This is a genomic window from Streptomyces sp. NPDC090021, from assembly GCF_044748225.1.
GTDB lineage: Bacteria > Actinomycetota > Actinomycetes > Streptomycetales > Streptomycetaceae > Streptomyces.
Genome location: NZ_JBIVFO010000027.1, coordinates 1 through 57113 on the forward strand (window position 1 = coordinate 1; position 57113 = coordinate 57113).

The following is a 57113-nucleotide window of genomic DNA, read 5'->3' on the forward strand; positions in this document are numbered from 1 at the left end:
CACCCCCCAGGTCATCCCTTCGACAGGGGGCAGACAGCCATACCGGGCCCGGGGGCCAGGCGCCCCGTTTCGGGGCCACGAGAAAGGTAACGGGGCGGAGGGCGATGGGCCACCGACGCGACGCCACCACACCCAGCAGGCGGATGACCGACAGTTCAGGCCCCATTGACGAGGGGGCTTCCCCTACCTCCCAGAAGGCGCGGACGGGCACACTCACCCGTACGGTCGTACTCTGAAAGCCGTCACTGACACTTGGGGCGGGTGCCCCGAGCCGTGCGCCTCGAACCCTCAAGTCCGGTGCGTCTTGTCCGTCCGTATGGTCGGGCCCGGCGGTGAGGCCGGGTCATGATTCCTGAGGTGGCCGTCATGGGTAGAGCGAAGCGCCCGCCACTGGGCTGGTTGGTACCCCTCCTGCTGGTCGGGACCACGGCATTGGCCCCGCCCGCGGCAGCACCGGAGCCACCCGAGGTGCCCGTCCTGGCATGGCGGGCGTGCCCCGCAGCCCCCCAGGGCCAGGCGTCCACCACCGGACTCACCTGCGCCACGGCCGTCGTCCCCATGGACTACGAGCGACCCGGGGCCGGGAGCTTCACGCTGGCCCTGATCCGGCGTCCCGCAGACGACGCCCGCAAGTCGGGCACCCTCTTCTGGAATCCGGGCGGCCCGAGCGACGCGGGGACGGCGTACCTGCCCGCCGCCGTCGAGGGCTTCCCGGCGGAAGTCAAGCGGCGCTACGACATCGTCAGCTGGGATCCCCGAGGTATGGGCGGCCGGACCACACCGGTCGTCCAGTGCTTCGACTCGGCCGCCGACGAGGAGGGATTCATGGCTGACGCGCCCGCCTCACTGCCGGTGACCAGCCGTCAGATGTCAGAGATGGTCGCCTTCCAGACCCGGCTCAACGAGCGCTGCGTCCAGCAGGCCGGAAACCTCCTCGCCCATGTCTCGACCGCCGACAACGCCCGTGACCTGGACCTGCTCCGGCAGGCAGTGGGGGACGAGAAACTCACGTACTACGGGACCTCGTACGGTACGTTCCTCGGCGCGACGTACATGAACATGTTCCCCGACCGGGTGCGAGCCGCCGTGCTCGACGGAGCGGCGTTCCCCACCGCGTGGATACCGGGCGGGCTCACCGCCACCCGGGCTCCGGCGCTCTCGACCTTCCTTCGGGTGGGATCCGACAGGGGGATGTCCGCGACCTTCGCGGAGTTCCTCCTCCAATGCGGCAGAGCGGACGCCAAGGCCTGTCCGTTCTCCGCCGGCTCCCCAGGCGCAACCCGCGCGAAGTGGGCCGAGTTGACGCGGCGCGCAACAGCGAGGCCGGTGGACCTCGACGGGCAGCGGGCGGACGGCCTGTCGTTGCTGGTGGCCGCGCAGAGCACGCTCTACACCGTCCGACCGGTCCCCGGCTTCGAACGCTTTCCCGGCTGGGCCGGCACCGCCGCGATGCTGCAGGAGGCCTGGGAGGAGAGCGGTAGGACAGCCACTCCCATCCCCACACCGTCCGGAACTCCGACCACCGGACCGTCCGACACCCGGCCCTCGGCGCCGTCCGCCTCCGCGGGCGGCCGTTCCCCGACCACCGCGCCCTCTGCGCAGCCCTATGCGACGAGTGTCGGCCGCCAGCGGGCCGTGATCTGCGGTGAGAGCCCCAACCCGGCCACCGTAGACGGCTACGCCGAGCAGGCCAGGGCCTCCTACGCGCGGGCCGGACACACATTGTGGCCTTGGGCGGCGGTGTGCACCGGTTGGTCCGTGAAGGCCGCGCACCCCTACTCCGGTCCGTGGGACCGCGCCATGGCCACGCCCGCCCTGGTGGTGGGGAACACCTTCGACCCCGCGACGCCGTACGACAGTTCCCTTAAGACAGCACAGGAGCTGTCCGGCAGCAGGCTGTTGACGGTCGACGGCTACGGGCACACGGAACTCCTCAACCCCAGCACCTGTGCCCAGGGCCACATCTCCGCCTACCTGATGTCGGGCGCGCTGCCGCCCGAGGGCGCCCGGTGCGCCCAGGACGGCAGTCCCTTCGGAGGGTGAGGGCGTCCCGCTCTCACGTCACCGGCCGGGCCGGCGTGACGGCCCGGCCGGTGACCGCTTCCCGGCGGTTCGGCCTCGTGAAACGGGGCGCAGTCAGTTGCAGCCGGGGCCGGTGAACGGCGCGGAGCAGACGTTTCGGCCGGGGCCGCCGTCGTTGGTGTTGGTACCGGCGCCGCCGTTGAGGGCATCGTCGCCGACGCCGCCCGAAACGGCGTCGTTGCCGAGGCCGCCGTACAGGGCGTCGCCGCCGTCTTTGAGGCTCCCCCTGTGACCTGGACAGCCTGATACTGGGACGGATGGTCCCGGAGGAAGCAGTCACAGGTAGTGAGCAAGAAGAGCAACATGAGTAAGCGGTACACGGCCGAGTTCAAGCGGGACGCGGTCGCGCTGGCGCTGTCGTCGGGCAAGACCGTCACCGAGGTTGCCCAGGACCTGGGCGTCAGCCCGGAGGGCCTGCGGAACTGGGTCAAGCAGGCGAAGATCGACCGGGGTGAGGGACCTGCCGGGGCGCTGACCACGGCCGAGCGCGAGGAGCTGGCCCGGCTGCGGCGGAAGGTCCGCGAGCAGGAGGCGACGATCGAGGTGCTGGGAAGAGCGACCGCCTTCTTCGCGCAGCAGAAGACGAAGTAGCCGCGCGCTGCGCGTTCATCGATGCGGAGAAGGCTTCCGAGAGCAATCCCGGCGGCCGTCCGGTGGCGTTCCTGTGCCGGGTGTTGAAGGTATCCCGCTCGGCGTACTACGCCTGGATGGCCTCCCGGTCGGCCCGACGGCTGCGGCAGCGCGCGGAGGCCGAACTCGTGGCGGAGATCCGGGTGTTGCACGCTGCCTCGCGCGGCGCTTACGGCGCCCCGCGGATCCGTGCCGCCCTGCGCCGGGCCGGGCGGGTGGTCAATGAGAAGAGGGTTGGATCGGCTGATGCGCGAGCACCGCATCATCGGGGTCACCCGGCGCCGGCGGCGCTGTCTGACCCGGCAGGCGAGGCGGGCGGTGTTCGCCGCCGACCTGGTCCGGCGGGACTTCACCGCACCGCGGCCGGGGATGCGTCTGGTCGGGGACATGACCGAACTGGTCACGGCCGAGGGCAAGGTCTACCTGGCCACCTGCGTCGATCTCGCGACGCGGAAGGTGGTCGGCTGGGCCATGGCCGACCACCACCGGGCCGAGCTGCCGGTGGCGGCACTGCGGATGGCCGCGGGCCGGGGCGGCCTGGAGCCGGGCTGCGTCATGCACACCGACCGCGGATCGAAATACACGAGTGACGAATTCCGCAAAGAGATACGCAAGTTGGGTATGAGGCAATCCATGGGCCGTGTCGGCTCCTGTTACGATAACGCCGCCGCGGAAAGCTGGTTCGCCGTCCTGAAATCAGAGATCGGCACCAGCGTGTGGGCGACCCGGGCCGCAGCCCGCGCCGACATCTTCCGCTTCATCGAGGTCGAGTACAACCGCAGCAGACTCCGCAGACACCCCGAGTTCGGCTACATCACCCCACTCGGAACCCGGGTCCGACTGCAACGCGACTTCACCCCCGCAGCGTAAGTTTCCGCTGTCCACGGTCACGGGGGAGCTTCATCTCACCGAAGCCCTCGAAGCGATACGCCGCGCGCTCGCCGGGAATCCCGAACGCGACCGGGTGCGGGCGAACCTCTCCACCATCGAGCACCATCTGGAGCGAAGCCGCGACGGCGGCCCCGACATCGACTGACGCACTACGGGACATGGCTCTCCCGCCTTCGATGCCTGGAGGAGGGGCCTCGGGGTCGGTAACGCAGGGCGACCTCGGACCCCACCCCGGTAAGGACGGCGACGTTATCGCACTTGCCCGACATGGGGTCACCGGTGATGAAACGCGCCTCACCCCGCAGTCCGCGGTCCTGAGGCAGAAATCATGGGCGTAGGCCCGTTGGTCCCGCTGGACGCCGTGGACGTATCTGTCCACGATCTACTCGCACGCCGCGTAAGACAGCGCGTCGGTCTCCTGCGGGATCCCGCAGGCGGGCACCTTCTGCTTCACGTGGTCGAAGGGCTCCTGAGGGGGCGGTAACCCGCCCAATAGGAGCATTAAACAATTCCATCTATTCCTCCACTTCTATTCTCATTTCTCCCAGGCAAGCCGCGGGGCTCCACGCGACCGCGTCGTCAGGGACGCTCCAGCATGCGCTGACGCAGGCTGTCGTAGACGGGGCGGCTGCCGAGCACGTCCGCGGTCAGCGTCGCCGCGAAGCAGGCGGCCAGCATCGGGACGATCAGCGAGGTGGCGCCGGTCATCTCGACGACCAGCACGAGGCCCGTGACCGGCGCGCGTACGACTGCGGCGAAGAGGGCCGCCATTCCTACCGCCGCGAACGCGACGGTGCCGGGCCCGTGCCCGAGCAGCAACGGTGCCACCGAGGTGTGGGCCAGTGCCCCCCACAGAGCGCCCAGCGCCAGCAACGGGGCGAAGAGCCCACCGGGGGTCGCGGCCGCGTAGCTGAGCGGGCCCGTGACGAACCGTACGACGAGGTACCAGGTCAGCAGGGTGACCGCGAGACCGCGGCCTTCCAGCAACTGCTGGCTCAGCGGGTCCCCGTCCCCCACCACCGCAGGTTCGAGCACCAGCAGCAGGCCGACGACAGCGCCGATGACGGCTGCCCTGGCCACGACCGGCACCTTCGTGAGCCGATCGAAGAAGGAGAGCGTGCCGACCACGAGGCCGCTGTAGGCCGCCCCGAGCCCCCCGGCCGTGACTCCGAACAGCAGAAAGACGGGCAGCAGCCACAGACCGGGGGCGGACACCTCGGGCATGGGAAAGACGAGCCCGCCGCCGACGACGAGCCAGGAGCAGGACACGGCCGTGGCCGTGCCGATGAGCGCGAGCAGGACCAGCCGGGGCCGCACCGTCCGAGTCACTTCCTCGCACACGAACAGCAGGCCCCCGAGGGGGGCGCCGAACGCCACCGCCAGTCCCGCTCCGCCGAGCGCGGTCTGGAGGAGCCGGACATCCTCTCCTCCCAGCCGCGCCCGATGGCCCGCCTCGACACCGATCGACGCGCCCATGTGCACGGTCGGGCCCTCCCGCCCGAGCACCAGGCCCGAACCGATGGCGATGACGCCGCCGAAGAACTTGGCGGGCAGCAGCCACAGGACTCCGGTCTCCCCTTCCTTCCGCCAGACGGCTTCCACGTGCTGGATGCCGCTGCCCGCCGCGTACGGCACCCACTGGGCGATGGCGCACGCGAGGGCCGCGCCGACCGCTGTGAAAGCCACCGGCAGCAGCCACGCGGGGCCGCCCAGTCCGTCTGAGGTCTCCAGAACCGCATCACGCACACCTGCGGCGTGGAGCAGACACCACCGGAACGCTCCCCCGACAAGTCCCACCAGACATCCGGCGACTGCGGCCACGAGGTAGACGCGGTGGCCCTCCCGTTCGGATCCCGGGCCCATCAGGGCACGGACCGGGTTCTGTTGCGGCCCGGCCCGGACGGAGCGCGCCGGCCCGCAACGCACAGGGTGCCGTGCAGACGTCCGCCGACGCACGCGCCCGCTGCCGACCGCTTCATGCCTCCAGCACACGCACCCGCCCCCAGGCCGTGTCCGCGAAGTCCTGCCTGCCCGGTGGGGTCCGGCACGCACGCTTGCCGGGCGGCCGGCCCTGCTGTCCGGATCCTCCCCGGGGGGCACCCTGTACAGAAGCCGTCGGCCAGATCGTCGTCCACACCCACCATCCCCACGTCCTGCGGCTCACCGCCACGCCCCACATGGTCCACCGGCCGACTCCCCAGGAGCGTGCGCCACTCCGCGACCGGACGCGAAGCGCCGACCCGGCATCCGAAGCGGGCCCCCGGACGGCATCTCGTCGGGAACCGGACTCGCGCTGCGGCGCCTTCCTCCGGCTTCCCGGCCGATCGACCACAGGCAAGCGGAGAACGCCGAAGGCGATTGTCACTGGCGGGCACAGCCGACCTGCTCTCTCCAGGAGGACCTGGCGCTTTGCGTCGGCGACGGGGGATCCGGGCTCCTGCGATCTGCGGGAGGTCGTGAACGCGATCTTCTATCAGAACCGGACGGGCTGTCAGTCAGTGGCAGAGCCACGACCACCGGAACCCGCTACGAGTATCAATGTCAGTGGCGTTACCTCCCGCACGACCTGCCCGCGTGGTCGGCGGTGTTCTACTACTTCACGCTGTGGCGCCGGGACGGCCTTGACCAGCGAATACAGGAACTCCTGCGCTGCCAGGTGCGGGAGAGAGCCAAGCGATTAGAGGACCCGTCCCTCGTGGTCATCGACACCCAGTCCGTCCGCGCGGCGGCCGGGGTGCCGAAGCCCACGACGGGGCTGGACGCGAACAAGAAGACGCCGGGCCGCAAGCGCGGGCTCGTGGTCGACGTCCTGGGCCTGATCATCGGGGTCGTCGTGCTCACCGCCTCCGCCCACGACAACACCGCCGGCACCGCCCTGCTCACGCAGGCCGCCGAGCGGTGCGGGAACCGGCTGGAGAAGGCCCTGGTGGACCAGGGGTTCAAGGACGAGACCGTCATTCACGGCGCCCTGCTCGGCATCACCGTCGAGACTGTGCACCGCACCCCCGCCGACAAGGCCAAAAGGGTTCGTCCCGCAGCCGAAGCGGTGGGTAGTCGAGCAGGTCAACGGCACCTTGATGCTCCACCGCCGTCTGGCCCGCGAGTACGACCACCGGCCCGACAACTCCGCCTCCCGCGTCTCCTGGGCGGCCACCGCGAACATGACCCGCCGCCTCACCACGCCCTCCCCGGCCTGGCGCGACGAGTTCGTGGCGGCCGCATGAACAACGACCTCACCGCACTCCTGACCAGCCCGCAGGCCGAGCACGACCGGGCCGCGGCCAGGGCCGACGACCTCCGCCGGCAGATCGAGCACCTCACCACCGCCCCGAGCGAGGCCGAGGCCCGTCTGACCGAACTGGCCACAGCCAGAAAGGTCTTCACCGAGTTCGCACCGACCCGAACCGCAGCCCAGCCGGACGAGCAGTCCACCGCCTACCAGGCCATCGTGAACGCCTTCAACCAGCACCCCGACCAGGACTTCCGGGTCCGTGACCTGCACGAACTCCTCGGCATGCCCACCGACGACCCCGCCTCTTTGCGAAGTTGCTTGAGCTCGTCCAGCTCGGCAGTGGTGAGCCGGTCGTCCCGCTCGCCGCGGTCGGCCTCGGCTGGCGGACCCAGCCGCGCAAGGCCTCCTTGTGGATGCCCGGGTCCTTCGCGACGTGCGCGATCGGGCGGCCGGTGGTGCGAACCTCGCGAATCGCGCGCTCGCGGAGTTCGTCCGGATATTTACGGGGTGCTGCCATGCTGCTGGTGGTTCTCCTTCGCCAGGACCGTAACCCTGGCATCAAGGACTCCACAAATCTCAGTACAGCTCAGGTCATCGCGTCGCCGCACCCCAGGACGGCTCGGGACAGCAGCGCCTCTGTACAGGACGAAGAGAAGGCGAAGCCGAGCTGCCCGGCGGTCAGGAGCATCAGGCTGGCCACGAGAACGGACTTCGCGCCGAAGCGGTCGACGCGCATGCCCGTGGGGGTCTACATCATCATGTACACGACTATTTGGACCAGGCAGAACGCAGTGAGCATCGCCGGGTCGACATGGAAGCGGTCCGCGGCCTCCAGGCCGACGATGCCCAGGGTCGCTCCGTCCATGACCGCGATCAGACAGACCAGGGCCCCGGTGCCCCAGACGACGAGAGCGCGGACGCTCACGCGGTGCTCGTTGCCGCTCCCGGTACGCTCCCTCACGGGTCCGTAACCTCTCCGTGGCCATCCGGTCGATCCGTCCCCTTCAGGGCACCAGAGGACGTGGGGGGGGGACCGAGCCCTCCGATCGGTCCGTCGTCCGGATGACCGCTGGGGCACCCTGCCGGTCGGACGGTTGCCCGATCGGGCGGTGTCAGCAGTGGTTGCCGGGCGCCGGCATCAGGCCGGAGTGGCGAAGCTCTGGGTCCACCAGGAGCCGCCGGTGGTACTCACACCGACTCCGATCTCGGTGAAGGCGCAGTTGAGGATGTTGGCCCGATGGCCGGGGCTGTTCATCCAGGCGTCGATCACGGACGCGGCATCCCGCTGTCCCGTCGCGATGTTCTCGCCGGTGCGGGACCAGCGGTATCCCGTGGCCGCGATGCGGTCAGCGGGCTGGGAGCCGTCGGCGCCGGTGTGGGACATGGTGCGGGACGCCGCCATCCCGTCACTGTGGCTTTGGGCAGCCTTGGTGAGGGAGGCATCGGGCTTCAGAGCGGAGCACCCGGCCGCGGCGCGCGCGACGTTCGTCAGGCGGATGACCTCCTCGGCCTGGCCTCCGGGGGCGGTGGCGGGGGTGGTGCGCGCGGCACCCCGCGTGTCGGCCGACTCCGCTGAGAGGACCTTGCCGGGCGTCGGGGCGGGGAGCTTGGAGGGAGTCGGTTTCTTGGTCGTGGGCTTGACGGCGGTTTTCGAGGGCTTCGGTGGCTTCGGGAGGACGGGGGCCGGCGAGGGTGCGACCTTGGACGGAGCAGGCCGGGCAGGGGCGGAGGGCGGAGCGGTGGGCGCGAGCGGAGTGGGACGGGGTGAAGGTGGGGTGGCGGGCGCGGGCAGGGTGATGTCAGAGGACGAGTCGAACCCCGGGGAGGCGGGAGCGGACCCCACGTGGGCGGTGGCCCGCAGGCTGTCCGAGGAGGGCATGAGGACGTCCGACCCCGCTACGCACGCCGCTGTCAGGGCAAGCCCTCCCATGCCGACCGCTGCCGCCCTGGCGCGCGACCGGGCGAGGGCAGGCGACCGTCGGTGGCGGCGATTGGCACGGTGTCTCACCCGGGGTCTCCTAGGACGGGCGCACGAGAAGGTTCGACGCCCAAAGCACAGGCACTCCCGTTCGCGTTTGCAACTCCCTGGAGAGTCTACGTTCCTGTTCGGCTCAGCGTGTCGCTGCAAGCAGACCTTAGGGAGAGCCTAAGGTTCCGTTCGGGTCGCGAACATGTCCATGTGCGTGACGGCGATCCGACAATCCGCTCGGGCATCGACATGGGGCGGTCAGAGACTGCCGGTGGGCCTGAGGGGGAGGGTGGCGACGGCCGCGGTGCCGCGCGGATCGCGACGGTCCAGCGTCAGCCGCCCGCCCGCCTCCTCCAGCCTGATCTGCTGCGAGCCGAGCCCGATGTGGCCGTTCTCCACGCTGTGGCGCACGGCGCCCGCCGGGATGCCGACTCCGTCGTCGAGGACCTCCAGTCGGGCCTGGTCGCGCTCCACAATCAGGTTGACGTCGACACGGGTGGCACCGGCGTGCTTGACAACGTTGGCGAGCAGTTCCCGTGCGCAGTGGTACAGGATGCGGTCGAGTTCCCTGCCGAGGGTCGGTACCGCACACGTGACGCGCGTGGTGAAAGCCGCACGGTCGCCGGACCGGGCCGCGAGGTCTCGCAGCGCCTTTTCCAGGCCAGCCCGTTCGAGCACTTCCGGGTGCAATTCTGTTACCGTCAAGCGGAGTTGGCGGGACGCCTCGTCCAGTGCACCATCGGCGCGCCGCAGTGCGTCCAGCCGCGCGGCCTCGAAGTCCGCGGCGGCCTCCTCGATGTCGAGCCGGGCAGCCAGGACCCCTTGCAGGGGGCCGTCGTGCAGGAACTCCGACAGGCGCCGCCGCTCCCGGTCCTCGACCGACATGACCTGCGCGAGGAGTCGTTTGATTTCCGTCGCGAGCGTGCCGATCGTGATCACCCTGGACTGCTGGATTCTGGACAGGGCGGTACAGGCGAACCCCACGAAAGCAAGCAGAGCCGAGTGGACCAGGATGATTCGGACCTTCTCCGTCGAGTGCAGGTCACTCCACGCCACCGCACCGAACGTCAGCGTGGCGGCCGCCGTGGCGGCCGCGGTGATACGCGGGTTGAGCTGGAAGGCAGCCAGAACCGGGACCAGGACGTACAACTGTTCGGCGAGGAACGGAGACGTCCACCGGCGGGCGGTGATGACCCCCGTCGACAACACCAGGGCGGAAAGGGCTGCGAGGTCGACGAGCGGTGTCAGCCAGATCGAGGGCAGCCGGTCCCGCAGCGCAGCCACGAACAGAGCCAGGCTCACGGCGCAGTACGCGCCGGCGATCGAGAGGGAGAGCACCGGGTGCACCGGCGACTTCACAAGGATGCTCAGCGTGATGAGCACCGCCAGGACCAGGCGAAGGCCGCATTGTTGGCGCAGGGCCACGGCCAGGTAGGCGGAGAGGACGCCCCGGACGGTCGCGTCCTCCGTCGGGCGCGCACCCGTCACGGGGATTCCGAGCGATTCGACGAATCGTCGATCGAACATGGCCGGGACGCTCCCCACTACACCAAGGGCGAACCCCGTCGGCCGCCGCTCGGAGTGTATTCGGGATCATCCGGTGTACCGGCCCGGACGCGCGGGCCGGGGTTCAGGGGGCAGGGGGCGGTCCCAGTCCGTCGGCGAGATCCCCGAGCGGGGGCGAGGTGTCCTCGGCAGCCTTCAAAGGGATACGGACCTCGACGACGGTCCCGGTTGGGGTGTTCTGGCGCACCACGAACGTGCCGCCGACGCCTTCGACCCGGCTGCGGTGCGAGCTGATGCCGATATGGCCGGAGGTGAGCTTCTTCCGCAACGTCGACGGGTGAATCCCGACGCCGTCGTCAGCCACCTCCAGTCGGACCCATCCGGGTTCCTCGTCCTTTGCGAGGACGACCGTCACATGGTCCGCGCCTGCGTGCTTGACGACGTTACTCAGGAGTTCACCCGCGGTGCGGTAGAGGAGCCGGTCGACCTGACCCGCACTGTGGATACCGCACCGTACGTCGACCCGGAACCGGCCCCTGGCCGCGGCCTGCTCGGCGAGGCCCCGCAGGGCGGGGGCCAGCCCGCGGGTCTCCAGAACCTCCGAGTGCAGGACGGTCACCGAGGTCCGCAACTGCGCGGTTGCGTCGCGCAACATCCGGTCGGCCTCGTCCAGTGCCTCGCTGGGGTGCTCGTCCGCCGCTTCCTGGATGAAGTGAAGCGCTGCGTACACCGTCTGGAGGACACCGTCATGCAGGGTTTCCGCCAGTTCGTCGCGTTCCCGCTCCTCCGTGGACATCACCCTGGCCAGTAGCCAGGCACGGTGTTGCAGCAGATCGCCGATGATCTTGACGCGTCTGCCCTGGATGCCGGAGAGCAGGGCGCAGCCAAGCCCGAGGAGCAGGATGTACAGGCCCTGCATGAGGGTGGACTTCCAGTACGGGTTCGCGCCCCAGTTCTGGCCGAAGCCGACGCTGAGCACGTACAGCACGGCCGCCGCGAGGGCCACAATGAGGGTGACGCGCGGCTCGAACTGGAAGGCGGCCATGATGGAGATGAAGAGGAACGCGTCGTCGATCAGCGTGGATGACCAGCCCGGGTCGGTGAAGTCGCCGGTGACCGCGAGCAGCGCGGTCAGCGCCACGAGGTCGGCCACGACGAGCATGGCGGGGCGGATCTGCAGGCGTTCCCGCCAGGCCCATACCAGGACCCACACGGTCCACGCGCCGTAGACCGCGACCAGAGCGGCGGAGGCCGCCTGACGTTGGAGTGGCGGAAAGACCATCAGTTCTGCGACGATGCCGAGAATCACGGCGGCCCGCAGCACCGACTGCGCCTTGAGGGCCAGTCGTCGCTGCTGGAGCAACGACAGCTCGGGGGCTCCGGGGATCGAGGAGGGGTAGCGGTGCGCCGGTGCGAGCGTCTGCAACCAGAAAGACTTGAGGGGGCCCGCACCCGACATTGCTGACGCGTCCATGATCCTTCCACGTTAGCACCGGCTGGTTGAGCGGGCATCTCCGCGGAGCCCGGCAGGGCGGGCGATGGGGCAGTTCCCGGACCTCCGGCGTGCCCGGTCGGCCGGGGTGGCGGACGGCATCCCGTATCAGGATGACGCGCAGCGGGACGGGCGCGTACACACGTGCGCCGCGGCCCCCACATGTCATGCCACAGCCCTGTTCTCCCCGCCGAGGTGACACTTCCATATCTCGTACGTCCCGCCCCGCCCCGCCCTGCCCGGTCCGGTAGCGCGCTCCGCCCGGATCGGATCGCTGGCCGCGTTGTCGGCTTCGTTCCTCGCCATCGCGCCGGCCGCTTGGGCCGAGACGGTTCCCACGGCGGAGTCGGTCGTGGTGGACACCGCCATCGACGGCAAGAAGGAAGTAGTGGCGGCCCCTGGTAAGGAGATGGAGGTGAAGATGATCGTGACCGCCCTGACGGCGAGGCCGGACCCCCAGGTGTGCCGGGCGTCCACCGTGTACGCGCTTCCCCAGGGTTTCGAGTACGTACCCGGATCACTGGTGCTCGACGGCCGACCGGTCACTGACGCGAGCAACGACGATTGGGGGGCGTACGACCAGGCCAAGCGCCTGGTCCGGGCCACGTTCTCCTCCGAGGCGCCCCAGTTCTATCAGAACGGCTGTCTGTACAAGGACAAGCCGGCCACGCTGGCCTTCAAGGTGAAGGCTCCGGACGCCATGGCCGATGACCAGGTGATCGCTCCCGAGGTTCCGTGGGCGGACTGGTCGAGCGGGTCCAAGCCGGTGGAGTTCACCGCCCGGGACGCGAAGCCGCCCGTGATCAGGGCGGCCGCCGACCTTCGGGTGACCGGTTCGGTCGCAGCCGCCGCCAAGGCCGGCGGGGACCTGGAGTACCGGGTCAAGGTGGAGAACCGGGGCCCGGCCAAGGCCCGCACCGTCGTCCTCACGTCGGCCCTCCCGCACCTGGCCGACGGCACGGAGGCCGAAGCCGCAGTCGCGCTGTCCGCAGGAGGCACCAAGGACTGCCGGGTGACCGGCTCGCAGGTGTCCTGCGCCGTGGGCGATCTGGCACCCGGGACCTCCGCCGAGCTGCGGGTGGGTTACCGGCTCTCCACGGAGGCGGCGGGCCGGACCCTCGACCTCTCGACGAAGGCGGAGACGGAGAGTCCGGATCTCGACCCGGGGACCAACGTCTGGCAGGCGCGGGCGGAGGTACCCGCCGCTCCGAAGGACGGTGAAGGGGGCGGCGATGGCACGCCGAAGGCCGATCCGTCCGCCACGCTGACCCCCAACCCGAGCGGGTCCCCGTCCGCGAGCGCCTCGCCGAGCCCTAACGTTTCCCCGTCGGACAGCAAGGCGCCCGAGGACGGCCCCGGCGAGTCCGAGGCGGACGCGGGCGGCGACGGCTCCCTGGCGGACACCGGCAGTCAGGCCCTTACCCTGGCCGGCGCCGCCGCGGTGCTGGCCGGACTGGGCGGCGGAGCGGTGTACGTCGCCCGCCGTCGGCGGGCGACGGCCTCCTCCGAGGACTGACGACTCCGCCAGGAGGGCGGGCGGGCCGAACGGCCCGCCCGCCCTCTTTCGCGTGCCCATGGACGAGAAGCCCGAGCTGGTGCGATGGAGAGCCCCGGGTATTCCACGCCCGCGCGCCGGGGCCGCTGCGCGGGCGGCCGGGTCCAGCGAGGTGGGCCGGTGAAAGGGGCCGGGCGGGGGCGACGCCACCGGGCCGCAAGGACCGATCTGCGGGGCTGCACACGACGTGTGCCGGTGCGCCGTCAGTCGGCGGAGGCTCGGCGGCGGCGCCAGACGAGGACGCCCGCGCCGGCCGCCAGCGAGGCCGCGGCGATGCCCGCGAGGGCGATCACCTGGCTACCCGTCGATGCGAGTACACCTCCGGTGGCACCGCCGTCCGCCGCGTCCGATGTGGTCGTGTCAGATGGGGCGTCACCGCCGGACTCAGGGCTGCCGGCACCATCGTTACCGCCCGTCGGGGCACCGGGGTCGGCGTGGTCGGTCCCGGGATCCTCGGCCGGGGTCGGCTCCTCGGAGGGGGGCGGCTCTTCGCCTCCCTGTCCGGCCTCCACCGGGACGGTGATGCTCTCGCAGACCACGCCGTCGCAGGGGACCGGGTCGGGGGTGCGGGACGTCAGTTCCAGGACATCGAAGTAAAGCTCCTCGGGGCCGGAGGCCCGGAAGTCGATCGACAGGTCCTTGCTGCCGCCCGACGGCAGGTCGCCCACCGTCCACGTGCCGGTGTCCGCCGTGAAGCCGCTGTCTTTGCCGGTCTTGACATCCGTGACGTTGCCCGGCAGGCCGATCACCACCTTGGCTTGGTGGGCCGTGGACGGACCGTTGTTGGTCACGATCACCCGGACCGTGCCGGTACCTCCTTCCTTGACCGGATCAGCGGGCGGCGTGAGGGCGACGGTCAGGTCCGCTGCCTGCTGGACGGTGGTCGTGGCCGTGGAGCGGTGATTCTGTGCGGGTTCACCTGTGCCGGGGCCGTCCTCGTCGTAACGGTCCTTCGTGGCAGAGCCTGTCACGGTCGCGGTGTAGACGAGGGTGTTGCGGTCCGCGGGCGCGGTGCCCTTGACGATGAGCTTGGCGGTCCCCTGTCCCTTGAGCTCCGGGATCCGCCATGAGCCGGTGTCGGCGTCGAACGTACCGGCCGCGGTCTCCGTGGCGAGCCGGACCATCCCTTCGGGCAGGGTGTCGGTGACCACCACGTCGTGGGCCTTGGACAGACCCTCGTTCTTGAGGGTGACGGTGTACTCCACGACCTCGCCGGGACGGGCGTCGGCCTTGTTGGCGACCACGGCCACCTTGAGGGCTGCCTCCTGGGCGACCTTGGTGCCGAGGGCCGCCGCGTTGTCGTCCCGCTTGGACTCCGGTGTCGCGGTCAGGGCGGAGGCCGTGTGGTGCAGGTCGTTCTGGTCTGCGGGAGCCTTGCCCAGCAGGGTGAGCTTGGCGGTGCCGTTCTTCGGCAGTTCGGGGATGCGCCACGTGCCGCCGGTGGGGGAGTGTTGGAAGGTACCGGTGCCGGGCGTGGCGTGGATGCCTTCGGCCCGGACGGTGTTGGCGACGACGACGTCCCGGGCCGGGGAGGGACCGGCGTTCTTCACGATGACCTCATAGGAGAGCTCCTCCCCCGGTTTGACCTGCCCGCCGCCCAGCAGCTGCATGGAGACGGCAAGGTCGGCCTCGTGTTCGACAGCGTCGGTGAACGACTGCCGGTTGTTCGTGGTGTCGGACTCGGCACTGGTGGTTGACACGGTCGCCGTGACGGACAGCGGGGTACCGGCCTTCCAGTCGTCCGCGACGCTACCGGTGAAGCGCACCTCGTGCGTGGTGCCGGCGGCGATGTTACCCAGGTCGCAGGCGACGCCTCCGGCGCCGGCCGGCGCACATTCCTGGCCGCTGGTGGTCCGGACGTTCGCGAGCCCGTCGGGCAGTTCGAGCACGAGCCTGGTCTTCGCGGCCTCCTGGGCTCCGGGGCCGTTGTTGTGGACCTTGACGGTGAAGTCGACGTCCTTGCCCGCGACGGGCTTGGCGGCGAAAGCACCTTCCAGAGCCAGGTCGGTGGTGGCGAGTAGGACCCGGGTGGTGCCGAGCGCCTCGGGCTTGGTGGTCTGGCGGTCCGGTATGGGCTGCCACTGGTAGGTGAGTTCCGGTGCGATGGTGAAGTCCGCGCCAGGCGCCGCACCCGCGACCTTGAGCGAGTAGGTGACGCTGTGCCGGTCGCCGGCCTGGGTGGTTCCGCCGGCCCCGTCGTTCGCGCCGCTGCCGAGCCGGACGGTGAGAACGCCGTTCTCCACCTTGGCCCGCGCGCCGACGCCCTGTCCCCCGACACGGACGCTGTCCGCCACGTACTCGACTCCGGTCGGCAGCGCCACGCGGTACACCGCGTCGTGCAGGTCTTCGCCCTTGACATGGGAAAGGTCAGTGGTGACCTGGAAGGTACTGTCGGTGTGGACGACAGCGGGGGCCGAGGTGCTACCGGTAACGTGGGGTTCGGGCTCGAAGCGGAGGTTGTCCAGGTAAGAGGTGCGCAGGTTCTCGGTGCCGAAGTGGAAGGTGGTCTTCGTCTGGCCTTCGGGTATCTGGTAGACGCCGTAGTACTCCTTCCACCCGTCCTGGCCACCGAAAAGGGGTTCGCCGACACGGCCGTTCAGGGGAATCACGCGCTCGTGGGAGCCGTCGGACTTGCTGCCGTCGCCCAGACCGATCCAGTTGCGAGTCATGTAGGAGCCACTCTGCTGGGTGGCGCGCCACACGTATCGTGTGCCGGGTTCGGTGTCGACGGTCTGGCTGACCGATCCCTCGATGCAGGTGGCCAGTCCCACGAACTGATCACCGGAGGCGGCCTCAGGCCAGACGTCTGTCATTTTGCTCGGCACAACTGCTCCGCTGCAGCCGCCGCCCTTCCACCCAGGCAGCCCGCCAGCTCCGTCGAACGGCTGAGCGTATTCGGCCTTCTTGTCCTCGAAGTCGCCGTTCTCCAGGGTGGGCGCTGAGGCGGCTCCGCCCGCAGCGGCGGCGCTGCCAGGGGCAGCGTACTGGAAGGTCAGTGAGGCGAGGGCCGCTGTGGCGACACCGGCCACAGCGGAGCGGCGCGGCCGCCGCCGGTTGGTCTTGGTCACTTCGGAGACTCCTGATCACGGGCGGAAACGGTTCCTCCATTGTCGGAATCGGCGCGGAGGCGATCACGGGCCGCACGGTCAGCCTTGCGGGCAGCGTGCTGCACTCCCGCCCTCCGAGCTTCAAGAGGTGAGTCGGTCCTCCGATCGTCCCAGGCTGTCTGGCCGGCCGGGGGAGGCGACCATCGCCTGGCGCGGCGACGACCAGCCCCTTTGACGCGTGACCCGAGTCACACGAGAGAGCGGGGCTCGTCACGCTGACTCGACCTTCGCGCTCTGCCGGCTCCGGTGTCGGCGCAGCTCAGAGCCATGTGCGGGGATCCTGAGGTGAGTAGGCGCCGTGCTCGCGTCGGTGCGGGGCCGGAGCTCGGGCTCCGACCAGCGGGTGTCACAAGGCGGATAGTGGAATGAGGACGCGAGAGCTGCCGACTCACCCGCGGCGCAACGGTCACGTCACCGGTTCCCTGCGCCTCCGTTCGGTCTTCCCCCCGTTCTGCCATTCACTTTCGGTTTCTCGCATTCCCCGCTTTCCCCTGAGAGGTCTCGCATGTTCCCCAACTCCGTTCGGCCTGCGGCCGCCACCAGGAAGTCCGTCATCGGCGCGCTCGTCGCGCTCGGCACCGCCGGGGGCCTGCTCGCTTCCGTGCCGGCCCACGCCTCCGCCACGGAAGCGGCGCCGGCGGCCTGGGCCGGTGTGCACACCGCCGTTGCTCCCGACGCCTCGTACAAGCAGTCGTTGTACAAGGGTGCCGATGGCAAGGCGAGGTTCGTGTTCACCCCGACCGACAAGGAGGCCACCACACTGGTCGACGTCCACTACACCGTCAAGGGCGCACCGGAGGGGCAGCAGAGTCTCCGGATGCAGCGCCAGGGCGACGGCAGTTGGGTGCTGTCGGGACCGCGGGCCGACGCCGACTTCACTTACCACTACACGTTCGGAGACACCCGACTCGTGCGGGACACCGCCGTGTTCGGCAAGGACGGCAAGCCGGTGACCGGCGACCCGACCACTCCCCCGTCGGCGGACCCCACCGAGAAGACCTTCCCGTTGCGGGTGGTGAACGAGACGGGCAAGCCCTCCGAAGAGGTCTACCTGACCGTCATCGGCCAGATGACGCCCGGTCACTACTCCTACATGGAGGCCGACGGCACCATGCGTCCCGTCCATCCGGCGGACGTCAACAGCAGCGACGTGTACCGCAAGGACGGTCGCGCCTACCCTCGGATGTCCTTCAAGCTCTCCGAGGCCGCCAAGGACCTGAGGCTGCCCGAGCACCTGGAAGGCGGCCGGATCTACATGTCCCTGGGCCACCCCATGTACATGGACGCCACCGACGGCGACAAGGGGTACCAGCAGCCCGACCCGGGGAACCCGTCGGACCCCAACCACGAGACCAAGTGGGACTTCTACGAGTACACCTACCAGCACGGAAAGGTCTCGTTCGGTGGTGACACCACCCAGGTGGACGGCTTCGCCATCCCGATGACGGCCCAGCTGGTCCAGGAGTCGTCGAAGTACGACAAGATGGTGGGCATCAAGGCGTCGGCGGAATCAGTCGTCGCCGGCTACAAGGCGACCGTCGGGGATGCCTTCAAGGGGCTGGCGGGCAAGGACCGCATCACCGCGCCGCGCACCTCCGCCGAGTTCAAGCCGGGCGGGAAGTACGCGGACTACTTCGCCCGCACGGTGACCACCGCGTGGGACGCGTGGAAGGCCGGGTTCGAGCTGAAGCCGGCACCCGGCATCGAGTTCAAGGGCAAGGTGGAAACCGACGGCAAGCTGCACTTCACCAAGAACGGTGGCGCCCCGAACGTCCTCGACAAGCCGTCCACGGCGGACATCATGGCCTGCGACGGCGCGCTGGCGAACGCTGGCATGACCCAGGACGCCAAGGACCTCGGGGCCCAGGTCTGCGCCGCCTTCAACCGCGGAGTCGCTCTGAACACCAAGGACGGGGGTACGCTGTACGACTGGTCGGACCCGGCGAAGTACTACCCGAAGGGCGGTACTTACAACGACTACGCGGCCTACTTCCACGACCGGAAGGTCAGCGTGGACGGCCTGGCATACGCCTTCGCCTACGACGACGTGCACGACCAGAGCTCGGTGGCGATCCTGCCCAACAACGACGCTCCGACCAGCCTGACGCTGACCCTGCACTGACCGGGAGCCGGGCGGTGTCAATCCCCTGGTTTCGTAGAGACCTCTCCTATGCGGCCTGGCACCTCTGGTCTCTCTTCTTGCGTGCTTCGGTGATGGTTCGTTCGAACTCTCCTCCGGCGGCAGGCCGCCGGCCGCGCTGTGCCTACGTCGCGGGTTGTAGAACCCGGTGATCCAGGTGGCGTACGCCTCTGACGTGTACTCACTTCCCCTGTCGCTGTGGAAGATAGTCCCGTCCCTTCGGCCGCCGCGCGCCGCGGCGGCCATCTTCAACGACGCCCCGACCAAGGCCGCGTCATGGTGCTCGCCCATGGCGTAGCCGAGGCAACGGCGCGAGAACGCATCGATGACCGTGGCCAGATAGATCTTGCCCTCGCCGGTCTCGATCTCTGTCATATCGCCGTACCAGAGCACGTCCGGGGCCACCGCGTCGAAACGGCGATTCACCAGGTCAGGGGCAGCCTTCCGCTTGCCCTGCCGGGTCAGCGACCGCCGCCTGGGCGGCTTGCGGCCCTGCAGACCGAGCTCGGCCATGATCTCCGCGGCCGTGTTCACCGACACCTGCCAGCCCTCCGCCCACAGGTCCAAAGTGATCCTCGGCGAGCCGTAGGTGCCGCCGGACTCCGTGAAGAAGTGGATGATCCGCTCCTCCAGCCTCGCCCTCCTGACCTCGCGTTTCGTCGGCTCGTCGGGGCGTCGGCGCCATTTGTAGAACCATGCCTCGCTCACCCCGACCACCCGGCAGGACACCCGGTGCGGGACGCGATGCTCGACCCTCTGGTTACCGATGAAGGCGACTACCGCCTCCGGGGCGTTCTCGGTCACTTCACCCAGAGGGCCATCCATCGCTTGAAGACATCACGCTCCATCTCCAGCTCCCGGATCCGCTTGTTCCTCTCCCCTATCTCCCGGCGCAGCCGCTCCAGCTCGGCCCGCTCAGCCTCCCGCCAACGCGATCGACCACCACGCGTGGCACCGCATCGCCCGATGGCTCCTCCGAAAACACGGCATCCGCCGAAGCCAGCTGCGGCGCTTCTGCGACCACGGCTGGAGGTTCGCCGACGGAGAGGTGGCGTTCACCGGCGCATCCAGCGTCGCGATCGTGCGCTACCGCTACCGCGGAGCACGTATCCCGACTCCGTGGACCATCGAACCCGCAGCCCGCAGAGGCTGACCACCGGGAAAGACATGTGGAGAGCCGGATGCGGTGAAAGTCGCACGTCCGGTTCGGGCCGGCGGCTCGGGGAAACGGAACAGCGGCAACGCAGTCACCGCGCCCCGAGCCGACCGCACATGGTCACCCGCGACATCAACTGCATCTGTGGTCACTCCCGGATGGCAATCACGCTGAGCACGGGCAGCGGAGAGGAAGACGCCTTTCAGAGGATCCAGCGGGCGCCCAGCGTCCGGCTGCGCTCGCGAGCCGCGTCCAGGACCTCGGGGTCCGCTATGGCCTTCGGCCGGACCACGACGTCCACCTCGGCCGGGGTTAGCAGGGACCGGGAGAAGACGATGACGGCCCAGGTGTCGTAGGCGCCGAGCTCGGCGACGCGCCAGATGCTGGTCAAAGGTGCGAGCAGGCCGCTGCCGCGCCAGCGGAACTCCGGGCCCGTCGCACCCGTCCGAAGGGTGTCCACCCCCTTGATGGAGCGGGTCCGGCCCCGCACCTCGTACGTCACGTTGTCCGCCAGGCGCGGGGCGCCGTCGGCGGCCGGCGACAGCCAGGCGTACGTGAATCGTGGTCCGGTGCGCGAGCCGCGCGTCCACATGGGGAACGTGGAGGAGACGATCCGCCAGGTACCGCAGAAGGCGTCGAGGTCCAGGGTCGGATCGGTCATGGCGATGCGTCCTTCCAGGGCTTGTTCACGAGGCTGCACCCCTGACCCACGCGCTCCAGGGGAGGTTCCAATCGCTGAGGCCGTTATCCGGGGAGATCGTACGGTCACCTGAGTTCTTCACCACGACGACGTCTCCGACCAGGGAGTTGGCATACAGCCATGCCGCGGGGGTCGTCTCTGTAGCGCCGCCCTTGACATCCGCCAGGCCGATGCAACCGTGACTGGTGTTCTTCTGGCCGAACACGTTCGTGGGCGCCCAGTAGTTGCCGTGCACGAACGTGCCTGAATCACTGAGTCGCATGGCGTGAGGGACGTCCGGGATGTCGTAGGCGGGCTTGCCGTCCTCGTCGAGATAGCCGACGCTGCTGCCGTTCATGCGCATCTCGTGGTGCTTCTCGGAAATGACCATGGTGCCGTTGTAGGTGGGGCTCTCGGGGGCACCGGCGCTGATGGGGAGGGTACGCAGGGGCTTGTCGTCGCGTACGACCTGCATCGTCTTCGCTGCGGCGTCGACGGTGGAGATCTGGGCTCGGCCGACGTGGAAGGTGCTGGTGCGGCTCTCGTCGCCGCGCAGACCGGGCCCGGCGGTTACGCCCCGGAGATCCATGTCGACGGTGATGTCGCTGTCCGCCTTCCAGAAATCCCGGGGGCGGAAGTCGAGGCGCTGGGAGCCGAACCAGTGGCCGACGGCCTTCTGCCCTGAGGTGGAGGTGACGTGAATGGCGGCGGCGACCCGAGCACGGTCGGTGACGGGCTTGTCGAAGGTGACGGAGACCGGCATGCCGACGCCGACCGTGGTGCGGTCGCCGGGGACGAGGTAGCCCGTCAGGACGCCGGCGGGGCCCGCCGTGGTGAAGGTGGTCCGTTGGGTCAGGGACCGGCCGTCCGGAGCCTTGCCGGTGGCGTCGATCCGGTACACGGTCGCGGCGGCCAGAGTGGTGGTTGCGGGTCGCCAGGTCGTGTGGTCCTCGCTGAAGGTGCCTCGCAAGGTGTGGCCTCCCGCAGTACGGCCTCCGGCCACGGTGGTCATGGTGACTGCGGTGAGCGTGCCGTGGTTCACGGTGACGCCCGGCGTCCCCGTGGTCGGCACGTTACGGGAGCCGTCGCCCGGTGTGATCGTCAGCAGGGGACGGGTGTCTTCACCCTGCGCCGCCGCGGCGGGACGCGGCGGGCTCGGTGCCGGCGTGGCGGGTCCGGCGGCGTGGGCGACCGAGGGGAGGAGGGCGCCTGCGGCGAGGGCGGCGCTGGTCAGTATCAGGTGAGGGGCTCGAGTCCTCATGCGCGGGTCCTCCGTCGGCCGTGCGGTCGGGTGCGGCCGCGGTTCCGGCCGTCGTCTATCGATCCTCTCGGCGCAGGCCGGAGGGGGGATCCGCCGTTGGAGTCCGGGCCCGGGGGACCCGCGCGCGACGATCAGGGGGGGGCGATCGGGGGAGGAGGTGGAAAAGCCACCGAAGCCCGGGGCGAGGTGAGTCGAATACGGCCGGGTCAGCGGGGCGGCGCGGGGTAGTACAGGCGGACGGCAGTGTCCGGCAACACCGTCGGCACGTGCCGGACGCCGCCGCGGTCTGCGCGGTCGCATGGAGGTCGGCGTCGGCGAACAGCCGACGACGTCCTGGACGTAACGGGCGACCCGGGGCGTCCCTCACGGTCTCGCCGGGGTGCCGGCCCGCCACCGCTCGCTCACTCACTCGCAACAGGGCACACTGAGACAGCTCAGGGGCCTGCGAAGGGATCTGCCGATGAGCACGATCAGCGAGGCGACGGGCGTGGCACTGGGTTGTGCCTGCCTGCTCGTTTTCACCCTGGCCCCGGCTACGGCGGGCCCCTCGCCGCTTCGAGGGGCGACACGCCCCGCAAGCCACGCCGAATGGCGCGCCTGCAATGACGGCGGAGGCGCGAGCGGTGCCAAGGGTTTCGATTGCGCCAGGGCTGCGGTACCGCAGGACTACGAGCACCCAGGCCGACGTACGATCAACTGACGGTGATCCGGCAGCGGGCGGCGGACCATGCCCGGAAGGCGGGCACGCTGTTCCGGAACCCGGGCAAGCCCGGCGGTGTGAGCGTGCGTGGCGGGCCGGCCCTTCCGGCTCCGTTCTCCGGCTGAGCGGCGGCTCGGACCTGCCGCCGCCGGGCCCCGGGCGGCGGCAGATCAGTACCAGTGGTGCTGCTGCCAGAACGCCCAGGCGGCCTCGGGGCTGCCGTAGCGGGAGTTCATGTAGTTCAGCGTCCACTTGATCTGGGTAGCCGCGTCAGTCCGCCAGTGCGGGCCCGCAGAGGCCATCGAGGTCGCGGGGAGGGCCTGGCCGATGCCATAGGCACCGCTGCTCGGGTTGACCGCGCGGGGGTTCCAGCCGGACTCGTGCGACACCACGTCGCTGAAGGCGGTGAACTGTCCTGCGTCCGGGATCATCCGCTGGGCGATCATCTGCGGGGTGCTCATGGGGGCCGCCTGCGCCGGTGAGGCGGCGATCGCTGCGGTGGCCGCACCCACCACGGCGGCGACGGCGGTCAGCGCGGTGCGGGAGCGGGCGAAGCGGCCGGACGGGAAACGCTGGCGGGGGGGCATCGGGCTGCCTTTCGGTCGGGGACTGGAGTGGGATCCGGCTTGTCGGCCGGTATCCCGAATTCACCGTGGCAGGGATCCGCCCGGGTTTCAAAAGGCCCGGAACGTACCCCCGTGGACCGTAGGCGACGCCTGCCGGCCCCATCGGCGGGAGCGCGCGCAGGCTCTTGGTGCGGGGCTCTGAGCGGGCTGACGTGCGCGCAGGTGATCTACGGGGCCGCTTCGTAGCGAAGAGCCGCGCTCCCCCGTTCAGGGGGTGCGATACGGACCCCCGAGCGGGGACGGTCGGCCCCTTAGACCAGCCGCTCCATGACCCTGAATCGCGGGAAGGCTACTGTGAGTGAGGATCGGCCGGCCCGTCGCGCCCTGTTCGTTATGCGGAGATATGATCGGAAAAAGTCGTGGCTATTGGGGTGGTTCCATGAAGGAACGCACGCGGGTGATCATCGCCGACGACCATCCCCTCTACCGGGAGGGCCTCAAGCGGGCCCTGTCTTGGAGCGACGCGATCGAGGTGGTGGGTGAGGCCGAGGGCGGACGTGCCGCCGTCACGATGATCAAGGAACTCATTCCGGACGTCGCGGTCGTCGACTACAAGATGCCTGACATGGACGGCATCGCCGTCACCCGCGCCGTCGCCCAGAGCGGAATGGCCACGCGGGTCCTGCTGGTCAGTGCGTTCGCCAACAGCGAGCTGGTCTTCCGGGCTCTGGAAGAAGGCGCCGCCGGATACCTTCTGAAGGACGCCAAGCGCGCCGAGGTCATCGAGGCGGTCGCACAGGCGGCGCAGGGCAAGACGGTGATCCCGCCGGAACTCGCCGGGGGCGTCGCCGACGAGATCCGGCTCCGGGCCCAGACCGCGGGCCCGGCCTTCAGCGAGAGGGAGCTGGAGGTTCTGAAGTACTTCGCCCAGGGGCTCAGCATTCCGCAGGTGGCCCAGAAGCTGTTCCTCGCACCGAGCACGGTGAAGACGCACGCCCAGCACGTCTACGAGAAGCTCGGGGTGTCCGACCGTGCCGCGGCGGTAGCCGAGGGGATGAGGCGTGGCCTGGTGGACTGAACCGGAGCCGATCGGCGGAGCGGAACTCGTCCGGGCCGAGAGCCGGTCGCCCGTGTGACGGAGGCGCCGGGCCCGGGACCGTGGAGTCGAAGGCGCGACGAGAGCGCCACCGACTCAGTGGAGTACCCATGGGCTGGTTGCAGGTAACGGTCATCGAGGACAGCACGGAGATCCGCCAGTTCCTTTCCTCCTCCCTCAGGAAGCTGAAGTACGAGGTACACGGCGTCTCGCGCGGCGGGGAGGGGTTGAGCCACGTGGCCTCCCGGGCCCCCGACGTGGTGCTGCTGGACCTGGGGCTTCCGGACATGGACGGTCTCGACGTGCTGAAGATGCTGCGGACCATGAGCACCGTGCCCGTGCTCGTGACCACCGCTCGGGACGACGACACCAACATCGTGCGCGCTCTCGACCTGGGTGCCGACGACTATGTGGTGAAGCCGTTCTCCGCCGAGCACCTGGACGCGCGGATCCGCGCCGTCCTGCGACGCAGCGGTGAGCGGCTCGAAGACACCTCGTACCGTATCGGCGAGCTGGAGATCCATCCGGCATCCCACACGGTGCTGCACCGGGGGGAGAGGCTGGAGATCAGACCGAAGGAATTCCGTCTGCTGGCCTACCTGGCGAAGCACGCCGGCCGCGTGGTCGGCAAGAACGAGCTGATCGCCGAGGTCTGGGACAACGCGTACGGCACCAGCGGGAAGACCGTGGACGTTCACCTGTCCTGGCTGCGCAGGCGGTTGGGAGAGACGGCGGCGGAACCCCGGTACCTGCACAGTGTGCGGGGCGTCGGCGTGAAGCTGTCGGAGCCGGCGTCGTGATGCGGCGGCGACTGGCCCTGACGAACGCGGTGACGGCCATGCTGGCCGTACTGCTGTGCGCGGTGCCACTGGTCCTGCACGACCGCGACGTACTCGGTTTTTTCGTGGTGGCGGCGGTCGCGCTGCCCTCGGCCGCCGCTGTGGTGGCAGACCGACTGGGGCGGTCCATCGTGCGCACGACCGCCCAACTGACCGACGTGGCGGACCGGTTGCGGCGCGGTGACCTCACCGCGCGGTACGAGGGCGGAGGACCCGCGGAGCTGGAACAGCTCGGACGGACGCTCAACACCCTCGCGGCCCGCATCGACGCGCTGCTCGTCAACGAGCGGGAGGCGCTGGCGGACCTGTCGCACCGCTTGCGGACCCCCATCACCTTGCTGATGCTCCAGGCCGAGGCGCTGTCCGTGGAGGAGGACGCGAACCGGATGCTGGCAGGTATCACCGATCTGAACGACGAGCTGACATGGATCATCCGGCGGGCACGTCACCCCATCTGCGACCGCAAGGCGACGACGGACCTCGCGGCCGTGGCGCACGAGCGCATCGAGTTCTGGGCACCGCTCGCCGAGGAGCAGGGGCGGGGGTGCGAACTGGACGTACCGGCCGGGCCGTGTACCGTGCTGGTACCGAAGACGGAGTTGGTGGCGGCGATCGACGCGCTGATCGAGAACACCTTCGCGCACACTCCCGAAGGCACGTCGATAAAGGCGGCGGTGGTACCCGCCGACGGGGCGGGGGCCGTGTTCGTCCTGGAGGACGACGGGCCCGGCTTCACCGACCTGCGGGTGCTCGACCGGGGCCACAGCACCGGCGGGTCCACCGGATTGGGCCTGGACATCTGCCGGCGGACCACGATCAAGTCCGGTGGACGAGTGGAGTTGGGTCGTGCGCATCCGCGCGGGGCCCGGGTCAGCCTGTTCTTCGGCGGCCCCCCGTCCGGATCCGTCCCGTTCCTGGCCTGACCGGCCGGCACGGCGAGAGAACGGCTCCGCGGAGCACGTGAGGTTGGTCCCTGGGGGTGGACGCCGGGTTTCATGCGACGAGTGACAGCGTACGTGTCGTGATCAGTTGTTGTTCGAACTCGGCTGGTGTGAGGTAGCCGAGCGCGGAGTGGCGAGGTGCCGGTTGTAGTACGACAGCCGGCGGAACCGCTCGTCGAGCCGGGCCTGTGCCTTCGAGGTCCAGCGGCGTCCGTGGAGCCACTCGCGCTTGAGGCCCTGGAAGAACGACTCGGCGAGCGCGTTGTCGTAGCTCGAGCCGACCCGGCCCATGCTGCGACGGATGCCGTGCCGGCGGCAGACGTCGGCGAAGGCGGCCGCGCTGGGCGCCCCTGTCCGTGTGGAAAACGACTCCGTGGACCCGGCCGCCGCGGGCGGCCACGGCCATCTCGATCGCGTCGGTGACCAGCGAGGTGCGCATATGGTCCGCGATCGACCAGCCCACGACCCTCCTCGAGCAGATGTCGATCACCGTGGCGAGGTAGAGCCAGGCCGTGCCGGCGGGTATGTAGGTGATGTCGCCGCACCTGGTGTTCAGCGTGTCCGCGGTGAAGTCGCGCATCACCAGGTCCGGCACGGGCACCGCGATCCTGGTCCGCTTCCTCTTCCGCAGGTGCCGGCCGACGATGTGATTGATCCGCATCAGCCGGGTGACCCGCTTGCGGCATGGACGCGCGGGGGCACCATGGGCACCCAGGTGTTCGGCGTGGATGGCGCGGATCTCGCTGTCGGTCCGAGCCTCCTCGGCCTGGCGCTCGGTGCGGACCTGCTCGGAGCCCAGGTGTCGGTAGTAGCCGGCGCGGGACGCCCCGAGCACCCGGCAGATCCGCTTGACGCCGAAGTCGGCGCGGTTGTCGGAGATGAAGGCCCAGCGGAGGGCGCCCACTTCACCTCCCGAGCGAAACAGGCGGCTGCCCGGCGCAGGATCTCGCGCTCCAGCCGCCACTCCTGCTCGGCCTTGAGCAGCCGGGCGTTCTCCGCCCGCAGCCGGACCAGCTCCTCGGCCGCGCTCCCGCTGCCGTCGCGGGCCTCAGGCACGGACTGGGCCTCGGCCTTGCGCACCCACGTCCGCAGCGACTCCGCGGTGATGCCGAGATCCGCGGCCACCGTCGCGTACGTCCGCCTCCCGGCCGTGGCGCGGTAGAGCGCGACCGCGTCCTTCCTGAACTCCTCCGGATACGGAGACTTACGTCCCACCCGGACATCCCTCCCTGGACCATCAAGATCCGTTGTCAGGGTGTCCACTCCAAAGGATCAGCCTCACACGGTCCACTGCCGTGCTCCGCGGAGCCGTTCGCCTGCCCCGGCCGGCTTGCGGCTCGGTCGCGGCCTCACCGCCACGTCGTCCGGGGTGAACCGGACGAGCGGAATGCCAGGCCGCACCGCCCGTTCGGCTCAGATGAAGCCCTCGCGAATGGCGTAGGCGACCGCGTGAGAACGGTTACGCAGTTGGAAGCGCGTGTTGATCGCGTGAAGGGTGTTCTTTACCGTCCGCTCCGAGTAGCACAGCTCGCTGGCGATCTCCTGCGTGTCGTAGCCGTGGGAAACGAGTCGCAGGACGTTGGTCTCCCGCTCGGTGATACCGGTGAAACGCCGCCCTCGCGGGCCGCTCCCCTCGTTCTGCAGCCGGGACAGCTGCTTGAGCAGGTGGCTGACCAGATCGGCCGGCACCGTGCCTGCGCCCCGACTGACCGAGGAGACAGCGTCGACCAGGGCGGAGGGGGTGGCGTCGCGCCGCCGGGCCACGCCCCGCACGCCCACCTGGGCCAGGGCCATGACGCACTCCTCGGTCAGGGTGCCCGCCACCACCACGATCCGCTCCACACCCCGGCCTCGGGCCTCGTGGACCATGCGCATCGCGGCGTCGTCGACGTTCTCGACAACCAGCAGGGCCACGGTCTCGGGGGTCGCCTCGGAACGTGCCACCAGGAGCACTTCCGGACGCTGCTTCAGCGAGGCGGTGACGCCCATCTCGGAGATGGCGTCGAGGGCCTGCACGAACACAGGGATCCTCTGAGGCATGACGGCTTCCCTTCGGTGGCGGAGCGCGGTTCACCCAGGAGTTCCCGGAATGATTCCGGGAACCGGGCCTGTTGACGTCTCCCAGTGTGGGAGACCCGGTGCTAACGGAACCCTAGAGCGGTCGGTACGCGAGACTGTCCGATCGGCCCCGCGGCGCAGTCCGCCGGACCGGCCGCGAGGGCAGATCAGGGCCGTACGGCTCCGCCGCCGGCGACGTCGGACCGCGCTGCCCCGGAGACTGCCCGGCAGCCCCTGTTCCGCGGCCGTCCGCCGCCGGATTGTCGGTGCATGGGTGTCATCGCATCGCTGGAGGAGCCGGACGGCCCGGTGGAGCCGGGTACGGAGAGCGTCCGCCTGCTCAAGCTCCACAACACCGGCCACGTGGTCGACACGTTCGTGCTGGACGTCTTGGGAGAGGCCGCCGGCTGGATCACCGTCCGCCCAGAGGCGGTGAACGTCTTCCCGGGCCAGGACGAGACGGCCGAGGTCGTCTTCACCCCTCCACGCGAGTCCGGGGTGGGCTGCGGACCCAAATCTTTCGCCGTCCGGGTGGTGTCCATGGAGGACACCGCGGGATCGACGGTCCAGGAGAGCACCATCGAGGTCGCCCCCTTCACGGAGACGGCCTGCGAACTCGTACCCCGCACCGTGCGCGGTCGCCGGACGGCCCGTACCCGCCTGGCGGTCGACAACTTCGGCAACGGGCCGGTGAGCGTGGAGCTCAGCGGCCGTGACGAGGACTCCGCCGTCGAGTTCCGCTTCTCCCCCGGCCACCTCGTCGTGGATCCGGGCACCACTCGTCTGGTCCCGGTGAGAATCCGGCTGAAGAACCGGTTCCTGACCGGGCCGCCCCGCTCTCTGCCGGTCGAGGTGGCCGTGCTGGGCACGGACGGCTCCTGCGAGCGGACCACCGGTGCAGTGGTGCAGCTCGCTCTGCTCCCCCGCTGGCTGCTGAAGGCGGGACTGTTCGCGGCGGCCGGCGCCGTCCTCGCGTTCACCGTCCTGCCCGGCGTACTGAACGCGGCGCCGAAGTCCCAGGCGGTGGCCGCGGAACAGACGGCCACGGCGCAAGCGGCGGCTCCCGAGCCCTCGCCCTCCGGTACTCCGGCCTCGGTGACGGGCCAGACGCCTCCGGCCGGCGCGCAGCCGGGTGCGCAGGGCTATGCGGCGACGACGGACGCGAACGGGACGGCGCACGGCTCGGCCACCGTGGGTCAGCCGGGAAGTGGTTCCGCCGGCGGTACGGCCGGAAGTCCGCAGACACAGGGACAGCCACAGGCCCAGGCGAACACGACGCCGGCCGGTACCGGTGGCGCCGCAGACCAGAACGCGGCGACCACCCCGCCACCTGCCCCCCGCCCCGCGCCCGCGCCCCCCAAGAGCGGAGCCGGCCCGGCGGCCCAGGACCAGGCTGCCTCGTTCGACCTCACCGCGAACGTGGCACCGACGGCAGCCGGTCGGTACTCGCTCTACAAGCACGTCGTCCCCGCCGGACAGACGCTCACCGTGGACCGCATCGCCCTGCAGAACCCCAACGGCAACCGGGGGAGTCTGGAGATCCGACGAGACGGCACACGCCTGCTCTACCGCGGGCTCAACACGCTCCAGTACGAGAACGTCAGCGCTCGGCACACCTTCAAGGCGGGTGAGGCGGTGGTCCTGGCGGTCAACTGCACGGCGAGCACCCGCGGCAGCTGTACGCCGAAGGCCTCGTTCTCCGGCACCGTCACCAGGAACTGAGGCGTCCGGCGGCGCCCGGCGCACACACATTCCCTACGTCCCGTCCCGACCCACCGTTCCCTTCTCACGAGACGGCCGGTCCCCACCTCGATCACAGGAGCCCCTTGTGCCTGCCAAACCCGCCGCGCGTCTCGGCGACCGGGTCACCGGAAGCGACCTCCACATCGTGCTCGTTCCCGCGCCCCCGGGCCCTCCGGTGCCCACCCCGATGACCTTCCCGGTCAACGCCGTTGTGACGGGAGGCTGTTGTGTCTCCGTCCTCATCGGGGGCCGGCCCGCCGCCACCGTCGGGTCCACCGCCACCCTGGTCCCGCACGTCCCACCGCCGGGGAGCGTCTTCCAGGTGCCGCCCACCCACACGGGAACCGTGCAGGCCGGCAGTGCCGGCGTGCTGATCGGCGGCAGAGCCGCGGCCCGGACCGGTGATCCAGTACAGACGTGCAGTGACCCCCTCCCCCAGCCCAACGGGCGGATCGTCCCGACGGCACCGGCCCCCCGCGTCCTGGTGGGGTGAAGCACCCTGACCGCCCGGGCCGTGCACGGTCCCGGGCGGTCAGTGCACGACAGCGCGACGACGAGCCCTGGAAACCGCCCTGGTTCGGCGGGGGCTCGTGTGCACGGTCGCGGTCGAGTCGGTTATCCAGGGTGGCCGGGGGTGCTTTCGGCGTAGGTGGAGAGGGCGTACCCGATCCTCGCGACGTCGCAGCCAGGTGCCGCGACCAGGATGACGCACGCCCCGCACCGCAGCAGCGAGGTGAACAGCACTCCGCCGGCCATCTCCACCACCACCTGGACGCCCTGGCCGCCGCGGAACAGCGTGCAGGCGCCCGCCGCGAGGGAGCAGAGACCCGAGGCGAGCGCGGCGAGCTGATCCGCACGATCGCGGGGCGTGCCCGGCGCGACAGCCAGCACGAGGCCGTCGCCGGCTCCCACGACGGCCTCGCGCACGTCCGGTTCCGCCGCTGTGAGCCGGGCGAGCCGCGCGCGGTGGTCCCACCCCGTGTCCCACGGAGCGGGCGCGCCGTGAAGGGCGGGGGGGACGGCCGGCCCAGGCGTCGCGGGTTCTGCGAGGGAACCGCGGGCGGGATCCGGGAAATGGGGGGTCATGCTTGCTCACTCTCTCGCTGGTTCGTTCATGGGCGCCGGGCCGTCGGGCTCACGCGGCGGGGGTGGAGGCCTGTCGCAGGGCCTGGCGGACGACTTCGGCGAGAACCCCGCGGACGTCGGCTCGTTCGCGGGCGTCGGCGTGCAACACCGGCACGGCGGGTCCCACGCCGAGCGCGGCGCGGACCGTCTCGACGTCGTGGGTGCGTCTCCCGTCGAACGGGTTGAGGGCCACGACATAGGGCAGCCCGCAGTTCTCGAAGTAGTCGATGGCACCGAAGGACTCCTGGAGCCGGCGGGTGTCGGCGAGAACGACACCGCCCACGGCGCCGCGCACCAGGTCGTCCCACATGAACCAGAAACGGTCCTGGCCCGGCGTGCCGAAGAGGAACAGGACCAGGCCTTCGTCGATGGTGACGCGGCCGAAGTCCATCGCGACCGTGGTGGTCCGCTTGGTGGAGTCGCCCGCCAGGACATCCTTCCTCTGGGCTGCCGTGGTCATCTGCGCCTCGGTGCGCAGCGGGCGTATCTCGGAGATCGATCCGACGAAGGTCGTCTTGCCCGCTCCGAAACCGCCCGCGATCACGATCTTGGCTGTCATAATGCGGCTCATCCCGCTTCAGCCACCTCTCTGTGTCTTCCGCTGCCTTGGGGTGTGCACTGCTCGCACGTGGGTCAGAGCCTGTTCAGACCGCGCAGAATGCGTTCGAGGAGCGCCGTGGATGCGCTGCCCTCGGCCTGCTCGTGGACGGTCAGCAGCGCCACGTCCGCGAGGTCAGCGATCATGACGCGGGTGATGCCCAGGGGCATGCCGAGAAGCGCGGACACCTCGGCCAGCGACTTCGGCTCGGCGCACATCCGGAGGATCACGTCGTGCTCGGGGACGGCGGAGGGACAGGGGCCAGGGCCGCCGTACCGGGACTGCACGAGGGTCTCGACGTGCAGCACCCGGCTGGGGGTGGTTCGTCCTCGGGTCAGTGTGTACGGTCGCGGGCCGAACGGGGTCTCCGCCGCCCCGTCCGCTCCGCCGGCCACCCTCACGTGACGGCGGCGGCGCGCGCGGTGCTGGGAGTGCGCCGGGCCGGAGTGAGGGCCGCGCCACACTGCGCGACCAGCCGGGTCATGTGGTATCCGAGGAAGCCCAGATCGCACTCGGCGCCCACGAGAACAGCGAGGACGGCGCCGTCGGAGATGGCGGTCAGCACGACGGTGCCGTGCGTCATCTCCACGATCGTGCGGCCGACCGGGCCTGCGCCCAGGACTTCGGCGCCGCCGAGGCCCAGGGCTGCCAGGCCGCTGGTGACGGCGGCGAGCCGGTCGGCCTCGCCGTCCTCTGGCTCCGCGCTCGCCAGCAGGATGCCGTCGGCGGACACGACGACCGCGGTGCGGACGCCCGCCACGCGGGCGGTGAAGCGGCTGATGATCCAGTCCAGCTCGCGGCCCCCGGCGGTGCCGGCCGTGCCTGCCGGGTAGGGATGGGTGCTCATGCGGTGGCCTCGCTTTCGTTGCTGTCCGGGGTCGCGTGCGCGCGGGCGATGCCGTCGTGCAGGGCACCGAGTCGGCTGCGGAGGCGGGCCGGGTCGGGGTGCGCGAGTGCGGGCGGGGGCGTGTGCGGTGCGCCGGGGGTGACGCTGCCGGGCAGGAGGTTGGCCATCGGCACGCGGCGGGGCAGACCCGAGGGATCGTGTGAGTGCTGCTGTGCGTGCTCGGCCGCGATGTCGACGGGCGTGCCGTCGCCCGCGTGGGGAGCAGGCGCCGCGGCAGGGATGCCGGTGGGTGCCCCGACGCCGGGACCGTAGGGGCGGCGGACCGTGGCCGGATCGACGATCGCCGGGTGGCCCGGCTTCGGGAAGGCTCCGGTCGCCTCAGCCGGCGCCGATGGGGCGGTGGCGGGGCCCTCGTACGCGGAGGGCGTGGCCGCGTACGGACGGGCGTCGGCCCCGGGCAGGGGGTCGGCCGCCAGGCCGGTCGGAATCCTGGGCAGGGAGGTCGGGGACCACAGGGCGGGCCGGCCGCCGGCGGCGGTCCGAGCAGCGGGGGGCTCCTGCTGGACGGGACCGGCCTGCCGCGCCTCCGCTTCGGCGTGCCAGGCCTCCTGGTCGGCGTGCCAGGCGACACTGGTCACCGCGGCGCGACCAGGGTGCTCCGGGTCGGCGGCGGGGGGACCGGAGTCCGGCGTGCCGAGGGGCGCGATGGCCGGCGCGGCCGAGGTGGTGGGCATGATGGGCGCGGCGGTGATCTCGCCGGTGTCCGGCTGCTTCTTCGCGGCGCGTGTCACCACCTCGGCAGGCAGGACGACCAGTGCCGATACGCCGGGGTCGGCCGGGCGCAGCGAGACCTCGATGCCGTGCCGCTTGGCCAGGAGGCCGACGACGTACAGGCCCATGTGCTCGGAGGCGTCCGGCACCAGGCCCTGCCTGTCCGTGAAGTAGCTGTTGACCTGCTCAAGGCGGTCCGGTTCGATGCCGATGCCGATGTCGCGGACCTCGATCAGCGTCCGGCCGTCCGGCAGGCGCTGCGCGCCGACCCGGACCTCGCTCTGCGGGCTGGAGAACATCAGGGCGTTCTCCAGGAGCTCCGACAGCAGGTGCACCACGTCGGACACGGCGTGTCCGGCGACGTTCACCGGCGGCAGCTGGACGTGGCCGACGCGTTCGAACTGCTCGACCTCGGACATCGCGGTGCGCACGACGTCGAGCAGACTCATCGGCGCGGCGGGCCGGGAGCTGGGGCGGCCCCCGGCGAGGACCAGCAGGTTCTCGCTGTTGCGGCGCATGCGGGCGGCGAGGTGGTCGACCTCGAAGAGCGACTTCAGCTGGGTGTCGTCGGTCTCGTTCTGCTCCAGGGTGGTCAGTACCGCGAGCTGGCGCTGGACGAGACTCCGGTTGCGGTGCGAGAGGTTGCGGAACAGCAGGCTGACGGACTCGCGGAGCCTGGCCTGGTCCTCGGCGAGCCTGACCGCCTCGCGGTGCACCTGGTGGAAGGCTTCGGCGACCTCTCCGATGTCGTCACCGGAATCGACGGCCGGCGGGGGCACCGTCAGGTCGACCTCGGCGGCGGACTTGTCCTTGAGTTCGTCCATGACGCGGGGGAGGTCGACGGCGGCGACACGCAGTGCCGCGGCGCGCAGTCGGCGCAGGTCCTCGGAGATGCCCCGGGAGACGGCGAAGGCCAGTCCGAGGGCGACCGCGATCAGGCCGGCGGTGAGCGCGGCGTCTATGACCGCCTGGGTCTGGGCGTCGTCGTACTCGTGCTCGCTCTCGGCGATCAGCCGGTCGGCGGTGGCGATGGCGAGACGGTCGAGCTGATCGACGCGGGTGCCGAAGTCGGCGTACCAGTCGGCGGGCAGTCGATCGCCCTTCTTGAGGTCCTCCGGTGAGGCGAGGAGGGCCTGGAGCCCGGCTTCGGCGGTTCCGGTGTCGGAGGTCTTGTTGATCCGTTCGTACGCCGCACGGTCCGTGGGGTCGGCGGCCATGGAGAACTCGCGCTGGGCCATGTCCCGAACCTTGACGGTGGCGAGGAGCGCGGCCTTCTGGTCGGTGGACAGCTTGCCCTCGTGCACGGCCTGGGACATCAGGGCGTGCTCGCTGGAGAGCATGGAGTTGGCGAGGGCCAGCGTATAGAGCGCCCAGCCCTGGGAGTGCGACTGGTTGAGCTGGCCGTCGAGCTCGTTGTCGATGCCCAGCAGGGGCATGATCAGGCCGAGGTAGGCGGTGTCGGCCTGTGATCCGGAAACGCCTCGGTCGACCATCGCCCGGATCTCGGGCAGCTTCGCCATGGACTGGGCGATGGCGTCGAGGTGGGTGCGGAGGCGGCCGGTCTGCTCCAGGTCGGCGGCCTGCCCGTCGAAGCGGCGCTGGAGAGCGTCGGTCGCCTCGCGGGCCTGGGCGAGGCCTGCGCTGCCGGCCGCGGAGGAGGCCTGCGGGTCGATGACCAGGTTGCGTTCCCGCTGCAGCTGCTGGATGAGTTCGGTGCCGGTACGGGTGAGCCCCGCCATGTCGTGGAACTGCTCGTACCGCCCGGCCTGATCAAGGGCGGCGCCGACCCGGGTTCCACCGAGCACCCCGGCGGCGACCAGGGGGATGGCCATGACGGCGTAGAGGCGGGTGCGGACGCGGGTGTCGCGCAGGCGACGCAGCCCGCGCGGGGTGGAGGCCTTGGCGCCAACGGGTGCATCCGCGGCTTCCGGTCGGGTCCCGCCCTCGGCGCCGGAGCCCGCCGGGGACCGGGTCGGGGTGGGAACGCCATCGCCCGGCGTGGTCGGCTTCCCTGTGGTGCTCCGCCGGCCGCGGGCCCGGGTGGCCCGGGCGGTCCGCTTGCCGCGGGTCGGCGTCGCCGCTTCGGTTTCGGTGCCGCGCCGGTTTCGGCGCTGGTGGTCCGCGCGCATCGAATGCTGCCACTTCTCCCGTCGTGACCCTCGCCCGTCCGGGGCGGACGGCGGTGGATCGGTGGTCCTCTCCGCCGGATGGCGGGGGCTCCCGGCGTTCCTTCGCGATGGTCTCCGCACAGGGCGGTGGGGGCCGGGTGACCACCGCTTCCTCCACGCTAGGCACGCGCGGCCCCGCCCGGCTCCGCCGATCGTCGGAGCGGGGCGGGGGACGCGGGTGCGCGCCGAACGGCCACCGCCCGGCCTGCACCTGGGTGTGAGCAACGTGTAGCGGATCGCCGGTGTCGGCAGGGAAGCCGTGTCGGGACGGGCCGGCCTGGAAGGTTCGGCCAACGGCAGCGGCGGATTAGGCCGCAGCTAGCACGGACGTTCCTACCGTGCGGTCATGTCCGAACACCGTGCCCGGCTCCGTCGCCGACACCCGCTTCCCCTGTTCCGTCCGGATCCTGAGCAGACGGCACCCGGGCCCGTCGTGGCCCCGCCGACCTCCTCCTCGTACGGCGCCGGCGGTCCCGCAGCGATGGGTCCGTACCGGTCCGAAGGTGGTCCCGGGTACGCAGAGCCCACGGCTCATGCCGAGGGGCCTACCACCGTGCGTCGCGGATCGCTGCGCCGCCGGGTCCGCGTAACAGGCACCCCCCCTTCGGGGTGGCGGCGGTTCGTGCCGCGGCCCCGGGTGCTGCTGCTGACGGCCCTCGGCGGTGCCGCGCTGACCGCGGCACTGTTCACTTCCGCCTACCTGCTGGTGGACGTGCCCGACCCGAACAAGCGGGCCATCTCCCAGGCGAACACGTGGCTGTACAGGGACGGCACTCCGATCGCCCGTACCGGGGAGGTGAACCGCACTGTGGTGCCCCTTTCGCGGATCTCGCTGGCCGCGCAGCAGGCGACGCTCGCCGCCGAACACCGGAGCTTCTACGAGGACCCCGCCTTCTCCGTCACCGGCATGGGCCGGGCGCTGCTGGCCAACCTCTCCGGAGGAGCAACGCAGGGGGGGTCGACCATCACGCAGCAGTACGTGAAGAACTACTACCTGACGCAGGAGCGGACCCTCACACGCAAGTTCCGGGAGCTTTTCATCGCGCTCAAGGTAGACCGGAGCATGTCCAAGCAAGAGGTGCTGACGGGCTACCTCAACACCAGCTACTACGGGCGGGGCGCCTACGGGATCGACGCGGCGGCGAGGGCCTACTACGGCATCAACGCGGCTGATCTCGACGCCGCTCAGGGCGCCTATCTGGCCACCCTGCTCAACGCCCCCAGCCGCTTCGACGTGAAGCAGTCACCGGAGTACCGGGAGCAGGCACTGGCCCGCTGGAACTGGATCCTGGACGGCATGGTCGGGAAGGGCTGGTTGCCCAAGACCGAGCGGGACGGGATGGCCTTCCCCGAGCCCAAGGAACCGCAGGCGACGCCCGGGCTCCAGGGGCAGGCCGGCTACCTGGTCGACGCGGCACGGACCGCACTGGTCACGTCGGGGGCGGCCACCGAGGCCGATCTGGCAGCCGGCGGCTGGACGATCAGAACCACGTTCGACAAGAACCGGCAGGACGACCTTGTCAAGGCGGTCGACACGCAGCTGCGAGACCGGCTGCGACCAGAACAGCGCAACGCCGACACCGGCGTGCGGGCCGGTGCCGCGTCCATCGACAACAAGACCGGCGAGGTGATCGCCTTGTACGGCGGCCCCGACTACCTGAAGCAGTTCGTCAACGACGCGATCCGCCGCGACGTGCAGGCCGGTTCCACGTTCAAACCGTTCGCGCTGGCCGCCGCCCTGGAGAATGATGCGAAGACCTCCGATGGGCGCCGCATCCGGCCCGGCACTCGCTACGACGGCGACGACGGGCACAAGGTGACCCGCTCAGGGTACGCACCCGGTAACGAGGGGGGCCGCAGCTACGGCAGCATCACCCTCCGCTCGGCCATGGCCCGTTCGGTCAACTCGGTGTACGCGCAGCTCGGCGAGGACGCCGGGTTGTCGGCGGTGCGTGACGCCGCGGTGGCGGCGGGCGTGCCCGCCGAAACGCCCGACCTGTCGGCGACCCCGTCCCTGCCCCTCGGTGTGGCGTCGCCCAACGCGGTGGAACTGGCCGGCTCCTACGCGACCTTCGCCAACCACGGGACGCACCGAGCTCCCCGGATGATCGAATCCCTGGAACACGTCGGCGAAAAGCGGAAGTTGCCCGAGCCGAAGTCCGATCGCGCGTTCGACGAGGAGACGGCGGACACCGTCACGGACGTGCTGCGCGGGGTCGTGGACGACCCAGGCGGTTCGGGATCCGCCGCACGGGCCCTGGGCCGTCCGGCGGCCGGCAAGACCGGCACCACGAACGAGCGCAAGTCCGTGTGGTTCGTCGGCTACACGCCGCAGATCACGACGTCGGTGGGGGTCTTCCGGGAGGACCCCGAGACCCACGCCCGCATGCCGGTGGCCGGCATCGGCGGCTTGCAGCACGTCGGCGGCGGTACGTACCCAGCAAGGATCTGGACGGCGTACACGAAGGCGGCGCTGAAGGGGCAGCCGGTGGAGCGCTTCGCGGAGGTCCAGCGGGACACCGGAGGCGCCCCGGCCGTTCCGAGCGGTCCCACCACCGAGCCGCAGTGGGACGGCGACTCCACGCCCCCTCCCTCCCCCACCCTCCCGGCGGACCCGTCCACGGAAGCCCCCCCGAACACCCCCACCGGGCCGGCCCTCACACCGGACCCCTTGGACCTCGGCACGGATCCGTCAGCCCCGTCCCCGACCCCGACGGACCCCGCCCGGCCATGGCCCGGCCGGAGCACTCCTGCTCCGGGGCCGGACGATCCGACCCTCCCGGGGGACTCATCCGGAGGTCCCGGAGACGGACAAGTGGACGAGACCGCTCCACCCACTTTCCGGCTGACCTGACACAGCAGGTCTATTGCCCTCTGGGGTTGGGGACGCGGCTGGCGGGTGGCTTGCCTGCGAGCGCGGCTGTCCGCGGTGGTGATTGCAGGAGTGCAGCTCCTGGCCTGGACCAGGTGCAGCAGGTAGGCGATGCGGGCCAGGCCCCAGCGGCGCAGCACGGTGGATCTTGATGATCGGGCGTTCGGTGCGGGTCGGGGTGCGGCGTGGGCCGGGGTGCGGGCGGGCGGAACGGTCGCTCCTACCCGCCTCGCCGGAACCGCCGGTAGCGGTCGGCCCAGCGCTGGGCGGTGGCGGGTGAGACCTGGAAGCGTTCCGGCGCGCCGAAGGGGCCAGTTGTCCTCGACCACACAGCGGACCAGGCGCAGCCGTCCGGTCTCCGTCAGGGGGCATCACGGTGGGAACGAGGGCCGTTCTGGTCGCCGGTGCAGATCTCGCACTCCACACCAGGCCAGGAGGCCCTCAACCATTTCAAGGCCCTCAGCCGAGACCTTGCTCACCCGTCCCCAACCTCCCGGGACAGAACAATTAGGGCGCCCTTAGGTGGAACACTGGAAAGATTTTGCCTCAACCGGTGGAAAATTGCCATCGCATTCGCCCACCAAGGTCGAGCGTATTTCCCTCTCACCCTCAGGAACGGAACACAGATGGATCAGCAGCAGTTCGTTTCACTCATGGCCTACCTCAAGGAGTACCATGGAGATGCCGAAATCGACGAGATTCGGACGCGCATAGCCGTGTGCCTCAGCTGGGAAACGTGGCCGGGTTACGAGGAATCGACGCTCCTCGACACCTTCCACGCCGGCCTCACGCAGGCCGGTGGAAACGACGCCGTGTACGGCTATTTCGCCCGGGAAGTCCTTCGGATCGGTGGGCAGATCGGCGACGCGCGTCCCGTAGACGCGACCGATCTCAGGGCCTTCCTGGAGCACCTGGAATGGGCCACGCACAAGGACCCCACCCCCGTCATCGACGACGCGGACCCCAGGCAGCGCCTGTATTTCAAGCTCACCGGGACCGGTGAGGTCGATTCCTGGTTCGATCGCGACCCGGACCTGGAGCTGCGGCAGCAGAAGTCGGCTCAGGCCGCCACCGAACGGGCGGCTGCGGGCAAGGCTCCGGTCAAGGTCACCGTGCCGACGCTGGCTGCCGAGGTCGGTCACAACGAACTCCGGAAGATGGTTGGCAACTGCTCCCCGGCCTCCGACGCCGCCGAAAAAATCCTCTACTTCGACATCAAGGACGCAGACCGTCGAGCTGTCAAGGTGCAGTCCGTCGATCCCGAGGCGCGAGGCCGAAAGGGCTGGCACCTTGTCCGCAATGGCGAGCAGGTGCCGACGGGCAAGTACGGATGGGTGATGGACGAGGCGGCCAATCTCTTCCTCTTCCCCGAGACCACGGGGATATGCCTCACGTTCGGAAGCGACGGCACGTGCAGCGACCCTCAGGTCAACGGACTCGTGAAGAGCTGGACCGAGGGGACAGGCCTGAGCTTCGCCAATTACGGCAACATGCTGAAGATGCAGAGCGCGCTCAGCGGGCACGGATGGGAGGCCAAGCTGCGCCACTCCTCCAACGTTCAGGGCCGTCCGGTCATCGGTGCCGGAATCGTGCATGTCGTGGCGGAGGAATCCGCGTGCGCGACCGAAGTGCATGCGGGTGAGGTGTACTACTCACGAACCTGCAAGGACGGCAGGGTGGAGTACCTGCTGGAGTCCGAGTTTCCCCGGCTGCGCGCTCGGAAGCCTCAGGAGTACGCCACGCCCGAGGAGGAAACGTTCATCGAGAGCTTCATCCGCGGGGACCGCGAGACGGACGCCGTCGAGGTGAAGGAGACGCTCAAGGGACTCCACGCAGAGCTGCGGAAGCGGCACGCGGAAGCCCTGGAGGGCTGGAACGTCACCACGGCGACCTGCACGCTTCTCGGCAAGGACATCAACAACAACAGTGGTCACTACCATCCTCTCGTCGGAAACCTCGAGAATGCCATCGGCGAGATCAGGAAGCAGGGACTGTTCATGCCGGGCCGTGTGACCGTGAGCTACATGGCGGGTGGGAAGTTCCGGGACGAGAGCGGCAAGGCAGCCCCGCTGAAGGCCACTTCGGTCCGGACGGTGGCGGCGCAGAAGGCCGCGTCGCGCCACGTCGATGAAAGCGGACAGCTGAGCGCCGTCACCACCAACCTGACCGCAAACCAGATCCACCGTCACAACGCGCTCATGGAAGAGGTCCGGCAGGCCAATCTCCAAGGCGGTGAAGGCATCGTCACAAGCGCCGGCACTGCTGAGCCGGACGAGTACGTCAGCGAAGATGAAGAAGAAGGCCCGTACTCCGATCCAGCGGTCGCGGCCCGCAACCTGGCAAGGCAGGAACGGCGGGATGCGAAGCCTGCCAAGGTGGCGGACCCGCACTTCTCCGACTCCGATTCGGAAGAAGAAGTCGACCTCTCCTGACCCAGAGCCTGCCGTCAAAGTGATCTCGGGTTGTGGATCATGGAGTGGTGATTCGTCGCCATGAACGTCCGATGCCGGGTGGGCCCTCATACGCCCGTTGCCGCCCCGGCCTGCGCTGGGGCGGCCCCGGCTGGACGACCGGACGGTCCTCAACGGGATTCGTGTGGAAGCTCCGCACCGGCGCCCCCTGGCGGGACGTGCCCGAAAGGTACGGCCCGTGGACCGGCCTCCACACCCGCTTCCGCCGCTGGGCGGCGGACGGCACGTTCGACCGGATGCTCCAGGCGGCACGCGCGAAGGCGGACGCGGCGGGTGTCATCGACTGGCTGGTGTCGGTCGACTCCCCCATCGGCCGTGGCCATCAGCACGCGGCCGGGGCCCGAAAAGGGGGCGCCAAAGCCCGGCCCTCGGCCGGTCCCGAGGCGGACTGACCAGCAAGATCCACCTCGCCTGCGACGCCGCCGGCCGCCCGCTCGCGTTCGTCCTGACCGGCGGGACACCGACGACTGCACGCGGTTCACCGCGGTGATGGACGCCATCCGGGTGCCACGCCTTGGTCCGGGCCGGCCTCGGACCAGGCCTGATCACGTCATCGGCGACAAGGGCTACAGCTCGAAGGCGATCCGCACCTGGCTCCGCCGGCCCGGCATCAGGCACACCATCCCCGAGCGAATCGACCAGGTGCGCAACCACACCCGGAAGGGCAGCCGCTGCGGCCGCCCTCCGGCCTTCGACCAGGAGATCCACAAGCACCGCAACGTCGTGGAACGGTGCTGCAACCGCCTCAAGCAATGGCAAGCAATGGCAAGGTACCGCCACCCACTACGACGGTGAGGAGGGCAGTGCCGTCCCGGTGGTGGTCTGACCCGCGCTACGACTGACTTCTCTGCCTGCGTCTTGATCTGTCGACCGTCGTCCGGGGCGGCGCGCGCTGGCGCCAGGCCGGTGGGTGTGTCCGGATAGGGGCCTTCGCCGCAGGCACCGTCACCGTCCTGAGACCCTGCCGACCCGGCGCTGGTGGGTCCGGGAGGGGCCGGGAGCGGCTCGGGTGCTGGTGACGGTCGCCGTGGCGTGGCAGGTGCCGTTGCAGTTGGGGGCCGGGCAGCCACCGGTGTACGCGGCCATCGTCCGACTGCGCAGCGGGCGGCGGGGACTGTCGATCCGGACCGTGCGCTGGAGGCGGCGCGGGAAGAGATCGCGGCCTATGCCCGGGCGGACTCCCGGCCTGTGGCGGTGGCCCTGCGGCGGCCGTTCCTGCGGATCGCGGACGAGCTGCACGGCGCCCCGCCGGGCACGGTGGCGCGGGGGATCGCGCGGAGAGGCCGTGGCCCGGACGGGGCGTGAACCGGAGCGTGGTGATCGGCGGTGATCGGCGGAGTCAGGAGTTCCGGGGCAGGGTGGTGAGGTGAGCACGGAGCTCGGCCGGGAAGAAGCGGCGGTGACCGCCGACGGTACGGACGCAGGAGATCAGGCCCTGCCGGGCCCAGCGGCTGACGGTCTTGGAGTCGACGCCGAAGAGCTCGGCGACCTGGCCGGGGCTCAGCAGCTTCTCCGGGATGGTGACGGGCGTGGTGCTCATGTGGGTTTCGCTCTCGTGATTGCTCGGAAGATCGTTTCGCGGGCGGGGAAGGCGAACCTCTGTGCCCGCCCCGAGACCGGGACATTCATTACGTTATTGGTGGATAGTCCAGGTGTTGTCCCCCGGCTGGGCGAATCGGTGGGGGACCTTGCGGTCCCCCACTACCCGCCCGCGCCGTCGGCCTTCGCAGAGTGCTCAGTCGCAAGGGGTGAGGGACAGCGCCTCCAGGGCGAGCGACCGGCCGGTGGTGCCGAGGTGGATGCGGGCTCCCCTGACCCGGGGCTGCCAGCCGACGGCCTGCACGTGGGCGCGACCGGCCAGGGTACCGATTCCGCTCCACAACTCGATCGCTTCGAGGCGCAGGGCCCGCCCGGTGGTACCGACCTCGCCCGTCGCGCCGTCCGGGATCCGCGTCCACGGTTGCCAGCCCAGGTCGCGGACGTGGGCTCGCGCCCACAGGTCGCCGATGCCGGTCGGCGACAGGCGCAGGGCCTCGATCGGCCGACTCTGTCCGACCGTGCCCACTCCCGAGCCGTCCGCTCCGGCGGACGGCTGCCAGCCGGTACCTGCGAGGTGTGCCTGGTAGCGGATGCCTCGGCCCGGCGTGGGAGTGTCGGACTCCGGATCACCGCAGGCGTTCTGCCGGGGGACGTCGTTGAGGGTGACGACGGCGCGTTGCAGGGCGCCCGCCGGCACGCCGGCGCCGTTCTGGTTGACGTCGTCGGTCATCACCACGTTGAACTGGTCCACTGCCGGGTGCTGCCGCCAGGGACCGGTGAGCTGTGTGAGCAGGCGGGCGTTGAGGCCGTGGGCGAGGTTGAGCATGTGGGCGTCGGCCACTTCGCGTGGTATCGCGCCGATGGCGGCGCCCCACTGGGCGAGCACGGCGCCGGGCACGGTGATGTCCGGGGTGACGATCGAGCTGAGGGAGAACAGGCCGGGTGAGCGGGTGGCTTGCGGCCAGTTGAGCGCGCGGTCGTTGAGGATCAGCGTCGACTCGTAGGTACGGGCGGCGGCTCCCGCGCCGTCGAAGAGGGCGCCGAGATAGTCATACCAGGACAGGGAGGCATGGGCGTAGCTGCCGCGGTCGTCGGAGTCGGAGGTGGGCCACAGCAGGTCGTACTGGTCGGGCCGGCCGTCGGCCATGATCACGATGTTTCGGCCGTCCGCGACGAAACGTCCGTAGGGCGTCTGCGGGCCGTAGGCCGACCGGCCCGCGACGCGCTCACGGCCCAGGGCCTCCAACAGCAGGTCGGCGGCCTCGCCGGGGGCGGTATGCCGCTCGGCAGTCGGTGCGGCGACCGCAAGTCGGAGGACGACCACCTCGGTGGGGTGGGTACGCAGCCAGTCGGCGATGTCGGCGACCTCGCCGCGTCGTCCGTCCGCGTCGAAGAAGAGCGAGCCGAGCGGCGCACCGTGGTACGTGTGCCAGCGCCCCCCCTCTTTGCAGAGACGCAGGTCGAGCACCCTGCTGCCGCCGTCGAGCTGGGCGGTGAGGGAACCGCTCTGGGTGCGGGCCATGCTCGCGGCCACCGCCGGGTAGAGGCGTGCCACGTCGTAGGTGTCGCCTGCGGTGCAGAGTCCGCTGCCGGGCCGGATGCTCCAGCTGCCCGCGTCGTGGCTGCCCGGCATGGCGATGGCGTTCAGGGGACGGTCGCGGAGCTGGTGGGCACGCTCCCCCATCCACCGTTCGAGACCGGCCGACGGCGTCGCCGACGCGTCCGATGCGGCGGGGCGGGGGGACGCGGGGGCCGAGTGGGCGGCTGGCTGGCGGGCAGCCAGGGCCTCGGCGGCAGGGGCCAGGGCGAGGGCCGCGGCGAGGCAGCCGACGAGAAGGGAAGGCGGTGTGGAGCGGAGTCGGCCGGAGCGCATGCTGCCTCCTGGGGCGGGTGGGCGTGGCGCCGGACCGGGTCGGGCCGGTCCGTCCGGGCCACCAGTTTCGCTGCTTTACATGTCCACGCCAAGCCTCCGGAGGCCACCTTCATCCGAACCGGAGGACGGCAAGCCCCGCCACCCGGCCCCGCCGATCGGGTGATCCAGGTCACGCCGGATTCCGCTGGACTGGAATCACCACGACGCAACGCACACGAGGCAGGTAGACACCATGGACTCCGCTCGCTCCGACCGCTGTACGATCCGGGTCGAATCGGCTCCGTACGACACCATCACGCACGCCACCCGGGAGGCCCTGAACCGGTCCATGACGGAGCGCGGCTGGATCAACGCCTCACGACCCGACTCCCCCGCGTACGACAGCGCGCTGCTGGTGGCGACGGAGCTGGTCGTCAACGCCTGCCGGCACGCGGACGGTCCCGAGGAGGTGCGGCTGATCTGGGAGGGTACGGATCTGACCATCGAGGTCGACGACACGGCACCCGGCCGGCCCTGCCCGCGCGCGGTTGCCGAGCGCGGCGAGACCGGCGGCTTCGGCATGGCGATCATCGCGGACCTGTCGGAGGACTGGGGCGTGCGTGTCGCCCCCGAGGGCCGCGGCAAGACGGTGTACGCGCGGCTGGCCTGCCGCGAGGGGAGGGCCACGGTGGCCGCGTGACCGGGGCGCCGCGCGGTCCGCGGGCCCGCCGTTCCGGCACACCGCGGCCGGGACGGGTTGGACGGGGAAACGGTCACCAGGGCAGGTAGCCCCGGGTGGTCGTGAAGAACTCGATCTCGCGGATGGCGGTGTCCTCGGCGCGGTTCGACGAGTAGTCGTCGACCACACGGATCTTCAGGCTCTTCGTCCTCATCTGCGTCTTCAGCTTCAGCGACTGCTGCTCGGGGGTGTCCCGCAGCCGTACGTCCTCCGACCGGCCGTCCGGATATCCGATCCGCAGCGTCCGCGGCCGGTTCTCCATCCTGAAGTCCTTCCCGCCGTTCAGCACCACCAGGTGCGTGATGTCCACAGGATGCTCGAACTCCACGGTGAGCTCGGGGTCCCTGGACGAGCCGGGGAAGACCCATGGGGTGTCGATCACGCCGTCCAGCGCGTTCCAGGACTCCTGGCCGGGCAGCTGGGTGTTGGCACCGATCTTCACCGGGTGCACCGGTGCGAAGTCCGGGCTGAAAGTCGACTCGGCGCGCTTCTGCACCTCCTCCGCGCGGGTGGTCACCTCGGCCCTGAAGGGCGGGTGGATGGCGAAGAGGGTGGTCAGGGTCAGCAGTACGACGCTGCCGACCAGACGCATCGGTCCGACCACCGTGGCCAGGCACAGCGGGCGCTTGTCCTTCACTCCGGGCTGGCCGGGACGCTTGCCCGCCTCCAGGACCACCGGGACGCGCCGCAGCCGATCGGACCAACGCCGGCGAGCGGGCGCCGGGCCGACGGCCTCCGCCTCATCGAGTGCACAGCCGCAGCGCGAACAGAAGTTGCGTGCGCCGGCGTTGTACTCGCCGCAGTCGGGGCACTGCACGTCACCCGGCCGGGCGGTTCTGGTGGGGCGGATACGCTGCGCGGGCGCGCGGCGGGGAGCGGCCTCACCCGGAGCCACCAGGCCCGGCTCATCCAGGGGTTCCGCGCAACGGTCGGGGGCCGCGTCACCGTCGTCCGAGCCTCCGGGAGGGGTATCACCCGCCTCGTCGGCACCTTCCGCTTCACAAGCCGCCTCCGCTTCCCGGGCAGTGGCTGCCGCACTGGCCAGCCAGGCTTCGAAGTCCTCCTCCTCCTCCTCCTCCTCCTCCTCCTCCTCCCCGTGCAGCAGGGCCTGGGCCCTGGCCATCAGATCGTCTTCCGGTATGTGCTCGTCCTCGGCCGGTTCGGGATGGCCGGTGGCCGGGGCGCTCGCGTGGGATGGTTTGACGAGCCGGTCAGTCGGCGGACCGACCAGCGCGCCGACGGGGCCGAAGGGCGCGGCCGTGCCGGGCGGACCGCCTGGGCTCAGAGGCCCGGGCGCGCCCATCCCGGGCAGGCCGCCCATCCCCGGCGGAGTCCCCATGCCCGGAGGGCCACCCACCCCCGGAGGGCCACCCATGCCCGGAGGCCGGCCCATGCCCGGAGGGCCACCCATCCCCGGAGGCCGGCCCATGCCCGGAGGGCCACCGCTGCTCGGCAGGCCGCTACCGGCCGGCCCGGTGCGGCCCGGGAGGGCATTCCGGCCGCCCACATCGACGTAGAGGCCGCGCTGGGCACGCAGCAGCGGATTCTCCAGCGGTCGCACGGTGGCGCTTTCGGCCTCCTGGTGGAGGTCGTCGCCGAGTTCGATGCGGTCCCGGTTGCCGGTCCATTCGAGGAAGGACCCACAGGAACCGCAGAACCTGTCCGTGGCGATGTTGTGGAAGCCGCACTTTCGGCAGGTGGTCATTCCGCCACCTCGATCCGGCAGGCGACGTGCGCGGGCATGATCGAGGCGAGGAGGGAGCGCACGGCGGCCCGGCGGTAGGCTGCGTGCCCGGGTAGCCGGACACACACCTCGGGCGACCGCGGGGCGACCGCGCAGCCGCCCGCGGTGTCAGAGGCGTACACACCGCCGGATTCGGTCATCGTGACGCCCCGCCCGGCGGCGATCGCCAGCTCGGCGCGGAGGGCGTCGGTGGTGCCTCGGGCCGCGAACAGAGGAGCGGCGTCCCGTACCGCCCGCCGCCGGTTGCGGTCGTCGGTATTCTCGTCCAGATCCGTGCCGAGCCAGCCCGCCAGCCATGGCAGGAAGTCGGACGGGGTCAGCAGCGGGTCGAGGTACGCGTCGAGCGAGTCCAACACGGCGATCGCCGGGGCCAGCACGTCGTCCAGGCCCGCCGTGAACCGCTGGGCGAAGTCGTCCTCCTGGTAGACGGCAGGCAGGAGGCTGCCGATCGGATAGGGGCTGACCAGGCCCGGAACCGGTCCCCTCACCACGGCTCCCCCTCCACCAGGACCTGGTGCTCGTACGAGAACACCAGGCTGTCTCGGTCGAGCACCACCCGGTCGGTCTCGGCACCGCGCGCACCCGTCAGCGGGTTGGCGCCGAACAGACGGACCTCCTCGACCAGGCCGACGCCGTCGACGCCCTGGAGCACCGCGTACAGGTCTCCCGCCTGCACCGGGCGGCCGAAGGGCCAGCCGTCCCCGCGCGATCCCCCGGTAATCGGGTCGAGGTAGTGGTAGAGCGCGGCGAGGGCGTCCTGGGTCACCCGGGCGGGGTTGGCCCGGTGAGCAGAGCGAAGCCGGGCCACCACGGTGACGCCGCGGTACAGCGGAGGTTCCACCAGCACGGTGGTCCCGGCCAGGCGGGCCCGGTCGAGCCGTTCGGTGACGGCGCGCAACGTGGTCTGCGAGGGCTTCAGGTCGGCGAAACGGGGGGCGCCCCCGCGGTCCGGCAGCGCAGGCACCACCAGGACCTTGACCGTGCCCGGCGGAAGGTCGGCCTCGGAGCCGGCCACACAGCGCACCCTCGCCAGCTCCGGGGCGCTCTCCCGGGTCAGGGCTTCGAAGTCCTCCGCGGTGACGGCGCGCCCGCGGGAGTGGAGCAGGAAGGGGGCGCGGGCTTTGGCCTCCTCCACGGTCTCGCCGTCCACGCCGCCGGTGGCGGGCTGAAGGTTCTCCACCTCGGCGATGAAGGGGATGGAGGTCCGCAGGGTCTGCACGGCGCCCTTGCCGACGTTGCCGTGCCGGCCGCCGCCGGTGGCGTAGCGGCGCAGCCGAACGTGCGCGTCCTTCGGCGGGACGGCACCGTACTGCCGCACGCCGCCGTCGCGCTCGCGGACGAGCGGGCCGAAGGCGATCGTTCCGTCGGTACTGTCCAGGACGTAGTGGGGGTCGTCGGCGGTGCTGTCGGCGAAGTGCTCGACGCGGGTCCACTCGGTCCAGCCTTTGTCGCCGCCGACCTCCAGGACCGGCGGCAGGCCTGCGGTGAGGACGGGGGCACGGGAGGCGGTGAACCGCTGGTTGGCGGTTCCGTCGGAGACGCCGAGATCGTCGTCCTCCACGACCTCGGCGTGCACGGCGTCCACGGTACCGCCGACGACGCAGGCGGCGAGGGCGTCGATCACGGGCGAGCTGCTGTACGCGGCGGCCCCCTCCTCCGGGTCGACGACGCGTCCGCGCAGCCAGCCTGCCCGGCGGCCGTCGAGGACGCTCGTCCGATGCCCGGGGGGAACGGCCATGACGACGGCGCCGGAGCGGTTGAGTCCGCCGGTGGTGTCGGCATGCACGGCGCATGGCCGCCAGTCGTCCCCGTCCCACGCCTCCCAGATCAGCGGGGGGCGCTCGGGGTCGACGCCGACGCCCCTGATGCCGCAGACGAAGTCGAGGCTGACCATGGCGCGCGGAGCTGCCTCCGTGAGGCCGACGAAGAGGCAGTCGCCGGGCAGGGGGGCACCGTCGCCGAAGGCGGGGAAGCCGACGCCCAGGCGGTGCTGCTCGTCCCGGGCCAGCAGGGTGTTCCCGGTGGCGTCCTTGGTCATCAGGTGTTGCAGGCAGGCCGGTGGCAGCTGGAGGTCGGTCAGGGTAGCGAACACGACCGACATCTCGGTCTCGGTGCGCAGGGTCGCGGCAGAGGTGCCGGCGGGTACGTGGAGGGTGGTTGCGGCCGGGGCGGAGAGCCAGAAGGTCACGGGGAGCCGGGCCGGGGTGGGCGGCAGCAGGCGGGTTCCGAGCAGATCCAGGAACTTCACGTACAGCCGGTCGGGAACCTTGTTGAGGCGGAACAGGAGCTGGTCGGTCATGAAGGCGAACGTCTCGATGAGGGTGACGCCGGGATCGGAGACGTTGTGATCGGTCCATTCCGGGCAGCGCCGCATCACCATGCGCTTGGCGTCGTCGACGAGGTCCTGGAAGCGGCGGTCGTCGAGGTTGGGGGCCGGCAGGGCCATCAGTAGTCGCCTTCCTCGTCGGGGATGCTGTAGAAGGGGAAGACCAGGTTGCGGCGGTCGTTGGTGGCCTTCACCTGGTAGTCGATGTCGATGTAGAGCAGGCTGGGGTCCTCCGTGTCGGGCGTGACCCGTACGGCCCGGACGTCGATGCGGGGTTCCCAGGCGATGAGCGCCGAGCGGACCTCGTGGGAAAGCATCGCGGTGGTGCGGGTGTCGGTGTCCCGGTAGACGTAGTCGCGCAGGCGGCAGCCGAAGCCGGGGCGCATGGGGCGTTCGCCCGGATAGGTGGCCAGGATCAGGGTCATGGCCTGTTCCAGTTCGACCTCTCGGCGGACGAGGTTGATGCCGCCTGCGGCGTTCACCCCGAGGGGGAAGGCCCATCCGGCTCCGATGAAGTCGTCGGTCGTGGCGTGCGGCATCGGGTCCTCCTAGTTCAGCTCGATGGGGGTGCCGGTGATCTTCACTCGCCGGCCGTCGATGGTGAGGTCTCCACCGCTGTGCAGTTCCAGGCGGCGGCCGGCCTTGACGGAGACGGTGCCTCCGGTGAGGGCCACCGAGCCCTGGTCCCCGGCGTCCACCTCGATCGCACCCCCGTCCGGACAGCTGAGAAGAATGCGTCCCTTTCCGCCGACAGCGCCGCTCCGGCGGCAGGTCAGCGTGACCTCGCCGGCCTTGTGATCGATGCGTAGGGCCAAGTCCTCGTTCGCGTCGCCGAGGACGACGGCCGACTCGCGCGGCGCCGCCGAGCCCGGCGGGCTGTCGTCGAGGAAGGCGAGTTTGATACCGGTGGGCGAGACGAGGCCGCGGCGGACGACCGCGTGGGTCGCTGCTCCGGACTTGCGCACCGGTGGGGTACCGAGCGTGTACGCGCTGTGGTCGTTGAGGAGGCCGCCGAGGACGTAGGGGCGGCGCATGTCACCGCATTCGAAGCCGACCAGGACCTCGTCACCGGGCTCGGGCAGGAACAAGGCGCCGCTGCGGCGGCCGGCACCAGGCTGGACGACCCGGGCCCAATCGGTGACGAAGTCGGGGTCGAGCAGGGGCAGGGACACCCGGACCCGGCCTCGGGAGGTCGGGTCGCCGACGTCGGTGACGATGCCGCAGAGGAGCCCGTCCGGGACGCCGGAGGTGGTGTGGGGAGCGCCGCTGGAGGCGAGGCCGAGGAGGGACCGGTCCTGTCGACCGCTGACCCAGAACCGGGTGCGGTAGCCGCCCTCGTCGTCGCAGAAGACGTGACGGGCGTTGGTGACGGTCCAGGTGCCGCGGAACGAGCGGGGCACGTTGCTGACCGTGACCTTGCGCCCGGCCTGGATGGCGGGGTCGCCCAACGCGTGACCCTCGGCTTCGGCGAAGGCGCTGGCGAGTCGTTCGGCGGCTGCCGCAGCGGCCTGGTCGGCGGCCAGGGAGCGGTTGGCGCCCGAGCCCACCGGGCGGTTCGCGACGACCTGGGGAGCAGCCCCGGCGGCGCCCACCGGGCCACCCGCGAAGGCGCCGGCGAGTTCCTGCACGTCCGTCTCGTCCAGTTCGGCGGTGCCGCTGGCGAGCGGCGCACGTCCGACGACGACGGTGGCGGTCGCCGGATTCCAGGTGCGGACCTCGACCCGGGGAGCGAGTTCGGCGCCGGTGATCCTCGGCAGGAAAGTCAGCAGGTTGTCCCGGAACTCCAGTTGTGGCTGTCCGGGCGCGAGCCCGGGGCGTACGGGACCGGGAGCGGGCACGGTGGCCTTGCGGAAGTAGAAGGAACCTTCCTCGACGCCGGTTTCGTAGCCGATCTCGCGGGCCCGCTCTTGGAGGAAGTCCCAGTCTGTCTGGGCTACTTGAGGCATGTGGGCGTGGACGATGCGGGTGTGGTCGATGCGGCCGACGGGGATCCGGGCCTGCCGGGCGATGTCCGTCGCGATGTCGCTGTCCGTCTTGTTGAGGTGCGCGCGGGTACGGCGGGCGCGCTGGAGGCGGTGGGTGCGTTCGTAGCCGCGGATCACGGTGTGGATGGACAGGCCCTCGCAGACGGCCTCGACGGCGGTGACCTCGCCGCTGATGAGGTGGGTGGCGACGGGATCCCCGGCGGCGCCGGCCTCGATCTTCACAGGGGTACCCATGGCGAGGCCGGCCTCGTCGGCGACGGTGCCGTCCTCGTCGAGGAAAGTGATCTCGAACATGCCGGGGAGGTGGACGTGGGTGTCCACGATCACGCGGATGATCTGGCTCTCGGCCTGCGGGGGGAGCGGCAGCTGCCCGGTGCCCACCGTGACGAGGGCACGCACGCTGACGGGGCCCTGTACCAGGTTCGTCGACGGCGCCATGGCCGGGGAAAAGTCGCCGGCCGGGCTGGTTCCGGGCATGGGTCACGCCTTTCGTACGGATCAGGTTCGGCAAGGTGCCGTGGCTCTTTCGCGCGAGGCGGTGGGGAGGGGCGGGGCGGCGGGCACGGGGGCTAGGCAGGGCGTCGGGTGCCCAGTTCATCGGGTCCGGGCAGGAACAGGGTGCGACCGGGCTTGACGCGCAGCGGGTCGTCGATGCCGTTGGCGTCGGCGAGCTCGCGCCACCGGGCACTCGCGCCGTAGGTGGTGCGAGCCACGGTGACCACGTCTTCGCCCTCGGTCAGGGTGTGGCCGCGGCGGTCGGGCAGGCCGCCGGACGTGGGGTTGGTGGGCAGCGTGCCCAGCAGGCTCGGCTGCTCGTGCAGGGTGATGGACACCTTCGCCCGGATCGGTGTGCCCATGCGGTTGAAGCGGGTGTAAGTGACGCTGGCGTTCTTGACGACGACGCTGTAGAGGAAACCGAGTTCCGGTGGCCCCCAGACGAACGAGACCACCGGTAGGCGGTTGGTCCAGTTCCATCTGCCCTGGGTGCGCTGGGCGACGGCGGCGGCGACGGTCTGTCCGACGGATCCGGCGCTCGGGCTCATCCAGTTGAACAGCTGGTCGCACAGCGGCTTGGTCTCCAGGCCGCTGAACACGATGTCCGACAGGACGATCTTGAGAGGTTCGGCCTTCTTGAACACCTCCCGGGTGGAGCCGCCGGGCCGGGCGCCGTTCCGGGAGGAGCTGCCGAAAGACGAGAAGTGGGCGTCCCGGGAGATCTGGATCTTCTCCGGGTTGAAGTCGAAGGGCACGGCGCCGGGCATCGGCGGCTCGGTGCAGACCAGTACGGCCACGGACACGGTGTGCTCCTACAGGAAGCCTTGGTGGGCGAGTTCGAGCGTCTCCAGTGACACCTTGGTGTTGTCGGCGTCGAGGTCGGGACCCTTCCAGTTCCTCGGGTAGACATTGCGCAGCGTCCAGGAGGCGACCCGCTGGCCGTGCGCGTCCCTCAGCTCGATCACGGCCGAACTACCCTCGTAGCCGGTGGCGGTGTCACTGCTGTACCAGCAGCTGGTGACCTGCCGCAGCCAGGCCTGGACCTTCGCGGAGTCCTCCAGGCTCATGGCGCGCTGGAGTGTGACGGTGCCGTATTTCAGGCGCTTGGGCAGCAGGACGACGTGCTCGTAGTTGCCGCCGGACTCGACCTCCTCGTGTTCGAACTGGACGCCGATACCCTTGCAGGAACTCCAGTTGCCCAGACCGATGCCGTCGACGCTCACGCTGAAACGTGCGTTCAGTCCCAGCATGGCGCGTTCCTGGATGGTCTCGCGCGTCATGTCGTGTCCTTCCGTCTCATGGCGGGGCCCGGGGGTCAAGCCTTGGGGGCGGGGTCGTTGAGGAAGCCCATGTGCATGAGTTCCAGGGTCTCCAGGGCAACCTTGCTCTGCCCGGCCTCCAGGCCCGCGATGGACCACTTGGTGGGCAGGATCTGGCGCAGCGTCCACGAGATGACGGGCTTGCCGGACGGGTCCATCAGCGTGATGCTGCCGCTCGTGGGCTTGCTGGCGAAGGAGTTACTGGAGAGCCACTCCTGGACGGCGGGCGAGTCGGAGCAGGCGGCCCGAGTCAGCTTGACCGGGGTGTACTCCGTGAAGCCGGGAAAATACCAGCGGTCGTTCCCCGCGTCGCCGGCACGGTAGTCTGCCATCTTCCACTGGACGTCGAGTCCCTGGACCTGTGACCAGCTACCAAGGTCGATCTTGCCTTCGTCCACCTTCACGGAGAACCGGTTGGCGAGGGCCAGTGTGGCGTCGGACTTGAGAGCCATGTCGTTCCCTTATCTGAGGTCGGTCAGCCGCCCGGAGCGTTCGCGGTCGACCAGCAGTTCCTGCCGGAGCCGGGTGCGGATGTGCCCGTAGAGCCGGCCGGCGAGCCTTTCGAGGTAGATGTCGTCGTCGAGGTGGGGCGGTGCGGAAGGGTCCGCGGACGCCGTCTCCGCTCCGGCCGCCGCCGTCGGTGGCCCGAGCGTGCCGTCCCGGTCACCGTCGTCGTGAGCAGGGTCTTCGGCGAAAGCTCCGGCGCGGCCGGTCCGGACCTCATCCACGTGCTGGAGCAGGGACGCGAGCGGCCACGGCAGGGACGGCCAGACGCCGTCCTGCGGTGTACTCGCGGAACCGGTCCCGGGGCCTTCCGGCCCGGTGTCCCCATCCTGCCGCCCGGGCGGGTTTGCGGACCGCAACCGCGAGGTTTGGGGAACCTTGGCGGTGGGGGGCACGGGCGGTTCCCCGGCAGCGGTGGTCCGGCCATCGGCGGCCGCACCGACGTCGTCGGGGGTGAGTTCGCCCTCGGTGTCCGCCCAGTCGCCCACATCGGCGTCGAACCGCGCCTCCACGTCCGATGCGGCGCCGGGCGGGGCGGACCGGCCGCCGGCGAAGAAGCGGCGGATGGCCTGGCGGCGCCTCCGGTCCAAGTCGACGCCGAAGGGGGTGGTCAGGGCGCGGGTGAAGACCAGGCCGGCCTCGCCGCGCCAGCCGGTGCCGTCGTCCTCGTCCTCGTCGTCCGTCGCCTGGACCAGAGCGCCGTGGGCCACCGCGCGCTCTATCAGGAACTCGACGTCCTCCTGCTGGGCGGGGTCGAGATCGGCAACACCGAGGTGCTTGGCGTCACCGCGGTTGCGGTTGCGGTGGTTGAGCATCGCGATGTAGTCCTCGAGCACCTGCTCGGAGGAGGCGCGCTGCACTCCGTGGACGGGCACCTGGGCGAGGGCGGTGGCGGCGGCCGGGGCGGGGTCCGGCATCTCACCGGCCCGTACCAGACCTGTCTCGGGGGTCCAGACGGCTCCTCGCAAGCCGAGGTCGTCCAGGGAGGCCACGGCACCAGGGCCGGTGTGTTCGCCGTCACGTTCACCGGAGGCCGGTGAGGGCCGCGCGGCTGTGCCGCCGCCGGTCGGGGGGGCCTCGTGCCGCTCGCCGGACGGCCCGGACGCCGGTGGCGCGGGTGTCTCCCTGGCCGGCGCGGGCGCGTCGGCGTACGCGGAGGCCCCGGCACGATGCCGGTTCATTTCTTCCACGAGCTCGCGGACGTCCTCGGGGTCCGGCCCGGCAGCGGTGACGGGCCGGCGGTGTACCAGCGGCTTCGGGGCGCCGGGGTCACCCCGGTAGTAGCGCTCCGCCGACAGGGCCTCCGCTTCGAGGGCCTTGCCGCCGGGCGAGTCCTCGGGCGGCAGGGCGGACCCGTACCGCTTCTGCTGGGCGACGTGGACCAGCTCATGGGCGATCAGACCGCGGATGCGCGGTGTCTCCACCGGACCCTGGCCGTCGGGCAGGAAGACCTGCGCGTCTCGGGCGAAGGCGCGGGCGCCGAGCGATTCCGTAGCGCGGGCGGCACCGGTGCCGCGGTGCAGGGGGGTGTCGGCGAGATCGGTGCCGTGCAGGGCGGAGATCGAGTGGGTCAGGTCGTCGGGGGCACGGTCCGGGCGTTCTCGCCGGGACGACCGGTGGTGCAGGGCAACGGGGTCGGACGGGGCGGCAGCGGCCGGGGGGAGGGACGCCGCCGACGCGTGGGCCGGATCCTGCCGGACCGGCATACCGGGGGTGACGATGATGCCGGTGGGCGGATGGTGCGCCGCTGGGTGGCGGGTCTCCGCTGTCACCGAGGCGGGGGTGGCGGAGGGAGTGGTGTGAGGCAGCGGCATGGGGGCCGGTGCCGGGCTCGGCTCCGGCGGCGGTCGGGTCTCCGCGTCCGGGACGTCGGGCGCGGGGCGGTGGGCGAGCACCGGACCGAGCCCGAGTCGCCGGCTCTCGCCGAGGGTGCGGCGCCGGCGCTGGTGGACGGGCCCGCCCGGCTCGGTGGCCGGGGGCCGCGGGGCGGGACGGGGGGACGGGGTGTCGGGGGCGTCCGGGGGCGACAGGAGCGCGGAGAGGTCGAAACCGGAGCCGACCGGGCCGGCGTTCATCCAGGCCGGCAGGTGGGTGGACTCGGTGGCGGGCCGCGGCTCCCCCACGTACCGCTCCGAGGCGGTGGTCAGCCCGGGACCGGACACGGCCGTGCGTTCGACCACGGCGGGGCGCACCGGCGGTGGGGGTGCGGGCAGCACCGGGGGCGGGGCGGGGGCCTGCGGCATGGCAGGTTCCAGGGCGGCCGGCACCGGGGTGGCGGGCTGCGGCGCGGCCTGCACGACGACGGGCCGGGGCGGGAGCAGCGGCACCAGGGTGGCGAGCCCCTCGACGCGTCCCGCCGGCGCGGCGGGACGGTCTCCGGCCGGGCGGGGGCCGCCCAACATCGCGTCGTGCGGTCGGACCGCGACCGGTGGCCCGGCCGCGGTCAGCGGAGCCGACCCCCGTCCCAGTCCCGATCGCAGCGGTTCCAGCCGCGCCCAGGAACGCTCGCCGGAGTGCCCATCGGCCGGCTGGGTGACCGGCGCGGGCATGGGCGTGCCGTGTCCGGTCGGAGCGGGACCGGGCGTGCCGTCGGCCGGAGCGGGGGTGGCCGGCGCGGTGGCGGTCGGCTCGCCGGCCGGCCTGCTCGCCGGGCCCGGGGACCGGGGAACAACGGCGGCGGTCCGGACACCTTCGGGGTCGGCGGCGTGCGGGCGCTTGCGGCGGAAGGGCCAGCGGTTCTTCATGGGGTGTCTCCGTGAGCGGGTCGCCATGGCGGTCCCGGTGATCCGGTGATCCGGTGGTCGGGGTGGTCCGGTGGGTCAGTCCTCCTGGGAGATCTGACGGTTCGTCTTGCCGATCTCCTCGATGATCCGGGTACGGACCGGGTGTTCCAGGTCCAGGATCTGGTCGAGGGACCAGTGGAGGTAGTACGCCACGTAGGCGACCTCTTCCCAGAGGCGCTCACTGGCGTACGTCAGGATTCCCCCGGGGCATCACCTGACAGGTCCACGGCGAATTCGTGTTCACAGGACGGGCAGGTCACGTCGGCCTGGGTGTGCCCCTGCTGGTTGATCATCTTGTAGAGGTCCTGGAGAAAGGCCAGGTCGGAGGCGAACAGGTGCTCGATGACGTAGCCGGTGACCTCCGGCAGGTCCCCGAGGGAGACCACGGTCCGTTCCAGGAGAAGCACCGTGAGGTAGGCGGGGTTCTGGCGCACCCGGGAATCGGACTGGGGGGAGATCTCGTCGCGGGCCGTGGCGAGGCGCATGACGCCTTCGCGGTGCACGACGCCGTTCTGGTCGACGTATCCGCGCGGCAGGGTGAACGGGTATTCCGTGCGCAGGGCACCGTCGGCGGTCATGCGGACACCCGCTGGATGTGCTCGCACACGAGGGTGACGGTTTCCATCAGGACCTCGGTGGCACCCGCCTTAAGGGAGCCGATCTCCAGCTTGGAGGGCCAGGCGTGGGAGAGGTAGTACCGCGCGACCGGCTGACCGTCGAAGCTGTACATGACCAGCGAACAGCTCTTGCGGGCACCGGTGATGTTGCCGGTGAGGACCGACTGGTGCCAGGCCCACAGCTCCATGCCGCCGGACTTGCCGCGCCTGAGAACGACGGTCGGCGGCTTGGCCTTGCCGGGCAGCTTCTTGAAGATGATCTCCTTGTCGTTGGAGGACAGGTAGTCGACCGGCTCCACCTCGGTGGTAATGCCGGAGAGTTCGGAGAACGAGGCGATCTCGTAGCCGTCGATGGTGATGGAGAACCGCGCCGCTGTGAGCGCGTCGTGCTGGTCGAGTCCTGTCGACATGGGCAGGGCTCCCTTCCTCTTCGTGCTTCGTCGGGGGGCAGGGGCGGAGCGCGCGGTCACACCGCGCGTGTGGTCGCTGGGGCTTGGGTGCGGATGCGGCTACTCGTCCAGGGCGGCGCCATCCGAGTACTGGGAGATGCGGAACACGATGAACTCGGCCGGCTTGACGGCGGCGATGCCGACCTCGACGGTGAGGATTCCCTGGTCACGGGCGTCCGCTGGGTTGTTCTCCTCGTCACACTTGACGTAGAAGGCGTCGTCGGCGGTCCGGCCGTAGAGAGCACCGTCACGCCAGACGCCGCGGA

General features: G+C 70.7%; 46 protein-coding genes and 6 pseudogenes (1 of these 52 running past the window's edge). 16 read left to right on the top strand and 36 right to left on the bottom strand.

What is annotated here, in order from left to right; genetic code table 11:
- Positions 1–366 precede the first annotated feature (366 nt).
- Complete coding sequence (locus ACIPXC_RS21825) at positions 367–2043, top strand: alpha/beta fold hydrolase (RefSeq protein WP_401620673.1); 1677 nt, start codon at positions 367–369, stop codon at positions 2041–2043.
- Between the two features lie 93 nt (positions 2044–2136).
- On the opposite strand, the gene ACIPXC_RS21830 is transcribed toward ACIPXC_RS21825, so the two are convergent.
- The gene (locus ACIPXC_RS21830) at positions 2137–2358 is read right to left on the bottom strand and encodes a hypothetical protein (protein WP_401620926.1); all 222 of its coding nucleotides are present in this window, start codon (positions 2356–2358) and stop codon (positions 2137–2139) included.
- Positions 2359–2385: 27 nt separating this feature from the next.
- Between ACIPXC_RS21830 and ACIPXC_RS21835 the strand changes: the two genes are divergently transcribed.
- The 3 genes and pseudogenes from ACIPXC_RS21835 (at position 2386) to ACIPXC_RS21845 (ending at position 3582) form a co-directional block, all read left to right on the top strand.
- Complete coding sequence (locus tag ACIPXC_RS21835) at positions 2386–2673, top strand: transposase (protein ID WP_401620675.1); 288 nt, start codon at positions 2386–2388, stop codon at positions 2671–2673.
- Between the two features lie 116 nt (positions 2674–2789).
- Positions 2790–2939 (top strand): annotated as a pseudogene (locus ACIPXC_RS21840) (IS3 family transposase); the annotation flags it as partial.
- A 19-nt stretch (positions 2940–2958) separates the two neighbouring features.
- On the top strand, positions 2959–3582 hold the full coding sequence (locus ACIPXC_RS21845; RefSeq protein WP_401620678.1) for an IS3 family transposase: 624 nt from the start codon (positions 2959–2961) through the stop codon (positions 3580–3582).
- A gap of 600 nt (positions 3583–4182) precedes the next feature.
- On the opposite strand, the gene ACIPXC_RS21850 is transcribed toward ACIPXC_RS21845, so the two are convergent.
- Complete coding sequence (locus ACIPXC_RS21850) at positions 4183–5349, bottom strand: ClC family H(+)/Cl(-) exchange transporter (protein ID WP_401620681.1); 1167 nt, start codon at positions 5347–5349, stop codon at positions 4183–4185.
- 611 nt (positions 5350–5960) lie between these two features.
- On the opposite strand from ACIPXC_RS21850, the pseudogene ACIPXC_RS21855 reads away from it, so the two are divergent.
- Positions 5961–6827 (top strand): annotated as a pseudogene (locus tag ACIPXC_RS21855) (IS5 family transposase).
- A 234-nt stretch (positions 6828–7061) separates the two neighbouring features.
- Here the strand turns inward: ACIPXC_RS21855 and ACIPXC_RS21860 are convergent.
- From ACIPXC_RS21860 to ACIPXC_RS21885, 6 genes are all read right to left on the bottom strand, one after another.
- Positions 7062–7394 (bottom strand): transposase, encoded by a 333-nt coding sequence (locus ACIPXC_RS21860; RefSeq protein ID WP_401620929.1) that lies wholly within the window; start codon positions 7392–7394, stop codon positions 7062–7064.
- A 27-nt stretch (positions 7395–7421) separates the two neighbouring features.
- Positions 7422–7571, bottom strand: a complete 150-nt coding sequence (locus ACIPXC_RS21865; RefSeq protein ID WP_401620683.1) for a hypothetical protein — start codon at positions 7569–7571, stop codon at positions 7422–7424.
- 12 nt (positions 7572–7583) lie between these two features.
- A complete protein-coding gene (locus tag ACIPXC_RS21870) occupies positions 7584–7796 on the bottom strand; it encodes a hypothetical protein (RefSeq protein WP_401620685.1) in 213 nt (70 codons plus the stop codon).
- Between the two features lie 177 nt (positions 7797–7973).
- Positions 7974–8765 (bottom strand): CAP domain-containing protein, encoded by a 792-nt coding sequence (locus ACIPXC_RS21875; RefSeq protein ID WP_401620688.1) that lies wholly within the window; start codon positions 8763–8765, stop codon positions 7974–7976.
- Between the two features lie 297 nt (positions 8766–9062).
- Positions 9063–10331, bottom strand: coding sequence for a sensor histidine kinase (locus tag ACIPXC_RS21880; protein WP_401620691.1), 1269 nt, complete (start codon positions 10329–10331; stop codon positions 9063–9065).
- Between the two features lie 103 nt (positions 10332–10434).
- Complete coding sequence (locus ACIPXC_RS21885; protein ID WP_401620693.1) at positions 10435–11784, bottom strand: sensor histidine kinase; 1350 nt, start codon at positions 11782–11784, stop codon at positions 10435–10437.
- Positions 11785–12085: 301 nt separating this feature from the next.
- Between ACIPXC_RS21885 and ACIPXC_RS21890 the strand changes: the two genes are divergently transcribed.
- Complete coding sequence (locus tag ACIPXC_RS21890; protein WP_401620695.1) at positions 12086–13318, top strand: LPXTG cell wall anchor domain-containing protein; 1233 nt, start codon at positions 12086–12088, stop codon at positions 13316–13318.
- Between the two features lie 242 nt (positions 13319–13560).
- Here the strand turns inward: ACIPXC_RS21890 and ACIPXC_RS21895 are convergent, their stop codons facing one another.
- Entirely contained in the window at positions 13561–16425 is a 2865-nt protein-coding gene (locus ACIPXC_RS21895) for a CARDB domain-containing protein (RefSeq protein ID WP_401620698.1), read from the bottom strand.
- A gap of 544 nt (positions 16426–16969) precedes the next feature.
- Between ACIPXC_RS21895 and ACIPXC_RS21900 the strand changes: the two genes are divergently transcribed.
- Positions 16970–18586 (top strand): glycoside hydrolase family 64 protein, encoded by a 1617-nt coding sequence (locus tag ACIPXC_RS21900; RefSeq protein WP_401620701.1) that lies wholly within the window; start codon positions 16970–16972, stop codon positions 18584–18586.
- Positions 18587–18766: 180 nt separating this feature from the next.
- On the opposite strand, the pseudogene ACIPXC_RS21905 reads toward ACIPXC_RS21900, so the two are convergent.
- The 4 genes and pseudogenes from ACIPXC_RS21905 to ACIPXC_RS21920 form a co-directional block, all read right to left on the bottom strand.
- Positions 18767–19429 (bottom strand): annotated as a pseudogene (locus tag ACIPXC_RS21905) (IS3 family transposase); the annotation flags it as partial.
- A 533-nt stretch (positions 19430–19962) separates the two neighbouring features.
- Positions 19963–20421: a hypothetical protein gene (locus tag ACIPXC_RS21910; RefSeq protein WP_401620703.1), complete on the bottom strand. Its 459-nt coding sequence runs from the start codon at positions 20419–20421 to the stop codon at positions 19963–19965.
- Positions 20422–20446: 25 nt separating this feature from the next.
- Positions 20447–21700, bottom strand: a complete 1254-nt coding sequence (locus tag ACIPXC_RS21915; protein ID WP_401620706.1) for an Ig-like domain-containing protein — start codon at positions 21698–21700, stop codon at positions 20447–20449.
- An 870-nt stretch (positions 21701–22570) separates the two neighbouring features.
- A complete protein-coding gene (locus ACIPXC_RS21920) occupies positions 22571–22987 on the bottom strand; it encodes a transglycosylase SLT domain-containing protein (RefSeq protein ID WP_401620709.1) in 417 nt (138 codons plus the stop codon).
- Between the two features lie 418 nt (positions 22988–23405).
- Between ACIPXC_RS21920 and ACIPXC_RS21925 the strand changes: the two genes are divergently transcribed.
- The 3 genes from ACIPXC_RS21925 to ACIPXC_RS21935 all read left to right on the top strand — a co-directional run bounded on the left by ACIPXC_RS21925 (position 23406) and on the right by ACIPXC_RS21935 (position 25824).
- Positions 23406–24044 (top strand): response regulator, encoded by a 639-nt coding sequence (locus tag ACIPXC_RS21925; RefSeq protein WP_401620712.1) that lies wholly within the window; start codon positions 23406–23408, stop codon positions 24042–24044.
- Positions 24045–24172: 128 nt separating this feature from the next.
- Positions 24173–24862, top strand: coding sequence for a response regulator transcription factor (locus ACIPXC_RS21930; protein ID WP_401620715.1), 690 nt, complete (start codon positions 24173–24175; stop codon positions 24860–24862).
- Entirely contained in the window at positions 24862–25824 is a 963-nt protein-coding gene (locus tag ACIPXC_RS21935) for a sensor histidine kinase (protein ID WP_401620718.1), read from the top strand. The genes ACIPXC_RS21930 and ACIPXC_RS21935 overlap by 1 nt, the downstream gene beginning before the upstream one ends.
- 70 nt (positions 25825–25894) lie before the next feature.
- Here ACIPXC_RS21935 and ACIPXC_RS21940 read toward each other — a convergent pair.
- Together ACIPXC_RS21940 and ACIPXC_RS21945 are read right to left on the bottom strand one after the other, a co-directional pair.
- Positions 25895–27057 (bottom strand): annotated as a pseudogene (locus ACIPXC_RS21940) (IS3 family transposase).
- 198 nt (positions 27058–27255) lie between these two features.
- A complete protein-coding gene (locus ACIPXC_RS21945) occupies positions 27256–27882 on the bottom strand; it encodes a response regulator transcription factor (RefSeq protein ID WP_401620721.1) in 627 nt (208 codons plus the stop codon).
- Positions 27883–28170: 288 nt separating this feature from the next.
- On the opposite strand from ACIPXC_RS21945, the gene ACIPXC_RS21950 reads away from it, so the two are divergent.
- Together ACIPXC_RS21950 and ACIPXC_RS21955 are read left to right on the top strand one after the other, a co-directional pair.
- Positions 28171–29622, top strand: a complete 1452-nt coding sequence (locus ACIPXC_RS21950) for a hypothetical protein (protein ID WP_401620723.1) — start codon at positions 28171–28173, stop codon at positions 29620–29622.
- 208 nt (positions 29623–29830) lie between these two features.
- Positions 29831–30136 carry a PAAR domain-containing protein gene (locus ACIPXC_RS21955; RefSeq protein WP_401620932.1) on the top strand — a complete coding sequence of 102 codons (306 nt, stop codon included), beginning with the start codon at positions 29831–29833 and terminating at the stop codon, positions 30134–30136.
- Positions 30137–30258: 122 nt separating this feature from the next.
- On the opposite strand, the gene ACIPXC_RS21960 is transcribed toward ACIPXC_RS21955, so the two are convergent.
- From ACIPXC_RS21960 to ACIPXC_RS21980, 5 genes are all read right to left on the bottom strand, one after another.
- Positions 30259–30729, bottom strand: a complete 471-nt coding sequence (locus ACIPXC_RS21960; RefSeq protein WP_401620726.1) for a roadblock/LC7 domain-containing protein — start codon at positions 30727–30729, stop codon at positions 30259–30261.
- 49 nt (positions 30730–30778) lie between these two features.
- Positions 30779–31327, bottom strand: a complete 549-nt coding sequence (locus ACIPXC_RS21965; protein WP_401620729.1) for a GTP-binding protein — start codon at positions 31325–31327, stop codon at positions 30779–30781.
- Between the two features lie 74 nt (positions 31328–31401).
- Positions 31402–31878 carry a DUF742 domain-containing protein gene (locus tag ACIPXC_RS21970; protein ID WP_401620732.1) on the bottom strand — a complete coding sequence of 159 codons (477 nt, stop codon included), beginning with the start codon at positions 31876–31878 and terminating at the stop codon, positions 31402–31404.
- Positions 31764–32213: a roadblock/LC7 domain-containing protein gene (locus ACIPXC_RS21975; RefSeq protein WP_401620735.1), complete on the bottom strand. Its 450-nt coding sequence runs from the start codon at positions 32211–32213 to the stop codon at positions 31764–31766. The genes ACIPXC_RS21970 and ACIPXC_RS21975 overlap by 115 nt, the downstream gene beginning before the upstream one ends.
- Positions 32210–35113, bottom strand: a complete 2904-nt coding sequence (locus ACIPXC_RS21980) for a nitrate- and nitrite sensing domain-containing protein (RefSeq protein ID WP_401620737.1) — start codon at positions 35111–35113, stop codon at positions 32210–32212. The genes ACIPXC_RS21975 and ACIPXC_RS21980 overlap by 4 nt, the downstream gene beginning before the upstream one ends.
- Before the next feature lie 661 nt (positions 35114–35774).
- On the opposite strand from ACIPXC_RS21980, the gene ACIPXC_RS21985 reads away from it, so the two are divergent.
- Complete coding sequence (locus ACIPXC_RS21985) at positions 35775–38006, top strand: transglycosylase domain-containing protein (RefSeq protein WP_401620740.1); 2232 nt, start codon at positions 35775–35777, stop codon at positions 38004–38006.
- A gap of 110 nt (positions 38007–38116) precedes the next feature.
- Here ACIPXC_RS21985 and ACIPXC_RS21990 read toward each other — a convergent pair.
- Positions 38117–38389, bottom strand: a pseudogene (locus tag ACIPXC_RS21990) (leucine zipper domain-containing protein); the annotation flags it as partial.
- Positions 38390–38650: 261 nt separating this feature from the next.
- Between ACIPXC_RS21990 and ACIPXC_RS21995 the strand changes: the two are divergent.
- Positions 38651–40456: a hypothetical protein gene (locus ACIPXC_RS21995; protein ID WP_401620742.1), complete on the top strand. Its 1806-nt coding sequence runs from the start codon at positions 38651–38653 to the stop codon at positions 40454–40456.
- A gap of 47 nt (positions 40457–40503) precedes the next feature.
- Positions 40504–41263: pseudogene (locus ACIPXC_RS22000) on the top strand (IS5 family transposase); the annotation flags it as partial.
- A 571-nt stretch (positions 41264–41834) separates the two neighbouring features.
- Here ACIPXC_RS22000 and ACIPXC_RS22005 read toward each other — a convergent pair.
- A complete protein-coding gene (locus ACIPXC_RS22005) occupies positions 41835–42035 on the bottom strand; it encodes a helix-turn-helix domain-containing protein (RefSeq protein WP_401620745.1) in 201 nt (66 codons plus the stop codon).
- Positions 42036–42230: 195 nt separating this feature from the next.
- Positions 42231–43907 (bottom strand): hypothetical protein, encoded by a 1677-nt coding sequence (locus ACIPXC_RS22010; RefSeq protein WP_401620748.1) that lies wholly within the window; start codon positions 43905–43907, stop codon positions 42231–42233.
- 232 nt (positions 43908–44139) lie between these two features.
- On the opposite strand from ACIPXC_RS22010, the gene ACIPXC_RS22015 reads away from it, so the two are divergent.
- A complete protein-coding gene (locus tag ACIPXC_RS22015) occupies positions 44140–44586 on the top strand; it encodes an ATP-binding protein (protein ID WP_401620751.1) in 447 nt (148 codons plus the stop codon).
- A gap of 73 nt (positions 44587–44659) precedes the next feature.
- Here ACIPXC_RS22015 and ACIPXC_RS22020 read toward each other — a convergent pair whose 3' ends face one another.
- From ACIPXC_RS22020 to ACIPXC_RS22080, 13 genes are all read right to left on the bottom strand, one after another.
- Entirely contained in the window at positions 44660–46330 is a 1671-nt protein-coding gene (locus ACIPXC_RS22020; protein WP_401620754.1) for a discoidin domain-containing protein, read from the bottom strand.
- Positions 46327–46857, bottom strand: a complete 531-nt coding sequence (locus ACIPXC_RS22025; protein WP_401620757.1) for a phage tail protein — start codon at positions 46855–46857, stop codon at positions 46327–46329. Before ACIPXC_RS22025 ends, ACIPXC_RS22020 begins: the two co-directional genes overlap by 4 nt.
- The gene (locus ACIPXC_RS22030) at positions 46854–48815 is read right to left on the bottom strand and encodes a putative baseplate assembly protein (protein WP_401620760.1); all 1962 of its coding nucleotides are present in this window, start codon (positions 48813–48815) and stop codon (positions 46854–46856) included. Before ACIPXC_RS22030 ends, ACIPXC_RS22025 begins: the two co-directional genes overlap by 4 nt.
- The gene (locus ACIPXC_RS22035) at positions 48815–49234 is read right to left on the bottom strand and encodes a GPW/gp25 family protein (RefSeq protein ID WP_401620763.1); all 420 of its coding nucleotides are present in this window, start codon (positions 49232–49234) and stop codon (positions 48815–48817) included. Before ACIPXC_RS22035 ends, ACIPXC_RS22030 begins: the two co-directional genes overlap by 1 nt.
- Positions 49235–49243: 9 nt before the next feature.
- Positions 49244–51157, bottom strand: coding sequence for a VgrG-related protein (locus ACIPXC_RS22040; RefSeq protein ID WP_401620765.1), 1914 nt, complete (start codon positions 51155–51157; stop codon positions 49244–49246).
- 92 nt (positions 51158–51249) lie between these two features.
- Entirely contained in the window at positions 51250–51978 is a 729-nt protein-coding gene (locus ACIPXC_RS22045; RefSeq protein ID WP_401620768.1) for a hypothetical protein, read from the bottom strand.
- 9 nt (positions 51979–51987) lie between these two features.
- The gene (locus tag ACIPXC_RS22050; RefSeq protein WP_401620770.1) at positions 51988–52455 is read right to left on the bottom strand and encodes a phage tail protein; all 468 of its coding nucleotides are present in this window, start codon (positions 52453–52455) and stop codon (positions 51988–51990) included.
- 35 nt (positions 52456–52490) lie between these two features.
- A complete protein-coding gene (locus ACIPXC_RS22055) occupies positions 52491–52946 on the bottom strand; it encodes a phage tail protein (protein WP_401620773.1) in 456 nt (151 codons plus the stop codon).
- 9 nt (positions 52947–52955) lie between these two features.
- Positions 52956–55742: a DUF4157 domain-containing protein gene (locus ACIPXC_RS22060; RefSeq protein WP_401620775.1), complete on the bottom strand. Its 2787-nt coding sequence runs from the start codon at positions 55740–55742 to the stop codon at positions 52956–52958.
- A 75-nt stretch (positions 55743–55817) separates the two neighbouring features.
- On the bottom strand, positions 55818–55979 hold the full coding sequence (locus ACIPXC_RS22065) for a DUF6760 family protein (protein ID WP_401620935.1): 162 nt from the start codon (positions 55977–55979) through the stop codon (positions 55818–55820).
- Positions 55973–56359, bottom strand: coding sequence for a hypothetical protein (locus ACIPXC_RS22070; protein WP_401620778.1), 387 nt, complete (start codon positions 56357–56359; stop codon positions 55973–55975). The genes ACIPXC_RS22065 and ACIPXC_RS22070 overlap by 7 nt, the downstream gene beginning before the upstream one ends.
- Positions 56356–56808 (bottom strand): phage tail protein, encoded by a 453-nt coding sequence (locus ACIPXC_RS22075; RefSeq protein WP_401620781.1) that lies wholly within the window; start codon positions 56806–56808, stop codon positions 56356–56358. The genes ACIPXC_RS22070 and ACIPXC_RS22075 overlap by 4 nt, the downstream gene beginning before the upstream one ends.
- Before the next feature lie 99 nt (positions 56809–56907).
- On the bottom strand, positions 56908–57113 hold the 3' portion of the coding sequence (locus ACIPXC_RS22080) for a phage tail sheath family protein (RefSeq protein ID WP_401620784.1). 1309 nt of this gene lie beyond the right edge of the window; only the last 206 of its 1515 coding nucleotides appear in the window; its start codon lies beyond the right edge, outside the window — the gene reads right to left on this strand; it ends in the stop codon at positions 56908–56910.

Coding starts and splice junctions, on each gene's coding strand:
- ACIPXC_RS21880 (WP_401620691.1), bottom strand. CDS start 10,331: ATGTTCGATCGACGATTCGTCGAATCGCTCGGAATCCCCGTGACGGGT.
- ACIPXC_RS22015 (WP_401620751.1), top strand. CDS start 44,140: ATGGACTCCGCTCGCTCCGACCGCTGTACGATCCGGGTCGAATCGGCT.
- ACIPXC_RS21965 (WP_401620729.1), bottom strand. CDS start 31,327: ATGACAGCCAAGATCGTGATCGCGGGCGGTTTCGGAGCGGGCAAGACG.
- ACIPXC_RS22010 (WP_401620748.1), bottom strand. CDS start 43,907: ATGCGCTCCGGCCGACTCCGCTCCACACCGCCTTCCCTTCTCGTCGGC.
- ACIPXC_RS21915 (WP_401620706.1), bottom strand. CDS start 21,700: ATGAGGACTCGAGCCCCTCACCTGATACTGACCAGCGCCGCCCTCGCC.
- ACIPXC_RS21845 (WP_401620678.1), top strand. CDS start 2,959: ATGCGCGAGCACCGCATCATCGGGGTCACCCGGCGCCGGCGGCGCTGT.
- ACIPXC_RS22040 (WP_401620765.1), bottom strand. CDS start 51,157: ATGCCCGGAACCAGCCCGGCCGGCGACTTTTCCCCGGCCATGGCGCCG.
- ACIPXC_RS22050 (WP_401620770.1), bottom strand. CDS start 52,455: ATGACGCGCGAGACCATCCAGGAACGCGCCATGCTGGGACTGAACGCA.
- ACIPXC_RS21960 (WP_401620726.1), bottom strand. CDS start 30,729: ATGACCCCCCATTTCCCGGATCCCGCCCGCGGTTCCCTCGCAGAACCC.
- ACIPXC_RS21935 (WP_401620718.1), top strand. CDS start 24,862: ATGCGGCGGCGACTGGCCCTGACGAACGCGGTGACGGCCATGCTGGCC.
- ACIPXC_RS21975 (WP_401620735.1), bottom strand. CDS start 32,213: ATGAGCACCCATCCCTACCCGGCAGGCACGGCCGGCACCGCCGGGGGC.
- ACIPXC_RS21945 (WP_401620721.1), bottom strand. CDS start 27,882: ATGCCTCAGAGGATCCCTGTGTTCGTGCAGGCCCTCGACGCCATCTCC.
- ACIPXC_RS21885 (WP_401620693.1), bottom strand. CDS start 11,784: ATGGACGCGTCAGCAATGTCGGGTGCGGGCCCCCTCAAGTCTTTCTGG.
- ACIPXC_RS22035 (WP_401620763.1), bottom strand. CDS start 49,234: ATGCCGCACGCCACGACCGACGACTTCATCGGAGCCGGATGGGCCTTC.
- ACIPXC_RS21955 (WP_401620932.1), top strand. CDS start 29,831: ATGACCTTCCCGGTCAACGCCGTTGTGACGGGAGGCTGTTGTGTCTCC.
- ACIPXC_RS21825 (WP_401620673.1), top strand. CDS start 367: ATGGGTAGAGCGAAGCGCCCGCCACTGGGCTGGTTGGTACCCCTCCTG.
- ACIPXC_RS21860 (WP_401620929.1), bottom strand. CDS start 7,394: ATGCCAGGGTTACGGTCCTGGCGAAGGAGAACCACCAGCAGCATGGCA.
- ACIPXC_RS22020 (WP_401620754.1), bottom strand. CDS start 46,330: ATGACCACCTGCCGAAAGTGCGGCTTCCACAACATCGCCACGGACAGG.
- ACIPXC_RS22005 (WP_401620745.1), bottom strand. CDS start 42,035: ATGAGCACCACGCCCGTCACCATCCCGGAGAAGCTGCTGAGCCCCGGC.
- ACIPXC_RS21995 (WP_401620742.1), top strand. CDS start 38,651: ATGGATCAGCAGCAGTTCGTTTCACTCATGGCCTACCTCAAGGAGTAC.
- ACIPXC_RS22030 (WP_401620760.1), bottom strand. CDS start 48,815: ATGGCCCTGCCGGCCCCCAACCTCGACGACCGCCGCTTCCAGGACCTC.
- ACIPXC_RS21910 (WP_401620703.1), bottom strand. CDS start 20,421: ATGACCGATCCGACCCTGGACCTCGACGCCTTCTGCGGTACCTGGCGG.
- ACIPXC_RS21875 (WP_401620688.1), bottom strand. CDS start 8,765: ATGGGAGGGCTTGCCCTGACAGCGGCGTGCGTAGCGGGGTCGGACGTC.
- ACIPXC_RS22075 (WP_401620781.1), bottom strand. CDS start 56,808: ATGTCGACAGGACTCGACCAGCACGACGCGCTCACAGCGGCGCGGTTC.
- ACIPXC_RS21925 (WP_401620712.1), top strand. CDS start 23,406: ATGAAGGAACGCACGCGGGTGATCATCGCCGACGACCATCCCCTCTAC.
- ACIPXC_RS22060 (WP_401620775.1), bottom strand. CDS start 55,742: ATGAAGAACCGCTGGCCCTTCCGCCGCAAGCGCCCGCACGCCGCCGAC.
- ACIPXC_RS22070 (WP_401620778.1), bottom strand. CDS start 56,359: ATGACCGCCGACGGTGCCCTGCGCACGGAATACCCGTTCACCCTGCCG.
- ACIPXC_RS22055 (WP_401620773.1), bottom strand. CDS start 52,946: ATGGCTCTCAAGTCCGACGCCACACTGGCCCTCGCCAACCGGTTCTCC.
- ACIPXC_RS21865 (WP_401620683.1), bottom strand. CDS start 7,571: ATGCGCGTCGACCGCTTCGGCGCGAAGTCCGTTCTCGTGGCCAGCCTG.
- ACIPXC_RS21930 (WP_401620715.1), top strand. CDS start 24,173: ATGGGCTGGTTGCAGGTAACGGTCATCGAGGACAGCACGGAGATCCGC.
- ACIPXC_RS21950 (WP_401620723.1), top strand. CDS start 28,171: ATGGGTGTCATCGCATCGCTGGAGGAGCCGGACGGCCCGGTGGAGCCG.
- ACIPXC_RS21835 (WP_401620675.1), top strand. CDS start 2,386: ATGAGTAAGCGGTACACGGCCGAGTTCAAGCGGGACGCGGTCGCGCTG.
- ACIPXC_RS21900 (WP_401620701.1), top strand. CDS start 16,970: ATGTTCCCCAACTCCGTTCGGCCTGCGGCCGCCACCAGGAAGTCCGTC.
- ACIPXC_RS21980 (WP_401620737.1), bottom strand. CDS start 35,113: ATGCGCGCGGACCACCAGCGCCGAAACCGGCGCGGCACCGAAACCGAA.
- ACIPXC_RS21920 (WP_401620709.1), bottom strand. CDS start 22,987: ATGCCCCCCCGCCAGCGTTTCCCGTCCGGCCGCTTCGCCCGCTCCCGC.